This is a genomic window from Thalassococcus halodurans (assembly GCF_900108225.1).
In the GTDB taxonomy this organism is placed as follows: Bacteria; Pseudomonadota; Alphaproteobacteria; order Rhodobacterales; family Rhodobacteraceae; genus Thalassococcus; species Thalassococcus halodurans.
The window spans coordinates 859,801-917,471 of the sequence record NZ_FNUZ01000002.1; the positions used below are offsets into that span (position 1 = coordinate 859,801).

Below are 57,671 nucleotides of genomic sequence, written 5' to 3' on the forward strand. Positions count from 1 at the left end.
CTTGAAAACGAGGATTGGTGGCGTCCGCTGCTGGCACGCAAGGGTGTGGGTCAGCGGTTGGGCGCGGACCAGAAACCTGCACAATGACAGACGTTCTGGTCTTTGGTCGCACCGGCCAAGTAGCAACCGAGCTTCAGGTATTGGCAGATGTTGTTGCGCTGGGACGCACTGAGGTGGATCTGTCGGATCCCACTGCTTGCGCCGCCGCCATCCACGCCCATCGGCCCCGCGCCGTGATCAACGCGGCAGCCTACACCGCCGTGGACCACGCGGAAGACGAGGAGGCGCTGGCCACCACAATCAATGGCGATGCCCCCGCTGCCATGGCACAGGCCTGCGCCGCCCTGAATATTTCGTTGGTGCATATCTCGACTGATTATGTCTTTGCGGGCACCGATACGCGTGATTGGGCGCCTGATGACAAAACCGCACCCCAAAACGCCTATGGCCGGTCCAAACTGGCGGGCGAGCAAGGAAGCAGAGCAGTGGGAGGTGCGCACGCGATCCTGCGCACATCTTGGGTGTTTTCTGCGCATGGCGGCAATTTCGTCAAAACTATGCTGCGCCTGTCAGAAAGCCGGGACGAGCTCAGCGTTGTTGACGACCAGATCGGTGGACCCACGCCAGCCTGTGCGATTGCCGCAGCGTGCCTGTCGATCGCGCAGCAGCTGTGCGACGACTCAGGCAAAACCGGGACCTATCATTTCAGCGGTGCGCCAGGCGTCAGCTGGAGCGCGTTCGCCCGTGAGATTTTTGCGCAAGCGGGCCGAGCCACGCGCGTTTTCCCGATCGCAACGCGTGATTACCATACGCCCGCCGCGCGACCGCTGAATTCACAACTGAATTGCCAGACCACAGAACAAGTATTCGGCATCCCCCGCCCTGATTGGCGTATAGGCCTGGCCGAGACTGTGAAAGAATTAGGGATCAATAAATGATGCAACGCAAAGGCATTATCCTAGCGGGCGGCTCCGGCACGCGGCTTTACCCCATCACCATGGGTGTCTCAAAGCAGCTGCTTCCTATCTATGACAAGACAATGGTCTACTATCCACTGACGGTGCTGATGCTGGCTGGCATTCGCGAGATCCTGATCATCACCACCCCGCATGACCAAGAACAATTCCAGCGCACGCTGGGCGATGGCAGCCAATGGGGCGTGTCACTCAGCTACATGATCCAGCCCAGTCCCGACGGGCTGGCGCAGGCTTTCATCTTGGGCGAGACGTTCCTTGATGGCGCACCCTCCGCCATGGTGCTGGGCGACAATATTTTTTTTGGCCATGGACTGCCTGACGTATTGGGAGAAGCTGACAAAGCCACAACAGGCGCCACAGTTTTTGGCTACCGTGTCGCCGACCCGGAGCGTTACGGCGTTGTTGATTTCGACGAGGATGGTACAGTGCGGGCAATCATCGAAAAACCCACTGTGCCGCCCTCGAACTATGCCGTAACGGGACTTTACTTCATGGATGGCACAGCACCCGAACGGGCCAAGGCGGTACGCCCTTCGGCCCGCGGCGAGCTTGAGATCACGAGCCTATTGGAAAGCTACCTTCACGATGGCGCGCTAAGCGTCCAGAAAATGGGCCGTGGTTTTGCTTGGCTGGACACCGGCACCCATGCCAGCCTTTTGGATGCGGGCAATTTTGTGCGCACTTTGACCGAACGCCAGGGCCAACAGGTGGGCTCACCAGACGAGGTGGCATTCGAAATGGGCTGGATTGATGCCGCCCAACTTCAGGCGCGCGCTGAGCAGTTTGGGAAAAACGGTTATGGCGCGTATCTAAGCAGCCTTCCGCGCTAGACGGCGCGCAAGCACGTGATCATTGAGAACAAAATATGAACAATTATCGACACGCCCGCACTTGATCCCTTAACACGGCATAGTCTGCCAGCCACTCAGGGATCACGGCCCCGTCTGGCAACGCCGCCACTTCATCAGCCACGCGCGCCTGCTCCGCCCGGCGGTACTCCATCACAGGGGGCAAGCGCTGTATGGGATTTCAGAACCCACCCCCGCGCAGGCGGTCAACCAGCTCGTCGCGATCGCGAGGACGGCGAGCCGCCGCCTCCAGCATATGGCGGTTGATGGCATTGTTACGCTCCAGAGTTTCCAGCCGCTCAGAAACGCGGCCTGCGCGCTCGGCCGTTCGGCGCAGGTTGAGTATAAATAGGGCGATAGTGAATCCTGTGAGAGCAAATCCTGCCGCCCATCGCACCCATGGTCGGGTGAGAAACCCCGCCAGCAAGCCCCCCCACATCAGCGCACGCCTCGCTTCCAATCATCGACCCGCGCCCAGACCGTGACGGCGATCCCCGCCAGCGCCAATGCCATGAAGACCCACCTGAGCGTGTCGAGATGGGACACCAGCGGCAGGATCGCCCCCTGCGCTGCCGCCAGCTGACTACCGCCCTAGCGAGGACCATACCCAAGATCCTCATATCCTGCGCGCCATCGGCCGGGCATGGGGATGGCGGCGGCGCATAGAGGCCGGTGAGTTCGCCACGATCCAGGAACTGGCCGAGGCTGTTGGGTTGGCGGAGCGCCATGTCAGCAGGCAGCTGCGGCTCGCCTATCTGTCACCGGAGGTGCTGAAACGCCTGACCTGCGGGCGGGAGGCGTCGGCAGTCAGCCTCTATGATTTGTGTTTTCTAGCAGGGGATGCGTGGGGGGAGCAGTTTGAGCAAGTGTTCGGCTGACTTAGAACTGTTGAACGAGCGTTCTACCTCAAAGCCCTTTGTTACGGTACAGTTGACATATATGCTCCATTCAAACGGAGGTCGTGTCACGAAAGCTTTGAAAATTCCCTGGCGGCGCGCTTCGGGCATGTGGGGGATCGGATTTTCAGGCTGCGAGGTCAAGGGGCATGGGTTCGAGAGGCCGAGAGAGGGTTTCGCAGCCGTCGACCTTTCGCATCTGGATTTGGCCGGATGCGAGCAGCGCCCAGAGGAGCATCGGCACGGTCTCGGCGCAGGGCAGCATGGTCTGGGTCTTGATGCGGCGGCGGAACTCCTCGTTCAGGCGCTCGATGGCGTTGGTGGTCCGAGCGGATTTCCACTGCGAGGGATCGAGGCGGGTGAAGGTAAAGAGCCGGTCGCCCGCTTCCTCCAGGCTATCGGCTACGGCGCGGCACTTCAGGCGCCACTTGCGGAGGAACGCCTTGCGCCTCTTCTCGATCTCGGCCGGGGTGTCGGCATAGATCATGTCCCGGTAGTCCTCGGTCAGCTCGCTATGCATGTGCTTCGGGGCATGGGCGAGGAGATTGCGGTGCTTGTGAACCGTGCAGCGCTGGATTGGCTGCTTATCGCCCCACAGCCCCACAAGTGCAGCTTCCAACCCCGGGGCGCCGTCTACGATCACGAATTCGGGCTTCTTTAGGCCGCGGGCATCAAGGTCATCGAGGAACTGCCGCCAGGCGGCGGTGCTCTCCCCGCCCATGTTCCTGATGGAAAGCAGTACCTTCTGACCGTCACGACGCACGCCGATAGCCGCCAGCACCGAGAAGTTCGTGGCTTTCCGATCCAGACGTGTCTTGATCACGGTGCCGTCAAGGATCAGGCGAACGATGTCCTCATCGGCGAGGCTGCGCGCGCACCACGCGTCCCAGTCAACCTTCACCTTGCGCCAGGCGCGGCTGACCACGTCCTTGCTAACGGCGCCTTCGAACAGCCCGAACAGCGGCCGCTTGACGCGGCGGGTGTTGGTGCCCGCGAGGTATACCGCGGCGATCAGGGCCTCGGCCTTCTTGGTCAGGCGCCGGTAACGGGGCAGCGCCTTCGACCGCCATTCTGTCACCTTGCCCGTCTCGTCCTCGATCCGGGCACGCGGCACCCGCACCGTCTCGGTTCCGAAGGTGCCGGTGAGTTGCCGCTCACGGTGTCCGTGGCGATAGCTCTTCGCGGGGCCGGTGCCCCGGCCGTAGCGCCGGCGGCCGAGAAAGCCGGCCAGTTCCTCTTCGAATACGGCCTCAATGGTCGCGCGGACGTTCATCCGCAGCCGCTCCTCGATCGGATCGAACCCGGCCTCATGGGCCAGTAGCGCAAAGCTCGCGGAGTCGGTAATCTGGTTCATGGCGTGATCTCCCTGGCGGTTGCCGCCGCCGGTTGGGTGGGTGGATGTTCACCCGGAGATTACGCCGACTTCAAATTTCCACCAACTCCGAGACACGACCCCAAACGGAACAAAGCCATCAGACATCCGCACATGCCTAGAAGCGACGCAGAATGGGAGAAATGGTTCGAGCGCCGCGAGGCGAAAAAGAAAAAAAGCGCAGAGCAAAGCCGCTAGGTAAGAAGCCGCCATCAACTGCAACCGGGGTCGGTGTGCCCATGGCTCGCGCACTTGGCGAACCTGCGTTCTTCAATGATGGCCGGAAGCGTAGCAAGATCCTGGAGTTTGCAGATTATCGTCGTGCGAACCCGACACCAGCGGAGGCTGAACTATCCCGAATTTTAAACGCTCTCAATGACGGAGTGCTGCGTCAGAAATTTGTCCGGGAGCACGTTATTTCGGGACAATGGATCGTGGACTTTTTCTTTTCGGAGATCCGTTTGGCAGTCGAGGTCGATGGATCAATCCATCTGACGGGCCATCAACTTCACAGAGACAAGCTCAAAGACGCCGATTGCGCGAAATTCGACATCACGATCCTGCGGATCACAAACTCCGAAGTATTTGGGTGCAGAGAGAAGTTGATCTCGAAATTGCGTTCTGGTTGGCGGGAGGCACTGTCCCGGAAAAATCGCGTGATTGGCGTCTCAGAAGAGGAGTACTTCGGGCGCCAGTTATGACCACGCCACAACGCGAATAAGTCCACTCAGGGGATCTCAGTGGAAGCTGGCCTGAAACGTCGTCGCGGTCAGTGAGACATGCGCGTCCAGCGGCGGATGCAGTTCGAACGCCTTCGGCGCACGTGAGAAATTCCACAGCCGGAACAGACGCCATTCCGACAGGCGCTCCTCGGCCACAGCCAGTTCGTTGCAAGTGATGTGGAAGGGCGTGCGCTCCCATCCGTTCGTCGTCTTGACCTCGATCAGCCGCGGGAGCCCGTCCGGGGCGAAACTCGCGATTTCGTAACCGGCACCGTCTCCGTCTTCTTCAGACACCCAGCGTACCTTGCGCACCAGATCGTCCCGTCCTGCTTTCCGCAATGCCGCGCGCTAATGCACCAACACACGTTCCTCGCCCGCGCGCCCGAGGGCCCGGTTGCGCTCGTCCCGGCCTGCAACGTCGAATTTTCGTGCGACATGCAGCATTTGCTCCAGCTCCTGCGGCGGTGGTTGGTTAGACATTGTCGGTGACGGTCCAATCCAGATCTGCGCAGCCTCGCGCAAACCATTTGCTGGTCGCGAGCTCGGCATCCGCCCAAGCCAGGCCGGGTTCCGTGCCAACCAGCGCGCCACAGCATCAACCAAGGTCATCTGGAAATTAAACGCTGGCTTGTAGCCGCGGATCCAATCTTCGCCGAGCCCCTTCAATACGGCGCTGATATTCTGATGCTTGAACTCGATCGAGCCTTCAGTTCGGCTCCGTAAAAGGGGCATCAAGCTGCGCCGGTGCTGAGCCTTATTGTATGGACGGCCCTCCATGTCCTCAGCCAGCATCGCGAAGTAATCCGCGACGATCAGGTCGTTTTCTGCATCTGTCCAGGGCCCGTTCGACATGCCGCCAGGCTATGAGCGGAAAGTCTGTTTGTCACAAACGACTTCTCGCGACCGTTCGCACCACCCCGCACGACCACGCCGCCTTCGGGTGTCTCTGATGGTGTCGATAGCGGTCGAACCTGCCTCAACTGCGGCGCAATCAATTTTTGCCAAGCATTTGGAAAGGAAAACAATTTTGAATACGTCTCGATTTGAGTGAAGGGCGGATGGAAAGAGACGCTGGGCTTTCAGAGACCGATTTCAGCCGAAACGCCAGTCTCCGAAAGTCGAATGGCCTCGCTAAACCCCTTTGAAACAAAAAGAAAAAAGGCCCCGTCAGGTACCTTATCTCGGGTTTGCGATGTGCAAATGGCGGAGAGGAAGGGATTCGAACCCTCGAGACGGTTCCCCGCCTACACACTTTCCAGGCGTGCGCCTTCGACCACTCGGCCACCTCTCCGTCGACCCGTCTAATGGAAACTGAAGGGTAAGTGCAAGGGGCGAATTGTCATAAATTTGAACAAAATCCACCTGCTAACATCAACCTTCCAAAAGCAGGTTGACGCGGCGGTTCTGTTTGCCTTTGTTTTCAATTTTTCCGATACGGATACGCCCGATTTCGCCCGTATTGGCGACATGTGTGCCGCCGCACGGTTGCAGATCTACGGTGCTGTCCCCTTCCCCGATCCGAACAAGGCGTATGCGTCCTGAACCACGTGGTGGCTGGACCGACATGGTTTTCACCATGTCAGGGTTCTCATCCAGTTCTGCTTCGGTGATCCACTCGTCAGAAACCTGCAGATTCTGGTCGATCAGCGCATTCACCGCATCCTCGATCGCCTGCTTGTCCGAGGGCGGCTCAGGCATCAAGAAATCCAGACGCCCCTTACCTTCGCCAATCGCACCGCCTGTGACCGGCAAGGGCAGAACAACGGACAATAGATGCAGGGCCGTGTGCACCCGCATGTGGGACATACGCCGCCCCCAATCCAGGCGTTGCTGAACCGCGCTTCCCACCGGAGGAAGGGGTTTGGGTTCTGCGGGCACAAGAACGATCTGGTCGCCTTCGCCCTTCACTGTCGTCGCGATATCCCAAACCTGCTCATCCAACAGCAACTGCCCACTATCGCCGGGCTGACCGCCGCCTGTGGGGTAGAAAATGCTTTGATCGCAGACGATGCCCCCTTCCGGCGTATGGGCGGTGACCTGCGCCTCCAGAATGGATTGCATGGGGTTCTCACGAAAGACGGGTGTGGTCATTTTCTGTTCCTACGTCGGGACCAAAAGAAAAATCTGCGCCACGGGGGCGCAGATCATTCAAGCCATTTTATAGCTGTCAAAGCAAGTCGGGCCGGTACCCGATCTTGCTGACTTATCAGTCTTCAAAAACGCCGGGGATCGATGCCGGTGCGCGGTCCAACCATGACGGAACCGGCAAACCGCGGCCTGCAAGAAATTCCGGGTTGAACAGCTTGGACTGGTAGCGGTTACCGTAGTCACAGAGCACCGTCACAATCGTGTGGCCCGGTCCCATTTCCTGCGCCATGCGGATGGCGCCAGCGACGTTCACACCGGTCGAGCCGCCCATGACAAGGCCCTCTTCGGACAGAAGATCGAATACGATGGGCAGCGCTTCGTGATCGGAAATCTGATAGGCGAAGTCCGGTTTGAAGCCTTCAAGGTTCGCTGTGATGCGGCCCTGCCCGATCCCTTCGGTGATCGAGTCGCCTTCGGACTTGAATTCGCCCGTGGTGTAGTAGCTGTACAGCGCGGCGCCCATTGGATCTGCAAGACCGATTTTCACGCCTTTGGATTGCAGCGACTCGGCCACGCCCGCCAGCGTACCGCCTGAGCCGACAGCACAGATGAAGCCATCAACCTTGCCGCCGGTCTGATCCCAGATTTCTGGGCCGGTTGTGGCGACATGCGCCATACGGTTTGCAACGTTGTCGAACTGGTTGGCCCAGATCGCGCCGTGCTTTTCGGTTTTCGCCAGCTTTTCGGCCAGACGACCGGAATAGCGCACATAGTTGTTCGGGTTTTTATAAGGCGCGGCAGGAACTTGGACCAGTTCCGCACCTGCAAGGCGCAGCATGTCTTTCTTTTCCTGAGACTGCGTTTCAGGAATGACGATCACGGTTTTAAAGCCCATCGACGCGCCAACCAGCGCAAGGCCGATGCCCGTATTGCCAGCTGTGCCTTCGACGATTGTACCACCGGGTTCAAGCAGGCCTTTTTCGACGGCATCCTTGATGATGTACAAAGCTGCACGGTCTTTGACCGATTGGCCGGGGTTCATGAACTCGGCCTTGCCCAGAATGGTACATCCCGTCATCTCGCTGGCTTTGCGCAGCTTGATAAGCGGCGTATTTCCCACGGCAGCGGCCAGATCACCCGCGATATGCATGACTGAATCCTTACTTGAGCGTTGTTCTTGAAACGGGTGTAAGCCGCGTAGCAGCGGAACTCAAGCCGACCTGCGCAGCCGATCGCGTTCACGATCCAGCCAGTACAGCATCATGATCAACGGAACGGCGTTGATCTCGCCTGTTTCGATCAACGACATGGCGTGGTCAAAGGACACGATATGGCTTTTGATATCTTCGTTTTCACTTAGCAGCCCGCCCAATAAGGACGGCTTTTCTGGTAGGTCCAGAAGCCCGACAAAGCAATGAAAAAACTCGGTCGAATAGCCGGGGGATGCATATGCCTTTGGCATGACTTCAACGCGGCTGATGGACAGACCGGTTTCTTCCAGTGCTTCACGCATTGCGGTGTCAACTGGCGCTTCGCCGGCATCGACCAGTCCTGCGACAGGCTCCAACACCCACGGCGCATCGTCACCACGGGCCAAGGGACCGTAGCGCAGTTGTTCTATCAAAAGAACACGATCTGTTTTGGGATCATAGGGCAGGATCAGCGCAGCGTCATAAGCGACAAAAGCTGCGCGTTGAAGAACGTCGCTCATCCCCCCGCTGAAACGCGGGTACTGGATTTCGATTTCCTGCAAACGGAAAAACCCATCATAGCCCCCGCGCCTGCGGAACAGGGGAATATCCCCTTTGCCCATCCGTGTTCGCAGCGTTTGCGGCCCTGTATCGCGTGCCAGAATGCTGGCCCAAGCCCGATCTGCAAAAAACGGACGCCACGGGCGAATTGTTTCGGGGTCTGTCTTGCCGAAATGATCCATGACCTCTCCGGCCGCGATCACCGTGATCTCTCCCCACTTTGCAGCCCAGTCATCCAAGCGCCATGAGCATTCAAGATCGTAGGTCTGATCCGCAAAATAGACCTGTGCAGTCTCTGCACGTTCATCAACCGTGATTACCACGGTTTCCAGACGGTAGCCAAATCCACCTTCGTAAAAATCCAGCCGCGCAATATCCTGCGCTGACAAATCCCTGACCCAGATACCGTCTGCAAATGCGGTGCTGTCGGCGACCAGAACAGGAAAATCCGCGTCTTTGACAAGATAGCTGGCGTAGCCCGGCAAGATCGCCGGTTTCGCATCCAGATCCTCAATCGACCGTCCTAAGACCTGCGCGAGCAGCGGCAAGTGGCACAGCGTGCCATAGAAAAACAGCGATGACGGCATTGTTTAATCCCAGCGGCGCTTTGTGTATTCGCCGGCCATTCCGATCACGACCATACCCACGGCAAGGACGGCAAAGATCTGCGGGTAATTGATGTATTCCCACAGATCGACGAACTGCCCCAGCATCCCATCAATCGCTTCGAAAATGTTGTCGTATTTGGATTTGAAGGATTCCTGAACCATGAAGCCGATGGAATAATACAGCAGAACCAGAAACACGGTCGACGCGACCGCTGTGATTCCGTTTGCGATACTATTCCAGATACCCCTGCCAGCCTGACGTCCGACAAGTTTCCACCCCATGGCAAAGGCGATGGCTGCGTTCGTGTAATCGAACCGCGACACGTCATAGGCTGAGGGAAGATTGGGTTTGACCATTTCCGATACCAATACGGCCAGCGCTGCCAGCAGGGCCCCACATATAAGTTTCGAAAATGTCGGCATCTCAATCTTTATTTTGGTCGCATTACGGTAATCTGGGTGACGTCACAGTTTCCGTAATTAAAAGTCGAAGAACAGGACGCCAAGTAGAAGTTCCACATTCTCCGGAACCGTTCGTCAAATCCTAACTTCTGAATCTCGTCCCATTTTTCGTTAAATGTGTCATACCAGCGACTGAGGGTTTGACCATAGCTGGGGCCAAACTCGATTGAGCCTTCGACATCCAGACCAGCCTTTTCGATCTCTTCGCGCAGAACGACGGGCGATGGCAGCATGCCCCCGGGAAAGATGTATTTCTGAATGAAATCAACACCCTTTCGATAAACTTCCCAGCGGCGATGTTGGACAGTGATGATCTGGAACGTACCTTTCCCGCCGGGTTTCAGGCGATTTCGCACCGTTTCGAAATAGACGGGCCAGTATTTTTCGCCGACAGCTTCGAACATCTCGATCGACGCGATGCCATCATAGCTGCCTCGCTCGTCGCGATAATCCTGAAGTTTAAATTCTACCTGATCTTGCAGGCCGGCCTTGGCGATCCGCTCTTGCGCGAACTTGAACTGCTCTTGCGAAATGGTCAGTCCGGTGACCTTCAGGCCGCGTTCTTTGGCTGCGTATTCAGCGAACCCGCCCCAGCCACAGCCGATTTCCAGCACATGATCACCGGGTTTCACGCCCATCTGATCGACCATGCTTTCGTACTTTTGCATCTGCGCTTTTTCGAGGCTTTCCTGCCCTGTTTTGAACAGCGCCGACGAATACGTCATCGTGTCATCCAGCCACAAACCGTAAAAATCGTTGCCCAGATCATAGTGGTAGGAAATGTTCTTGCGCGCCTGACGCTTGGAGTTCGATTGCAGCCAGAACCGCAGTTTTTCGAACGCACGGACAAGCCCCTGCCCCGGAAATCCGTCGAACACGTCGTCGCCACCTGCGTGGATCAGATCAAGAAACGCCATCAGGTCCGGTGTCGACCACCATTCGTCAAGATAAGCATCGCAGAAACCCAGATCACCTTCGCGGATCAGACGCGCAAAGATGTCGGGGTTGTGAATTCTCAGTTCTGCCACAGGTCCGGGCTTTTTTCCCTCGGCACGGAAGCGACGCCCATCGGGTAAGACAAAATCGATACGGCCGCTCTCCATGTTCTGCGCGATGTCGAACACGTGTTTGAAATACCGCGGCAGACCCGTTTGATTGGTCGTGTCTGTCAAAACCATGTCAGCCCCCTGTAGCGCGACACCGCCCATATTCTGGCGGTCATTGTTAAGACCTAGGCTAAGCGGGGCATTGGTGGTCTGGCAAGCGTCCGTACTAGTCATTAAAAGTCCCTGTTTTCATATGCATCAAGCGCCCGCTGCCGTCCTTTGTCGGCGGTCACCACGGGATCGGGGTAATTGTCATCAGGTGACAGCCCCCATGTTTTCGGGATCGCATCGAAGTAAGCCAACGCATCTTCGTGCGGATTTTTGCGCCCCTCAGCGATCCAACGTTTGACGTATTTCCGGTCCTTGTCGAACTTCTCCAACTGGGTCACCGGATTGAACACGCGGAAATAGGGCGTCGCGTCCGGGCCCGACCCAGCAGACCATTGCCACCCCATCGCGTTGGATGCAGGGTCCCAATCGATTAGGCAGTCCTCGAACCATTTGAGGCCAATTTTCCAATGACACATCAGATGCTTGCACAGGTAAGATGCAACGATCATCCGCCCACGATTGTGCATCCGGCCGGTGACGTACATCTCACGTAGCGCGGCATCGACGAACTGAATGCCGGTGCGGCCATGCTTCCACGCCTGCACCTCGGCCTTTCGCTCATCCGTGTTCCAAGGGAACGCGTCCCAGTCAGATTTCCAGTTCTCTGTCAGGATTTGCGGCGTGTGCCACATCAGATGATAGGCAAACTCGCGCCAGACCAGTTCCTTCAGAAACGTTTCAGCCCCCGCCTTGCCGTCTTCCCGTGCCCGAAACCCAGCGTGCCAGCATTGCCGAGGGGAAATTTCGCCCAGCGCAAGGTTTTCCGACAGGTTCGACGTGCCGTCCTTCCAGGGAAGATCGCGGGTTTCATCGTAGCCTTCGATGATCGATGCCACAAAGGCGCCCAGACGGCTGTGTGCCGCGCTTTCCCCGACCCGCGCGAAACGCGCGACAACATCCGCCCCGCGATACATTGCTTTGCCCAACTGCAGTTCAGACAAATCCTGACTGTCCGGCCATTGATCCGGCGCTGGGATTTTTCCGGGAGTGCTGAGCGCTTCGCTGATGTCGTTGGATTTCACGGCACGCCAGAATGGCGTGTAGACCTTATAGTAACCGCCCTGCTTGGTTTCGACAGTCCATGGTTCAAACAGCAAATGGCCTGCATGCCCCTGCCCTTTGACGCCCATGTCCTCGAGACTGGACTTGACCGCTGTGTCACGTTCGACGCCTTCGGGGTCATACGTCCGGTTCCAGTGAACTTCTTTGGCACCGGTTTCCTTGGCCAAATCGGTTAGCACTTCCTTGGAAGGGCCCGAAAGAACAGTCAGGCGGCTGCCTTTGTCACGCAGGCTTTTGTCCAGTTGATGCAGCCCCTGTTCAAGCCGCCATTTGGGCGCCGCGCCCAGCGCATCGACCTGCCAGTCGCGAATAAAGACGGGAATGACGGGAACGCCGCACTCGACCGCGGCTGTCAAAGCCGGATTGTCACTAAGACGCAGGTCTTTCCGCACCCACCAAATTGCTGCTGTTTTGTCTGACAAAGTGGCCTCGTTTCTTGGATAACAGTGCAAACTAGCACGGAAAATTCGGGGTCAATGCAGACCAACACACAAAATCGGCCATTTGTTCCGGCACGGCCCGCAGAATGCAGGGTTTGAATGCACCGCCCCTGTCCAAAGCTTTGACACGCGCTAGGTTATAACCAACGATAAACCTATTCAGACAGGCACCCTGCCCATGGACATCATCAACATCATTCTGGCCGCGTTGACCGCGGTGTTTGGCGCATTCGGCTTTATCGCCCCGCGTTGGACCGCCCCGGTTCTGGATCTGGAACCGATCAGAACGAACATGGGTCTTAGCGAGATACGGGCCTCTACCGGTGGATTGTTTGTCGCTTTGGGCCTTGGGGCGATCCTGATCGGCACGCCCATGGCCTACGGGATGATGGGCATCGCTTATGTCGGTGCCGCATCTGGGCGCTTGCTGTCCATTTTTATGGATTCCCCGCCGCGTTCAAAGGCGCTGCTCTATTTTGCAATCGAAGCGGCATTTGCGGCTTGGCTGGTCGGCTACAACCTGATCGTTGCTTAATCGGGGATTTCACCAAAATTCCGGCTCACCCCCCTTTGCACCGCCAAACGAAGCCCTTATATTCACAGTGTTCCGCAAGGGACTATGGACATAAACGCGCTCGTAATAAGCGGATCGGACCCGGGGGCGGTACCCGGCGGCTCCACCAAAACTCCTTCGTTTGAGGACCATGGGGCCGAAATAGGATCGACGAACGTCTAAAGGGGTTTTGCTTTGTCCCGGTGAGATACCACCGTTATCGGTTCAAACAGTACAATTGCAAACGACAATCGTGCTCCGGTTGCTCTGGCTGCGTAAGCAGTTCGAGTGATCGATCTTTAAGCCCAGCCCTCTAGCAAGGTCTGGCGGGGTTCGCAGGCACCTGGCAACAGAAGCCTGCACTTCCAACACACTTGAAAACCTATTTGCACGCTGACACTGATCGGTTTTCAGCCCCGATCACGACGGTGCAAGAACTGCTGGACTTGGTCCGGCCCTTTCCCCTATCGCTTCACCATATGATTGAGACGTGCGATCCCTACATGCCCTCTTTGCCCCATGTCACACAGGCACAGGCACAGGCACAGGCATTTGCGATTTGCGATGCCCATTTCGCACAATCGAAGGAGGCCACCACATGAGTGCAAATGTTTTCGGCCCCCTGACCAAGGCCTTCGGGCGTATCGGATTGCTGTCCTTTGGCGGTCCCGCAGCACAGATCGCATTGATGCATCGCGTGATCGTGGAAGAAAAGAAATGGCTGGACGAACGCACCTACCTGAATGCGCTCAGCTTTTGCATGCTTCTTCCCGGGCCCGAGGCGATGCAACTGGCCACTTACGTTGGCTGGAAACGCGCGGGGATTCTGGGTGGGCTGCTGTCAGGACTGCTCTTTGTGCTTCCCGGTGCGTTCGTGATCGCGGTTCTTGCACTGTCCTATTCGATCTTCGGGGCCCGTCCCGAAGCACAGGCCGTTCTGGTCGGCATCCAAGCGACGGTCATTATGATCGTTTTGCAGGCCCTCTATCGGCTGTCCAAGAAAAGCCTGCGCTCGACGGGCCTTTGGGCGGTCGCGCTTTTGTCGTTCTGCGCGATTTTCCTATTTGATCTGCCCTTCCCTGTCATTCTGATCCTTGCCGCGATTTACGGCGCAATGGCTCAGGGCACTCCGCCGACAACCGATACGGATAAACCCGCGTCACTGCCGTTTTCCTTCAGGCAAACCGGTTTCTGGCTTGTGCTCTGGCTGGCCCCATTGGCTGTTTTGTGGGCTATGGATCAAACGCTGTTGTTCCAACTGGGCGCATTCTTTGCGAAATTGGCGGTTGTCACATTCGGCGGTGCCTACGCAGTTCTGGCTTACATGGCGCAAGAGGTTGTCACCATCCGCGGCTGGCTAAGCCCTGAACAGATGGTTGATGCGCTTGGTCTGGCTGAAACGACCCCCGGCCCCTTGATCCTTGTCACGCAGTTTGTCGGCATGGTGACCGGATACGAACATGCGGGCGTAGCGTTTGCACTGATCGCCGGGCTGCTGACGCTCTGGATGACGTTTGTGCCTTGTTTTCTGTGGATCTTCACCTTTGCCCCACATCTGGACCGCCTGCTTGCCAGACCGCGGCTGCAAGGTGCCCTTAGCGCCATCAGCGCCGCTGTGGTCGGAGTTATCCTGAACCTGTCGATCTGGTTCGCGCTTCATGTCTTTTTCGAAGACGTCCAAAGCCATTCCTTCGGGATCGTATCGGTCACATGGCCGGTTCTGTCCAGTGTATCGGTTCCGACATTGCTGCTTAGTGCGCTTGCCGGATTGGCCTTGTTCTGGCGGCATCTTTCTGTGCTGACGACGCTGGTTCTGACCGTAATCGCGGGGCTTGGCCTGTACCACTATGGCGTCATTGGATAGCACGATTTTTCAGCTTCAATGGCCTTCCGTTTCCGTCGGAATCGAATATTGTAAGCGCAACACTGAAGGGAACGACCATATGACCGGCGGAATTGACTATGGCAATCTGATGCATCGCGCGATGCGGGGCCTTATCCAAGAGGTTCTGGAAGGCGTTGCCAAGGATGGGCTGCCGCTGGACCATCATTTCTTCATCACCTTCGACACCGGTCACCCCGATGTCGAAATCGCTGACTGGCTGTCGGATCGCTATCCCGGCGAAATGACCGTCGTTATGCAACACTGGTACGAAGATCTGGACGTCACCAACGAAGGCTTTGCGGTCACACTGAACTTTGGCGATGCGCCCGAGCGGCTGTATATCCCTTACGACGCGATCAAGACATTCGTTGATCCTTCCGTTGAGTTCGGTCTGCGCTTTGAATCGTCTGAGGAAGAGGATGCACAGCGTCCGCACCTGACAAATGCGGCGCCCGCAGAAGCAGAAGCCGAGGATGACACCGACGAGCCTGAAGAAAAGCCGCAAAAGAAAGATGCGGATATCGTCAGCCTCGACAGCTTCCGCAAGTAAGCATGGCCGTTAGCGCAAGCACTCAGCTTGCGCTGAACTCCTTTAAAAATAACGATGAAAAACATGTGATCAAAGCAGGCTCCCGCCTGCTTTGCGTTGAACATTTTTTGTTGCCCCGATAAACGGCATGCAATCGCATACAGAAAGGAGCGCCAAATGACCGCAACCCGCACCGAGACGGACAGCTTTGGCCCGCTTGAAGTCCCCGCAGACAAATACTGGGGCGCACAGACACAGCGTTCGATCATCAACTTCCCCATCGGTTGGGAACGTCAGCCCGTGCCGATCATCCGCGCCCTCGGCGCGATCAAAAAGGCCTGCGCCCAGACAAACGTCGAATTCGGCAACATGGAGCCCGAAATCGGCGACGCGATCTGTCAAGCCGCGCAGGAAGTGATCGACGGCAAATTCGATGACAACTTCCCGCTAGTTGTTTGGCAAACGGGGTCTGGTACCCAGTCGAACATGAACTCGAACGAGGTCATCTCGAACCGCGCGATTGAAATTCTGGGTGGCGTGATGGGTTCCAAGTCCCCTGTGCACCCGAACGACCACTGCAACATGGGCCAGTCGTCGAACGACACCTTTCCTACAGCCATGCATGTGGGCATCGGCCTTCAGGCGCGTGACGTGTTGCTGCCCGGTCTGAACAAACTGGCGGCTGCGCTTGAGGCAAAATCGGATGAATTCAAAGACATCATCAAGATCGGCCGGACCCACACCCAAGACGCAACACCACTGACGCTGGGTCAGGAATTCTCGGGCTATGCGCATCAGGTGCGCAAAGGCATCGAACGGGTCGAAGCCTGCCTGCCCGACATCTACGAACTGGCGCAAGGTGGCACCGCAGTTGGCACTGGTCTGAACACCAAAAAAGGCTGGGACACCAAGGTCGCCGCGCGCATCGCGGAAATCACCGGCCTGCCCTTTGTCACCGCCCCCAACAAGTTCGAGGCACTGGCCGCCCATGACGCAATGGTCATGTTCTCGGGCGCGTTGAAAACCGTTGCCGCATCGCTGTTCAAAATCGCCAACGACATCCGTTTGTTGGGGTCCGGCCCGCGGTCCGGTCTGGGCGAACTGATCCTGCCGGAAAACGAACCAGGATCGTCCATCATGCCGGGCAAGGTGAACCCGACACAGGCCGAAGCCCTGACCATGGTCTGCGCACACGTCATGGGCAATGACGCCGCTGTTGGTTTTGCAGGCTCTCAGGGCCACTTCGAACTGAACGTCTATAACCCGATGATGTCCTACAATGTGCTGCAATCCATGCAGCTTTTGGGTGACAGCGCGTCGGCCTTCACCGACAACATGGTGTCCGGCATCCAAGCGAACGAAGCGCGGATCGACAAGCTGATGAAAGAAAGCCTGATGCTGGTTACAGCGCTGGCCCCCACCATCGGCTACGACAACGCGACCAAGGTTGCCAAGACAGCCCACAAGAACGGCACGACCCTGAAGGAAGAGGCGATTGCACTGGGCTTTGTGGACGAAAAAACCTTTGACGAGATTGTCCGCCCCGAGGACATGATCGGCCCGAAAGACTGATCCATCAGTCATCGCTAGAAATAATGATCGCGGTCTGAAAAGATCGCGATTTTTTTCGACGGAAATCCGACGGACGCACGTACTACCTCAGCTATTCGGTTTTAGCACCTAATTATGAGGCCCCTTATGTCCCGGCTTTCCCCCTATTGGCTTTGGATTGTTTTATCCCTGCCCGCGTTTGGTATGGCCTACGAAATTGCCACCTCGACCAACCCGCGCATCGTTCACATTCTGCTTCATCCCACAGGCGAATTTTCCGCACGTTTCCTGATCATCGCCATGCTGGCCACCCCGCTTTGCATGTTGTTCAAAGGCTGGCGCGGGCCGCGTTGGCTGCGGAAGAACCGCCGCTACTTCGGCGTTGCGGCCTTTGCCTACGCCGCCCTGCACACCGTGTTCTATATCTACGACGCCGCCACCATCGAACGGATGCTGCAGCAACTTCCCCGCCTGTACATCTGGACCGGCTGGGCCGCCTTCGCGATCTTCATTCCTTTGGCGGTGACGTCGATGGACTACTTCGTGCGCAAGATGGGCCCTGCCTGGAAAACCCTGCAACGATGGACCTATCCAGCGGCGGTTCTGACACTGGTCCACTGGGCCGCCCTGCATGACTGGCGCGATCCGACCGCAGCCATCGTGCACTTTACCCCCCTCGCGTTACTGGAAGCCTACCGCATCTGGTACTGGTATCTTCGTCCCAGTCGAATGTCCCCCGCATAGCACGCTGGACGAAGCGAACGGTTGAGGTATGATGGCGTTATGGCACAAGTCATCAACCTCAACCGTTTCAAAAAAGCCCGCAAGCGTTCGGAAGAACGCGCGCAAGCGGATGAAAATGCTGTAAAATTCGGCCGAACAAAACATCAGAAATCGGTAGACAAAGCAAATAACGAGCGTTCAAAGCGCGATTTGGACGGTAAGAAGAGTTGAATGAGCGGACCACCTGTTAAACGATCCCTAACCCTAAAAGGCCACCGCACGTCGGTTTCACTTGAAGATGAATTCTGGCTTGAATTCAGGCGCTTGGCCGAGAGACAAGAAAAACCCCTGAACCAATTGGCGGCCGAAATTGACGCGGCCCGTGAAATCGACACGGGCCTTGCCTCGGCTATACGGGTTTATGTGCTGAACTCACTCAAAGAGCAGCTTAGCAACTAGCCCTACTGGGCGCTACTGGACGATCTCGAACACCATCGAAACGGATGCCGATAGCGCGCTTTCACCAGCCGCGATCGGCACCGCATCTGCGGCCATTCGCATTTCGGCGACAGGCATGGGCACGGGACGAAAACCACCCTGTTCGCTCAGGCTGATCACACGGCCCAATGTCACGCCGGCAGCTTCGGCGTACAACTCGGCTTTGGCACGGGCATCGGCAACGGCTTTGCGGCGGGCCTCGTCCATCATCGCATCCGTATCTTCAAAGCCAAAGTTAAGGCCGTACATCTGGTTCGCACCTTCGCCCGTTACGGCCCCCAGAACGGCACCCAAACGATCAAGGTCACGAACGCGCACGGTGACACGGTTCGATGCCTCGAACCCGACGATCAAGGGCGCCTCATTGCCTGAGTTGTTCCGCGTATAAATCGGGTTCAGCGACAAATCAGAGGTCTGGACGTCGCGCGCTTCGATGTCGAATTCTTCCAGCTTTGCCAGAATATCCGCCCCCACTGCCGATGTCTGGTCCAGCGCGTCGCTGGCTGTTTCAGCCTGCGCACGAACACCCAGCGTGATGGTCGCCATGTCAGGAACAGCAGTCGCGACGCCTTCGCCTGATACGCTGAGCCGCGCGGCGATATCGTTTTCATCTGCGATAACGGGGCTGTTCCACGCCAGAAAAGGCAATGCAACAAGGGATACGACGGTCAATGCGCGTACAAGCTTCATATGAAGTCTCCAAAATATGTGACCTAAGCCGATCACCCTATCAACATGGCAAGCCACTTGAATGGCTTCAAGCGAGCGATATTTCGTCGGCAAACCTTTGCTTTATTGTGTGCTGACACGCAGTTGCGACTCCCCTCGGACAAACGCTGATGGTAAAGACACGTTCATGAAACCGGATTTTGCACTTAATCTGTCTTTTGACGGCATTACGCTTTTAAAGCGGGTTGCTGGCGGCTGGGCCGAGCTCGGCACAGCTGGCTTTGACGGCGACCTTAGCGCAGCGATGGATGGGCTTCGCGAACAGGCTGACGCAACAGACAACAACGGCGTCGCGGTTAAACTGATCGTGCCGAATGACCAGATCAAATATCTGTCTATCCAAAGCGACGGCAACGTCGCTGACGCTCAGGTTGAAGCGGCCCTTGACGGCGCGACGCCCTATGCGGTGGACCAACTCGATTTTGACTGGGTTGAAAAATCCGGACAGGTCCAGATTGCGGCGGTCGCCCGTGACACATTGGAAGAGGCCGAAGTCTTTGCTGTAGAGCATGGATTTGCTCCGGCATCCTTCGTGGCCGTCCCCCCCAACGGATCGTTCAACCGCGAAGTTTTCTTTGGCCAACCAGAAAGCTGGCGCGGCGCGGTTCAGACGCCGGAAAAGCAGGCGATCAAGATCGTCCCGATGCCAGAGCCTACCCCAGAGCCAGAGCCCCTGCCTGAACGAGAGCCCGAGATCGCGCCAGAACCCGAAGTGGCAACGGCCCCGCAAACCGAACCCAAAGCAGAAGAGCTCGCGGCCCAGACCGAGCCGGAACCAGCTGATCCAGTTGCCGAGGTGTCCGCCCCTGAAACAATCGATGCCGTCGACGAAGCCATTGAAGAACCGGCTGCAATTGCGGCTGAAGAAACAGGCCCGCAGGTCTTTTCCTCAATTCGCACCCCCGCACAGGCAGCACCGCTGCGCGTGACCGACGGCCAAATCCCCGACGCTGCCGCCCCGAAACTGGGCGCGGCGACGCAGTCGACGGACACACCTGGCGCAGCCCCCAAGATCGAGACCAAGCTTTCGGCACCAGCGCGGATCACCCCGATCCCTGCAGCCATCAGCGCAGGCACGGCACCGCCGGTTGTTCCTGCATCGATCGACCGGCTGGACGCGCCCACGGAAAAGAAACTTGAAACAACGCCGGACGCGGCTGGCGAAAGCCTGTCCAAACCGCGCCCCGCGCCGGTTGAACCTGCCGTTGAAACGCCTCCCTCAAAGGGCTTTTTCACAAGGCGTTCCAAATCCACGCCTCCGCCCGAGGTCAGCGCGCCCGCATCCGTTGCCGTGGCAGACACCGCAACAGACATTCCGGCGGCGAAACCGTCTCGCAAAGACAAAAAGCAGAAAGCACGGATCGACGCGGACGAACGCCAGAAGATGACAATCTTCGGCGCACGCGAGGAAGAGGTAAAGGTTGGCGGCAAACCCCGCTTCCTGGGCCTGATGCTGACAACGCTTTTGTTGTTGTTCCTTGCTGGCGTGGCCGCTTGGGCTTCGGTTTTTCTGGACGACGGTCTGGTACGTTTCTTCCGTAGCGAAGACACGCAAGTGGCGGCCCTACCCGACGTACCGCTGACAGAAGAAGCCGTTGATCTGCAGCAGGATGCCCAACCGGCGGAAGAAGAGGTCATCGAACTGGCTGCGCTGACGCAACCGGATGCGACCCTCACCGATCTTTCACAGGATAACGAAGAGCTATCCTCGGCCCTGTCGCAACCGATCGAAATGGTTCCGCTGACCGAGGAAGAGGCAGAGGCCACCTATGCTGCAACCGGCATCTGGCTGCGCGGGCCTGCAATGCCGGCCCTGATCAGCACGCGGTCGGCTGACGATGTTTATGCCCCGTCGATTGATCCCAACGTCGGACAATTCGATGCAGTCGCCCTTCCCGCCTCTGTCGCACAAGAGCCGCTGTCCTTTGACACGCCAATGTCGCCCCTGCCAGCGGGGACAGTCTTTGCCTTGGATCAACGCGGGTTGGTGATCGCGACACTGGAAGGATCGTTAAATCCTGACGGGGTCCGCATCTTTTCCGGCAAACCTCCGGCTGTTCCGCCCATTCGTGGCGCAAATGGACAAATTCTTGTGCCTTCCACGCCTGACACAGGCGACACTGCGGCGGAAGGCACACAGGAAGCCGCACTTGAACCTTTAACCGAAACTCTCAGACGCCTTCAGGGCCTGTCACCCGTCCGCCCCAATGCACGCCCGACAGACCTGATCGAACAGAACGAACGCGCCAACAACGCAGGCCGCACACTGTCCGAGCTGGCCAAACTGCGCCCCATGGCGCGCCCGAATTCCCCCCAGCAAGACGCCGAAGATGACATTACCGCAACCGCACAAGCGGTGGTAGCGTCCTTGCACCCGATGCCCCGCCCCCGCGACATCGCCTCGATCGTATCGAAATCCCAACGCACCGAACCGGAACCGCAACAAGTTGCCTCTGTTGCGCCGAAAACCGTTAAACCGGTCGCCCCGTCCAGTGGTTCTGTGGCCAAGGACGCGACGGTGAAAAACGCGTTGAACCTGCGCAAGATCAATCTGATCGGCGTTTATGGACAACCGTCCGACCGCCGCGCGCTGGTCCGTTTGTCCAACGGTGAATACAAAAAGGTCAAAGTTGGTGACCGGATCGATGGCGGACGCGTGTCGGCGATTGGCGAAAACCAACTGCGCTACACCAAAGGTGGCCGCAACATCACGCTCCAGATGCCGAAGGGCTGAGCATTACTTCAGCCCTTTGATCGTCCCTGCGCTGATTTAGCCGCCGAAACGGCTTGCCTCTGGCCTGAAATTCTCCATCCTGAAACGAACTACGAAATTTCGGGCACGTGATGGAAACCTTCCTTTCTCAAGCATCTATTTACCTTCTGGCAGCACTTATTGCCGTACCGATCGCCTCTCGGCTGGGGCTGGGATCTGTCCTTGGCTATCTGGCCGCAGGTATCCTGATCGGACCGGTTTTCGGGCTGGTCACAGCATCCTCGGACCTACAGCACTTTGCCGAATTCGGTGTTGTGATGATGCTGTTCCTGATCGGGCTCGAGCTTGAACCCCGCACGCTGTGGGACATGCGCCATAAGCTGCTGGGGTTGGGTGGTTTGCAGATCGTCCTGACCATGGCCGCGGTCACAGCCGCCAGCATGATGCTAGGACTGGCTTGGGAAACAGCGATTGCGGTGGGCATGATCCTCGCGCTGTCCTCGACAGCGATTGTCCTTCAGACGCTGACGGAAAAGGGCCTGATCCAGACAGCTGGCGGCAGGTCGACCTTCTCGGTCCTTCTGACACAAGACATCGCCGTCATTCCCATGCTGGTGCTTCTGCCCCTGCTCGCCGGTCCCACAGTTCTAAGCTTTGGTCCCGACGGGTCCATCACCCGCGATCTTGAGGATGCAGCACATCATAGCATGTCGCTGGTCGAAGGCCTGCCCGGCTGGGGCGTGGCACTGGTGACCTTAGGGGTGATCGGCGCCATTATTCTGGGGGGCGTTTACCTTGTCGGCCCGCTCTTCCGCTTTATTCACAGCGCACACCTGCGTGAGATGTACACAGCGCTGGCCTTGTTGATCGTGATCGGCATCGCCTTTCTGATGATCCTTGTGGGAATTTCGCCCGCTTTGGGCACATTTCTGGCAGGCGTCGTTCTGGCGAACAGCGAATTCCGCCACGAACTGGAATCCGACATTCAACCGTTCAAAGGGCTTTTGCTGGGCCTGTTCTTTATCACGGTTGGTGCGGGCATCAGTTTTGAAACCCTCTTTGCCGATCCCCTGACACTGACGGCCCTTGCCCTTGGGCTGATGTTCCTCAAGGGCATCATCCTGTTCATTCTGGGCAAAGCGTTCGGCCTGAAAGACCGCGACGAATGGCTGTTTACGCTTGGCTTGGCGCAGGCGGGTGAATTCGGCTTTGTCCTGATCTCCTTCTCACTCACTCAGGGCGTGTTGACGCCTGCGCTGTCGGAAATCCTGCTGTTGGTCATTGCCCTGTCGATGTTGCTGACACCGCTGTTCTTTATCTTCTTCGAGCTTCTGACGCGCAGCATGGGCGACACCGAAGAAACGCAGCCCCATGATGAAATCGACGACACCGCGCCTGTGATCATCGCTGGCGTGGGCCGCTTCGGCCAGATTGTGAACCGCATGGTGCAAAGCACCGGATTTAAAACGGTGGTCATGGACCACAACATGCAAACCATTCAGTTGATGCGACGCTTCGGATTCAAGGGATTCTTTGGCGATCCCACACGACCCGAGCTTTTGCATGCAGCGGGTCTGGACACCGCCAAGGTTCTTGTCGTCGCTTTGGACAGCCCGCAGTCGACAAACCGGCTGGTGGCCTATGCACGGAAAACCCGTGGCGACGACCTGCACATCATCGCCCGCGCCCGCAACCGCACCCACGTATACGAGCTCTATCAAGCCGGTGCGGATGACATCGTACGCGAGATGTTTGACAGTTCTATCCGTGCAGGTCGCTATGTGCTCGAGAACATCGGCCTGACGGAATACGAAGCCGCCGAGGCGCAGAAGACATTCTTCCACCACGACCGTATGACTGTCCGCGAACTGGCCAAGGTCTGGGATCCGAACATCGCGCCCGAGGACAACCAAGCCTATATCGAACGCGCCAAAGAGCTTGAGAAAGACTTGGAAACCGCCCTTTTGTCGGCGCTACACAGCACCTCGGCCAAATAGGTTACGGCGGAATCAAAAAAGGCCGCGCTGTCGCACGGCCTTTTCAATCTTATCGAAGCAAAGCTTACGCCGCGCGGGACACCAGCACGTCGTCCACCTGCTTTGCGGCTGCGACTTCGTCACCACCAGAGACGGCCGCCACTTCGCGTGTCAGACGCTCAAGCGCCGCTTCATAAAGCTGACGTTCGGAATAGCTCTGCTCGCGCTGGTCGTCAGCACGGTGCAGGTCGCGAACAACCTCGGCAATCGCGATCAGATCGCCCGAGTTGATCTTCTGTTCGTATTCCTGAGCACGACGCGACCACATTGCGCGCTTGACCTTGGCTTTGCCTTTCAGCGTTTTCATCGCCGCGTTCACAACGTCGGGCGACGACAGGGACCGCATACCAATTTCGGTCGCTTTGTGCGTGGGCACACGCAGGGTCATTTTGTCTTTTTCAAAAGAGATAACAAACAGTTCCAGCGACATGCCGGCGACTTCCTGCTCTTCGATCGACATGATCTGGCCTACGCCATGCGCAGGGTAGACAACGTAGTCGTTCGGGCGGAATTCGGACTTTTTTGTTTTGGTCATTCAGGCTTCCTCAGGTATCCACCTACGTCCTTAGACGACAACAAAGACGACCGGAAAACATAGATTTTCCGCCCGTCTGATTTCAGTTGTCAGATCAGTTGATCTCGGGTGCAGCTAACCCGTTCGTATGTGACAAAGGTGATTTCATATCCGTGGCAAAGTATACCACAAAATCAGCGCCTATGATAGCGGCAGCTAAAAAGGCAAAAAGCGCCAAGTATTCATAGCCTTACGCCAAAAGGCGAAGGCTGATCCTGCTTGCTCGACGCGGCTTGCCGAATCGGGCGTTAACCGCCCTCACCGGGTGCTTCAGAGAAGTACTTCTCAAGCTTGCCGGCTTCGCCGTCACGCTCTTCAGCTTCGGGCAGCGGGTCTTTCTTGGTGATAATAACGGGCCAGAGTTCCGAGTATTTACGGTTGAATTCTACCCACTTCTCGGCGTCCGCATCGGTGTCGGGGCGGATCGCGTCAGCGGGGCATTCCGGTTCGCATACACCACAGTCGATACATTCGTCGGGATGAATGACCAGCATATTCTCGCCTTCGTAAAAGCAGTCTACTGGGCAAACTTCCACACAGTCGGTGTATTTACATGCGATGCAATTGTCATTGACGATGTAAGTCATTCTCTCGGGTCCGTCATTTTGTCTGAGAGACAGCTAGAACAAGCTGCCAGATCATTCAAGCGCATCACGGAGAGATTGATCAATAAGTCTACGGTCGCGCTTTGTCGGTCGCCCCTTGCCCTCATATTTAGGCGCTGCCGGTGCGCGCTCTTTGGGTTTTGGGGGATCCAGATCGTCGTACAGCGCCTGCGCTTCGGGGGCTGGCCCGCGCCGTTCACCCAAGGCCACGACACGGATCACACGAACGTCTTTTGCTTGGGGAAAGGTAAGGACATCGCCAGCGGTCACCTGAACCGCGGGTTTGGCGATCGACAGGCTGTTCACCCGGACATGTCCGGATGAAACCACTTTGGCGGCAAGGCTGCGCGTCTTGAAGAAACGCGCATGCCAAAGCCATTTATCGATACGGATTTTGGCAGGTGTCTCGGACACTTAGCCCTTATCCTTCAGCCCCATAAGCGCTGCGGCAAACGGGTTATCGGGATCGATAGCCTTTTCCTTTTTCGGTGGGCGCGCCTCGAACTTGCGGCCGCCTTGCGCGTTGTCACGAGGACCACCACGCTTGCCACCTTTCGGCTTGCCTTTGCCACCCTTGCCCTTGTGGTCACCACGCGGTGCGTTCTGACCATCACGGCGGGCATTGCCACGCTTCTGGTTGCCACCCCAAGTGAAGGTGTAGAAAACCTCCATTTCGGGGCCGCCGGTGTCGCCGTCAGGGGCTTCGCCGGTCGGAGTTTCCGCGGCTTCAAACTCGGGTGTGGGCTCTTGTGTCGCAGATGCGTCCGCTTCGGGCTGCGCAGGTGCGGCGTCTGCTTCTGCTGCAACATCCATCACCGGAGCATCGGCGTCGACCTCGGGGGAACCATCGGTGGAAACAACTGCATCAACCGCTTTCACTTTGGCGCGTTCGCCCTTTTCAGCGCGATAGCCCAGACCGCCCATCAGATCCGCGAACTGGTCCAGTGTCAGGCCGGTGATCGACAGCATGTCAGCGGTGGCTTCAAAGCCCGCGCGGCTGTTTTCACTACGTACCATATCAGCCAAGCGCTCCAGCATATCGATACGGATCGCACGGGCACCCGCAGCGCGATAACCGGATACGGTGTGGTGTTCTGCAGGCGTGTCGGCCTGCGCAGGAACCGTTACCAGACCCGGAGGCGGCGCTTCAGGAAACACGTCCAAGCCATTGTTCAAAGACCACAAAACCAGACGCAGGCGCGTCGGAGCCGGTTTTAGAAGCAGCGGCGTAAAGATGGTGAACTGGCCGAAGCGGATACCATGTTTGCGCAACGTGCCGCGCGCGTCCTGATCCAGTGCTTTCACATCATCAGCAACGTCGGCACGGGCCACAACGCCCATCGCCTCGACCATGCGGTAGCCAAAGCCCTTAGCCAGACCGGTCAGGGTTTCGTCACGCTGAATGTTCAGAAGAGGCTCGAACAGGCTGGCGACTTTGCGGTCGATGAAGTGCTGCAAACGGCGCTGGACCTTTTGCGCAACATCGGGACCAGCTTCGTCGTCGACAAAGGCCACCGCACGCGGTTTCAAAGGATCGTCGCCCTTTTCAAGCTTACCCACCGCCTGGTCGCCCCACATGAGGCCACCCTGTTCGGTGAAATCGATCTCGGTATCCGGCGCGTTATAGAACCGGTCCGCCCGCAGATGGAAATGCGGCTGCAACGCCTGAACGGACGCTGCCTTCAGCGTTTTGGCTTCTTGTCCAGTGGCATCCTTATCCTGACGGAAACGGAACCCTTCCAGTTTACCGACGAATTCGCCTTCGACGGTCACTTCACCCTTGTCATTTACTTCGGCCAAGAGGGCCTCCTTCTGTTTCAATCGGCGCAACAGAACGCTGGTGCGCCGATCTACAAATCTTTGAGTCAAACGCTCGTGTAGTGCGTCCGACAGTCTGTCTTCTACAGCGCGGGTCGTGTCGCGCCAATGCATTTCGTCAGAAACCCAGCCATTCCTTTGCGCGACATATGTCCACGTTCGTATATAGCTCAGTCTTTTGGATAGGGTATCAATGTCCCCATCGGTACGATCAAGCCTCTTTACCTGTCGTGCGACAAAATCTTCGGGCAATGTGCCTCTTTCGTGCAGATGCCCATAGATAACGTCCAAAAGTGACGCGTGTTCCGCATGACTGATACCACGAAAATCAGGAACGCGGCAGACATCCCACAGCAACTTGACCGATGGCGCAGAACTGGCGCGCGCCCGCACCTCGGCCTGATTGGACAGCGCTTTCAGCGCCATCAGATCATCGGCTTCCCGCGCTTTGACCAGAAGTTCGTTTTTCGGGCTCGCTTCCAGCGAATGGATCAGCGCGTCGATGGTCCCGAAAGACAGATCGGCATTCCGCCAATTCAGCTTTTTGATTGGGGTAAAGCGATGGTTACAGATGGCGTCGACCACATCTTCGGAAAGCGGCGGTGCCTCGCCAGTGACGCCGAACGTCCCGTTGCTCATCCCCCTGCCCGCGCGGCCTGCGATTTGGGCCAATTCATTAGGCGCAAGGGGCCGCATCCGGCGACCATCGAACTTGGTCAACGATGAGAATGCGACGTGATCGATGTCTAGGTTCAGACCCATCCCGATGGCGTCGGTGGCCACCAAATAGTCGACCTCTCCGTTCTGATAGAGTTCGACCTGAGCATTGCGGGTTCGCGGGCTAAGCGCCCCCATTACGACCGCCGCACCGCCCTTTTGGCGGCGAAGAAGCTCGGCTATCGCATACACATTATCAACCGAAAACCCGACGATTGCCGACCTTGACTGCAGCCTACTTATCTTTTTCGAACCAGTGTAGGTTAATTGGCTCATCCTGTCGCGACGCAGGAATTCGACACCTGGAACCAGTGCGCCGATGGGGCCGCGCATGGTGTCGGACCCCATGAACAGCGTCTCGCTCGTGCCGCGCATACGCAGCAGGCGGTCGGTAAAGACATGACCGCGCTCTGGATCCGCGCACAGCTGGATTTCGTCAATCGCGGCAAAGTCCGTGCCCATGCCTTCCGGCATCGCCTCAACCGTGCAGACCCAATATTTGGCGCGCGGCGGGACGATCCGCTCCTCGCCCGTCACCAGCGCTACGACGGACGGGCCGCGCGCCATGACGATCTTATCATAGACCTCGCGTGCGAGCAGACGCAGCGGCAGCCCGATGATGCCGGTTTTGTGTGCCAGCATCCGTTCGATTGCGTAATGGGTTTTTCCGGTGTTGGTCGGGCCAAGGATGGCCGCGATCCGAGAGCGTTGCGCCATAAGGCTGGGGTTTCCTTGTCAGATTACAGCGTCGTTCCGCGCGAATGGGCCGTAAGACGATCCCGTGCCTCTTCGACTTCTTTGTCAAACGGACGAATCGACAGCGCCTTATCGTAGGCATCGTATGCCCGCGCAGGATCACCGATTTGGTCAAAAACCGCGCCCAAGCCCCGCAGTGCGCCAAAGTGATCCGGATTAAGGGCTAGAGTACGCTCAAGCGCATACATCGTTGGCCCCACCATATCCGCATTAAAATAAGCCATAGCGAGCGTGTGCCAACCTTCGGCGAAATCCGGCGCATGGTCCGTTAGTGCGGTCAAATGATCAATCGCCAACCCGAAATCATTCACAGCCAGCGCATCCCGCCCCCGTTTCAACAGAAAATCCATCGAAACCGAGCCCGATTTAGACCACTCAAGCTCAATCTCGCGCTCTAGTGAACGTGCAGCGTCAGCATCCGGCGCTTCTGCAAGCTGCCTGATCAGGTCATCCGATCGTTCGGTTCCGACCTCGGCAAATCCGGCTGCGGGTAAGAAATTCCCTACTCCGATCAAAAGTGCCGCGACGGTAGATTTGAAATTGACGCTTAAGGTGCTCATGGTACCCCAGAGTTTAGCGCACATCGTGGGAATGAAAAGCCGCGCTGTGCATGCACAGTAAAAGAATGGAAGGACTGCGCACATGAGCACGATCGTAGACGAGGCAATCAAGGCCCTGAACGAAAAAATGGACGGCAACGGCTTTGATGGCAGCGCCAAGTTCGACATCGAAGGCGAAGGCAGCTTTGTCATCGACGGTGACGGCGCACGTGCCAGCGATGACGACGCCGACGTAACACTCAGCGCAGATGCCGACACGTTCCGCGAAATCTTTGACGGCGAACTGGACCCGACAGCGGCCTTTATGGGCGGTCGGCTGACAATCGACGGCGACATGGGCACAGCGATGAAGCTGGCGCAGGTTCTTTCCTGATGGAAAAAGCGCCTTTTCTGACGGAACTCGCACATGCGCCCGACGGGTCTTGTGCCTACTGGATAAAAACGTCCGATGGTGTCCGCCTGCGGGTTGGCCACTTTCCGTCAGAAGAGGCAAAAGGCACCGTTCTGCTTTTCCCGGGCAGAACGGAGTACATTGAAAAATATGGAAAAACAGCGGCCGATCTGGCCGCTGCGGGCTATACAACGCTTGCCGTGGATTGGCGGGGCCAGGGTCTGGCAGATCGCCTTTTGGAAGACCCGATGCCCGGCCATGTGCATCAGTTCTCGGACTACCAACTTGATGTCGAGGCCGTCTTGGCCGCGGCTGAGGAACTGGACCTTCCACGCCCCTACCATCTGCTGGCCCATTCCATGGGCGGCTGCATCGGGTTGCGATCCCTGATCAATGGCCTGCCCGTAAATTCCGCCGTATTCTCGGGGCCGATGTGGGGCATTCACCTGACGACCCCCATGCGCTCTGCCGCTTGGGTGCTTAGTTGGGGTGGCAAGCAACTGGGCCTCGGGCACCTGAGCGTTCCCGGCTCTCGTGGGGAAAGCTATGTGCTAGCCGCGGATTTCGAAGACAATCTGCTGACCACGGATCGCGAGATGTTCGATCTGATGCGATCACAACTGACAGCCAACCCTGATCTGGAACTGGGCGGCCCGTCTTTGCGCTGGCTGAACGAAGCGCTTCAGGAATGCCGCGAACTGGCATCGCAGGATTCGCCGGACATCCCCTGCCTGACGCTGCTGGGAACAAACGAACGTATCGTTGATGTTCCAAGGATCGAAAGCCGTATGGCGAAATGGCCGAACGGTGAACTTGTTCGCGTTACCGATGGCGAACACGAAGTGCTTATGGACAGCCCCGATACGCGCGATGCGCTGACAAAACGGATGGTTGCCCACTACGACGTCCATCAGGATGCGCAACGCTTGGCAGCATCCGGCTGATATCACTGGCACAACGCGCCGCGTGTCCTATCTTTAGGGAATGAACGGCGCGCTGATTTTTACCGATAAAGGCATCTATTGCCCCGCGGGTGATTTCTACATCGATCCGTGGCGTCCCGTGGACCGCGCGTTGATCACGCACGGCCACGCGGATCATGCGCGTTCGGGCCACCAGCGCTATCTGGCGACGCATCAGGCGCTGCCGGTGATGCATCACAGGTTAGGCGACATACAAAGTCAGGGCATAGCCTATGGCGAAACACAGAAGATCGGCGATGCGACTGTGTCGTTTCATCCGGCAGGGCATATTCCCGGATCAGCACAAATACGGGTCGAAGTCGGGGGCGAGGTCTGGGTCGTTTCGGGCGACTACAAGGTCACCAATGACGGGTTGAGCGAACCTTTTGAACCGGTGAAGTGCCACAGCTTTGTCACCGAAAGCACCTTTGGCCTGCCGGTTTTCACATGGCCGTCGCAAGCCGAAGTCGCGAAGGACCTGAACCAATGGTGGGCCGACTGCGCGGCGGACGGCAAAACCGCTATTCTGGGGGCCTATTCCCTGGGCAAAGCGCAGCGCCTGATGAAGATGCTGGACCCGTCCATCGGCCCCATCATGACCCACACAGCCGTCGAGGCAACAAACGCGATTTTGCGCACCCAAGGGTACGATTTGCCAGAAACCATTGCGGTAACTCAGGACACTGACGCAAAGGCCCACAAAGGCGGTATCGTAATCGCGCCGCCAGCCGCCTTGGGGTCTAATTGGGCCAAAAAGTTCGGACCTGTTTCCAGCGGATTTGCCTCTGGCTGGATGCGGTTGCGTGGCATACGTCGCAGGCGTGCAGCGGATCGCGGCTTTGTCATTTCGGATCATGCAGACTGGACCGGGCTGCTAAGCGCGATCAAAAATACAGGTGCGGAAAACATATATGTAACACATGGTTACACGGATATATTCACCCAACACTTAAATAACACCGGATACACGGCACAAGTAGTTCCGACGGAATTCGGCGACACCGATCAGGATAGTGAGGATGCCGCATGAAGGCCTTCGCAGACCTGTTTCAAGCCATAGATCAGTCCACAAAAACTTCGATCAAGGTTGCGGCCCTGACGGACTATTTCCGGACCGCATCAGACGATGACAAGCTTTGGACCATCGCCCTATTTTCCGGCCGCCGCCCCAAGCGCGCCGTTACCACAACACAGTTGCGCGAATGGGCATCTGAAGTGGCCGACGTGCCCCTGTGGCTGCTGGAAGAGAGCTATTCCATCGTGGGCGACCTGGCGGAAACCATCGCGCTTGTACTGCCCCCATCACACACTCGTAGCAACCTGTCGCTGACCCAATGGATCAAGTTCTTGGGAGAGCTGGCAACGCTGGAACCGGAGCAGCGGAAAGAGCGTATTCTTCAGGCATGGTCGCAACTTGAACCAACCGAACGGTTTCTGTTCAACAAGCTGCTGACAGGCGGTTTCCGCATTGGGGTTAGCCAGAAACTGATGACCCGCGCCTTAGCCAAGGCCGTGGATCAGGATGAAGCAACGATTGCCCATCGCCTGATGGGCGGATGGACGCCCGAGACAGTCACATTCCAAAGCCTGATCCTGGACGACGATCCAACAGCCGACCTGTCGCGTCCCTACCCGTTTTATCTGGCCTATCAGCTTGAAACCGAGCCTGAAGAACTCGGCCAACTGGAAAACTGGCAAGCAGAATGGAAATGGGACGGCATCCGCGGGCAACTGGTTCTGCGCGGTGGCCAGCATCACCTGTGGTCGCGCGGTGAGGAACTGATCACCGACCGCTTTCCGGAAATGGCCCGCAGCCTTGATTTCCTGCCGGATGGCACCGTGATTGACGGTGAAGTCGTTGCTTGGGACGGCGCGCAGCCGATGGGTTTCAGCACGCTGCAACAACGGATCGGGCGCAAAACAGTCCCCAAGAAGCTGTTGAAGGACGCCCCCGCGATCTTGCTGGCCTACGATCTTCTGGAACATAACGGACAGGATCTGCGCGACGCACCGCTACGGGAACGCCGCGCACAGCTTGAGGCGCTTATTGCGCCCCTACCCGACGACACCCCCGTGCGCCTGTCGCCCGCATTGCATTTCGAAGACTGGCAAAGCCTGACCGATCAACGCGCCACAGCCCGCGATCACAAGGCCGAAGGGTTAATGCTGAAAAATCTCGACGCGCCCTACCTTGCGGGACGCAAGAAAGGCGATTGGTGGAAGTGGAAGCTGGACCCGCTGACCATCGACGCGGTGATGATCTACGCCCAGCAAGGCCACGGTCGCCGCGCCAACTTGTTCACCGATTTCACCTTTGCCGTCCGGAACGGCGATGATCTTGTGCCCTTCACCAAGGCATACTCTGGCCTGACCGATGCCGAATTTCGCAAAATAACCCAGTGGGTTAGGAAAAACACGATCCAACGGTTCGGCCCCGTCCGGCAGGTCACGCCGCACCATGTGTTCGAAATTGCCTTTGAGGGGATCCAGAAAAGCCCGCGCCACAAATCAGGCGTCGCCCTGCGCTTTCCCCGTATGAGCCGTTGGCGCCACGACAAACCCATGTCCGAGGCCAACACGCTGGATGACCTGAACGCCATGCTGGAAACCTACGGCTAAGGCAAAGAGTTAACCTCTGTAGGGCAAAACACCCCCTGCGCCCCTTGAACCTGCCCGCCGCACAGGCCACTTTCAGACCCAACGCATAATAAGGAGCCCCCGCATGACCATCCGCCCCGTTTTCGACGCCAATGCCTCTGCCGGAGGAAAGGATTTGGGCGATTTGCCAGAGTGGGATCTGAGCGATCTGTATCCGTCCGAAGACGCGCCGGAACTCAAGCGCGATCTGGACTGGCTGGAACAGGCCTGCGCCTCGTTCGCGGAAGATTACGAAGGAAAAATTGCCGATCAGGACGCCGCAGGTTTTCTGGAAATGGTCCAGCGCCACGAAAAGATCGAGGGCATCGCCGGTCGCATCATGTCGTTCGCCGGTCTGCGCTATTACCAGCTGACCACGGACTCGTCGCGCACAAAATTCCTGTCCGACATGCAGGAAAAGATCACTCAGTACACCACGCCGCTTGTGTTCTTCACGCTCGAACTGAACCGTGTGGCCGATGACGCCTACAACACGCTGTTCACAGCAAATGACGAACTGGCCCGCTACAAACCCGCCTTTGACCGCGTTCGTGCAATGAAGCCCTACCAACTGTCTGACGAGATGGAGAAATTCCTGCACGACATGGGCGTTGTGGGCGACGCGTGGGAACGTCTGTTCGATGAAACCATCGCAGGTCTGACCTTTGACATCGACGGTGAAGAGCTGAACATCGAAGCGACGCTGAACCTGTTGACCGAACAGGATCGCGACCAGCGCGAAAAAGCGGCCCATGAACTGGCCCGCGTCTTTGGCGAAAACATCCGCACCTTTGCCCGCGTCCACAACACGCAGGCCAAAGAAAAAGAGATCATGGATCGCTGGCGCGGGATGCCCACGCCGCAAACCGGCCGCCACCTGTCGAACGATGTTGAACCCGAGGTCGTCGAGGCCCTGCGCAACGCTGTTGTCGCGGCCTACCCGCGCCTGTCCCATCGCTATTACGAATTGAAGCGCAAATGGCTGGGTCTTGACGTGATGCAGGTCTGGGACCGCAACGCGCCCCTGCCGATGGAAAGCACACGGATCGTCGGCTGGGATGAAGCCCGCGATATGGTGATGTCCGCCTACGGCAGCTTTGACCCGCGCATGGCCGATCTGGCCGAGCCTTTCTTTACCAAAGGTTGGATCGACGCTGGCGTGAAACCCGGCAAAGCCCCCGGTGCGTTCGCCCATCCGACCGTCACGGACGTACATCCTTACGTGATGCTGAACTACCTTGGGAAACCGCGTGACGTGATGACTTTGGCCCACGAACTGGGCCACGGCGTACATCAGGTGCTGGCCGCCGATCAGGGCGAAATGCTGTCTTCGACCCCGCTGACGCTGGCAGAAACGGCCTCGGTGTTCGGTGAAATGCTGACGTTCCGCCAGATGCTGGCCAGCGCCAAGGATCAGGCCGAACGCAAGGTTCTTTTGGCTGGCAAGGTCGAGGACATGATCAACACGGTCGTCCGCCAGATTGCGTTCTACGATTTCGAATGCAAATTGCACGACGCCCGTCGCGGCGGCGAACTGACACCCGACGACATCAACGCGCTGTGGATGTCTGTGCAGGCCGAAAGCCTTGGTTCTGCGTTCGAATTCATGCCGGGGTATGAAACCTTCTGGGCTTACATCCCGCACTTCGTGCATTCGCCCTTTTACGTCTACGCCTATGCCTTCGGCGACGGCCTCGTGAACGCGCTTTATGCGAACTACGAAGAAAACCCCGAAGGCTTCCAAGACCGCTATTTTGATATGCTGAAGGCAGGCGGCTCCAAGCACCACAAGGCGCTGCTGGAACCGTTCGGACTGGACGCGACAGATCCGGCCTTCTGGGATAAGGGCCTGTCGATGATCGAGGGCTTCATCGACGAACTGGAAGCGATGGAAGACTAAGCCAGTTTAAAATAATCGGTGACTGCCCAGTGCTTCACGGCCGTCACCGATTGACGACACAACCCAGAATTGCAATCATATCCCCATTTCGGGATGTGATTGGAGTTACGGATGAATTTACGAAAAGCCTCATTGGCAGCGCCCCTCGTTTTTCTGGCGTCATGTTCAAGCGTCAAAGACGAGCTTTACGAACCAGACGGCTTTGTTGCCCCACATTTCAACAAACGACTGACAGCTGTCACGCAAGAACAACGCGCAGACCGTTATCTGATCGCTTTCGCCATCGTGGCTCCACTTGCTTTAGAAACAAGCGATGATGGACAGGACAAAACGAACATAATCAGTCGGATCAACTTCACTCAAAAAGCGCTTGCGGAACTATACATTGCGGCAGGCAAAAACCCGACGGCCCTGACTGAACCAGAACCCACACAATATGCCTTTGAATCACTTGGCTATGACGTACAGAAACAAATGTACCGCCTATCCAAGGAACTGATTATTCAGCTGAATCTGGATGAAACCGCCGAAGATATTGTTGATCTGGATATCCCGGCAATGACCCGCCTTTACGATCGCATGAAAGAGCTGTTTCCCGTCGTCCGCCGTGGAGCCGCAACCTACCGCGATGCCATATACGCCTACGGCTCTGCCGTCAGCGAAAGCTGCGAAGGTCCCGACTGCGAAAAGCTCGTTCAGCTATTGAACGCTCAATACGCTTATGGCGAGCCGACCAGCCGTGACGCGACGGACCGGCGCTACTTTGAACAGGTTCTCGATGCCGCCAAGAAAGCTTCGGCAACCCGAAAAGACACGGCAAGTTGGTCCTTAGGCCAGCAACGGCGTCTGGCGTTACTATTCCATATCCAAAAGGCCTGTGACGCCGCCTTTAAAACACAGGATGGCGGAGAAAATCCCTCTGCGGCACCTTTGAATTGTGGTAGCCCGCAGAAACACAACGACAAAAACCACATAAGCCAACAGCGACAAAAACTGATTGAAGCCATTAAATAATCTCAGCTTTTAACCCTTACAGATTGACTTGCTTACTTGGGCGCTAAATTGCGTCCAAGGAGGCCTTCAATGCGTAAACTACTAAGCATTCTTTTAATTGTTTTTGCCTTGCCTGCGCTCGCGGCAGAACGGTTTGTCTTTCCCTCCATCGATGGTGGCGACATTGATCTGGCCGATTACGCTGGGCGGCCCGTCCTTGTGGTCAACACGGCCTCTCGCTGCGCGTTCACACCGCAATACGATGCGCTGCAGGTGCTCTACGATAAGTATCGTGATCAGGGTCTGGTCGTGCTGGCGGTCCCCAGCAATGATTTCCGGCAGGAATTGAAAACTGCCGAGCAGGTCAAAGATTTCTGCGAATTGAACTTTGACCTTGATATGCCGATGACCGACATCACCCATGTTCGGGGCGATCAGGCGCATCCGTTTTTTAAATGGGTCAAAAGTGAAACGGGGTTCGAGCCCGCGTGGAATTTCAACAAAATCCTGATCGGTCCCGATGGCGCCGTGGTCGGGACATTCGGATCAATGACCCGACCACTCGCTCAACCCATCACCGACCTGATCGAAGCCGGCCTGTCCTGATCTGTTGGTTCAGTCCAGTTCGGTCCACGGCCAAGGTTTCACATCGGACGCGCCCGTTTGATAGCGGGCGGCCTTGGCCATCCAGACCCCCAAGTCCGTGCCGAATTCAGCCAACCGTTCGTTCGGCTTGTGATTGCTCACCAGCATGATGGCCAATTGAATAACCGTTGCGACCGTCAGAACGGTTTGCGCCAAGCTCAGCATCAGCCAGATCAGGATCATATACAGAACGCGGCTACCCATGCCGTCGGCTTTAACTTCGGGCTGTTCGCCATAGACGCGCCCGTCAATTTTGTCGTCATCATTGTAAGTCATTTTGCGACCTCAATTCTGCAAAAGAATGCCTGTAACGCTACTTCTTTTCCCGCAACTTCGCCACAGAAAGCTATCAATACGACTACAAATACCCCCAGCCGCATACGAATCTGCCAAAAAATACCCCCGCGCCTGAATAATCAGACGCGGGGTTTTCAAAGACCTTAGAGGGGGAAGTTAGGCCTTTAGAATATTGTAAATTTCGTCTTTCAACGCTGCGCGCTGTTTGCGTAGTTGGTCTTCGGCCAACTGCTCCATCGGCTCGACGTTCGTTTCGGCACGGTGCACTTGACGGTTCACTTCGTGGTACGTGTCAGCCAGTTTCGCAAAATGCGCGTCAGACTGTTTCAGTGCGCTCATTTTGTCTGCGAATTCCGGGAATTCAGCGGCGAGTTCATGCGGCGTGTTGGACACCTGCGTCTCCTATTCTCAACTTGTTCAAGAGGAAGATCGCACGTCAGGCCGCACGGGTGTTTGATCCCGATCAAATTGCGCTAAAAACTTTGAAAACTTATCGCGCGGCCCTGCGCCAGCCTGCAGATTGAGCTTCGGCCTCTGAACAGAACCAGCGTTCACCCTTGCGCTCGGATATCTGGGTCTTGGCATAATCCGCCTGCCCCGGCATGTGATAAATCCGCGTACCCTTGCTGCTGATATTGCCCTTGATCACACAGTTTGCCTGCGGCGCAATTTGCACCGACACGGCCCGCTTTTCCGCACGGTATTCGGAAGGAGACTGGACCTCGCTTGCATGAAGCCCGCGCCCGGCGACCAGCGCCTCTTTTTCCGTGGCGACGTAATCCTGCCCGTAGCGGGGGAAGGAAAAAATCAGTCCGTCAGACACAAGCCATTGCCCGAGATCACGGCCCTGCACTTCGCATTTGGCAACGGTGCGATCATACCGGTCCACGGTCACCGCATGGCAACTGGCGCGCTTGCCCTGCACCCTTTTGCGCACCTCATCAGTCACCCACTGACCGCAGGCCCATTCTGCCCCGTCAGAGCGTTTACAGGTCTGGTCAAACTCTGGCGCATCGACGGCATGCAATCTGACGCGGACCGATCCGACATCAAAGGTATCGCCGTCTATCACATTGATACGGCCGTAAAAATCAGCGTGCGCGATCGAGGCAGAGAACAGTAGTGGCAAGAGGATTCTTAACATGGCGGCAACATCTGTTAACGCCATGTCGAGTTCAACGGAATTAGGTAACTTTCGTTAACGCTGAGCGGTTTTCCACTCGGGGTGCACCCAAGGCTCGGCGTTTTCGGATGGCAGTCTGCGATCCAACACATGATCGGCGATCTTTTCGCCCACCATGATCGACGGTCCATTCAGGTTACCATTGGTAATCCGCGGGAAGATCGAACTGTCAGCCACGCGCAGGCCTTCGACGCCGATCACACGGCCCTCGGTATCGACCACAGCCATGGGATCATCTGCACGGCCCATGCGGCAGGTGCCACAGGGATGATAGGCGCTTTCGGCGTGTTCACGAATGAATGCATCCAGTTCGTCATCGGTTTGCACATCGGCACCGGGCTGGATTTCGTGTTTGACGAAAGGCTGGAACGCGTCTTGTTCAAAAATTTCACGCGTCAGACGGATGCAGCGACGGAAGTCTTCCCAATCTTTTTCTTCGCTCATGTAATTGAAGAAAATCCGCGGCGCTTCTTTCGGATCAGAAGACCGCAAAGTGACCTCGCCGCGCGACGGCGACCTCATGGGGCCGACATGGGCTTGGAACCCGTGGCCTTCGGCGGCGGCCTTGCCATCATAGCGCACGGCGATCGGGATGAAGTGATACTGGATATCCGGATAATCCACGCCCGCCTGCGACCGGATGAATGCACAGCTTTCGAACTGGTTCGATGCACCGGGCCCGTCTTTGAACAGCAGCCAGCGCGCACCGACATAGGCCTTGCCCAGAAGGTTCCAGTATTTGAACAGGCTGACCGGTTGGCTGGCGGCCATCTGGATATAAAGCTCTAGATGGTCCTGAAGGTTCTGGCCAACGCCTGCGCGATCCGCGACCACGTCGATTCCATGTTCGGCCAGATGTTTCGCAGGACCAATGCCCGACAGCATCAACAGCTTGGGCGAATTCAGCGCCGAGGCCGCGATGATCACTTCGGCCCGCGCTTTCAGAACTTCGATCCGTCCATTGAGTTCGACCTCAACACCAGTCGCACGGCCGTTCTCCATCACCACACGGCGCGCAAAGGCGCGGATCACCTGTGCGCCTAGCTTTTCCGCCGGACGCAGATAGGCAGTCGCAGCGGACCAGCGACGACCTTTGAAAATCGTCGCCTCCATCGGGCCAAAGCCCTCTTGCTTTTCGCCATTGTAATCGTCGGTCGCCTCATATCCGGCCTGAATTCCGGCCTCGACAAAGGCCTGCGTCAGCGGGTTGTCGCGCTTGCCTCGGGACACATGCAGGGGGCCGTCTGTACCCCGCCAACCGACCTGTCCGCCGTGCGACTGCTCCATCCGCTTGAAGTACGGCAGCACGTCGGCATAGCCCCAACCATCCGCGCCCTGATCACGCCAATGATCAAAGTCATGGGCATGACCGCGCACATAGACCATCCCGTTGATCGAGGATGATCCACCCATCACCTTGCCGCGTGGTGTCGCCAGACGACGACCGCCCAGATGCGGCTCGGGCTCGGACTGATAGCCCCAGTCGTAGACCTTCATATTCATCGGATAGCTTAGCGCGCCGGGCATCTGGATGAATGGGCCACCGTCCCAACCGCCGTGTTCGATAACGATCACGGATTTTCCCGCCTCGGCAAGGCGGTAGGTCATGGCACAGCCACCGCTGCCCGCACCGATAACGATGTAATCAGCTTCCATCTTCGATCTCACTTATTAGCAGCCGCAGCGTTTCAGAACGGCGCTTCGACGCGGCCCATGCGGACGTAGACGGACTTCATTTGCGAATAATGCTCGATCGCGGCCTTGGCGTTTTCGCGCCCCACACCCGACATCTTCACCCCGCCAAACGGCACCTCGACCGGCGCATCGTTGTAAGAGTTGATAAAGCACGTACCCGCCTGCAGCTGGGCAACGACGCGATGCGCACGGCTGAAGTCACGGGTAAACACACCAGCGGACAGGCCGAACTCCGTGTCGTTCGCACGGGCGATCACTTCGTCTTCGTCGCTAAATTCAAACACCGACAGAACCGGGCCAAAGATTTCTTCGCGCGCGATGGTCATGTCATCGGTCACACCGTCAAACACCGCAGGCGTGATCCAGAAGCCGTCCTGATCCACACGTTCGCCACCTGTCACCAGCTTGGCGCCTTCTTCCCGACCTTTGGCGATATAACCTTCGACGATTTCAAGCTGGCGCGCGCTGACCATCGGGCCAAAGTTGGTCGCCTCATCCTGCGGATCGCCCATGACAACGCCTTTCAAGCGTTCGGCCAGACGTTCAACGAACTTCTGCTTGATACCGCTTTGCACAAATACCCGCGTGCCATTCGAACAAATCTGGCCAGTCGAGTAAAAATTGCCAAGGATCGCACCACCGACGGCGTCTTCGACATCGGCGTCATCAAAGATGATCAAAGGGGATTTACCACCCAGTTCCATTGTCACGTGCTTCAGGCCAGCAGCTGCAGCCGCGTAAACCTTGGACCCAGTAGGAACCGATCCGGTCAAAGACACCTTTGCCACATCCGGATGCGTCGTCAGCGCGGCACCAACCGGCCCCATGCCTTGCACCACGTTGAACAAACCGGCGGGCAATCCGGCCTCGATCAGAATTTCAGCCACTTTCAATGCGCAAAGCGGCGTGGTTTCGGACGGCTTAAAAATCATCGCGTTGCCGCAGGCCAGCGCAGGGGCGGCTTTCCAGCAGGCGATCTGTGTCGGGTAGTTCCATGCACCGATCCCGACACAAACCCCCAAGGGTTCGCGCACGGTGTAGGCCCAGTCTTCGCCCAGCGGGATATGTTCGCCGGTCAAACCGGCAGCGATACCACCGAAATACTCCAGCGCATCCGCAGCCGAGGTCGCATCCGCCACCAGCGTTTCCTGCAAAGGCTTACCTGTGTCGTAGGTTTCCAGAACAGACAGCGCGTGATTGCGTTCGCGGATCAGATGCGCCGCCTTTGTCAGAATGCGGCCCCGATCCCGCGGCGACACCTTTGCCCATTCCGCCTGTGCGCGTTTTGCGCTGTCGATGGCTTTGGCAATGACGTCATCAGTTGCAGCATGCACCTTGGCAATCACCTTGCCCGTCGCCGCATAGACCACGTCGATCACATCGCCATTCGTATCCTCAAGATAAGCTCCGTCGACGAAATGGCTGGCAGTGGGCTGGGTTTCATAAAGATCGGTCATCTTGTCCCCTCGCGAAAGGGCTGAGCCGCCCGTTCAGAAAGTTGCAGAATTAATGCAGCCAGTGCGCACACAAAGCACACGGATGCCCGTTGTTTGGACTGACCCTAGGTGACTCTGATTGACTAGTCAATCAATGTTGAGATCGAGCAAAAGAAAACCCGGCAGACGATCTGCCGGGTTAACGTACTTCGCAAAGCATAAAGCTTATTCCTCGATGGTTCCGATGATTTCATTCTTTGGTAGTTGCGCGACCTCGAACCCGTGGTCGGTTTTCCGGACGTTGTACCCATATCCCCGCATACGGAAACGCCACTCTGCCTCGGAAAGAACTTTGTCGCGTTCACGCAGCAAGAAACTGCGCACCTCGCCAAAGCTGTCTGTCATGTGGGTGTCTGTAAACATCTCGCACTCCTTGTTACCCATTCCACAGGCTTCAAGATCAGCGCCAATTGCGGCAAGTTTGCGAAAACATCCTGCCGATTTTCTGATTTCGCAACAATCAGGGGGAACTCAACCCTTTGTTGCATTCACCAGCGGCGTCACTGCACGCTTCTTCGCGCGCGCTTCGCGCCAAGTGATGAAGCTGACAGCCGCCATGATCACGGCACCGCCCGCAATAACGAAGCTGTCCGGCGGTTCAGCAAAGAACAGCGCGCCGATGATCACAGACCAGACAAGCTGAAGGAATGTCACGGGCTGGGTGACGGATACAGGGGCCGCGGCAAAGGCGCGTGTCATCGTATAGTGGCCGACGGTCGCAAACAAAGCGACGCCGAATAATATGAAAACCTGCGTAAAATTGGGGGTAATCCAGTCCATCAGCGCCAAAGGCAACAGTCCGATCGGCACCGTGATCGATAGCATGGCAACAACCATCTTAGCGTCCAACTCATCCGACACGACCTTTGCGATCAGGTAAGACGCCGAAAACATCGTTGCCGTCCCCAGCATTGCAAGATGCCCCGGATCCAACACACGAAACCCCGGACGAAGGATCAAGGCCGCGCCGGCAAGCGCCGCGACGATTGCAAGTATTCGGCGAATAGCCAGCTTTTCTCCGAGGAAAAACGCCGCCAAAATCGTGACGAAAACCGGTGTCAGATAGTTCATCGCCGTCACTTCGGCGATCGGAATGCGGGACATTGCGAAAAACCAGAAGGCCACGCCGACCGCGTGAACAGCGCCTCTGATTCCAAACAATCCGAGCTGGCGCTTGGTCAAACGGGTCTGGAGCAGTTCGCGCCAGATCGGCAAAAGGAACACCAATCCTAGCACATAGCGCAGGAACGCGCTCTGTGCGGCCGGTACCGATCCGCCCAGTGTTTTAACCAAGGCCGTGACCATAACAAAGCAAATGCCAGTCATGACCATCCAGAGGATGCCTGCAATCGGGCTTTTGCTGTTCATATCGGGCTTGGTCATGGTTTCTTATCAAGTCAGCAGTCGCGAAGCTGCACAAGCCGCATTCATTCCCACAAAAGCGACGCCGCAATTGCAAACATGACGCAGGCGATCAGCAAGTCCAGTATCCGCCACGACACCGGACGCCGGAACAGCGGCGCAAGAAAGCGCGCGCCATACCCAAGCGAAAAGAAGAAAACGAAGGATGCCGTGCAAGCCCCCAAACCGAAGGCCAGCTTATTGTCGAACTGCGCCGCGATACTGCCCAACAACACAACCGTATCCAGATAGACGTGCGGGTTCAGCCATGTCAGCGCCAGACAGGTCAGCAATGCAGACCGCAAACTGGGCGCACCGCCAGCCAGATCCATGGCCGCCCCGCCCTTCCATGCGGAAATCAGGTTGCGGACACCGTAGTAAATCAGAAAAGCCGCGCCAAAGATGCGCATGGCAAACTCTAGCCACGGCACCTGTTCGGCCAATGCGCCGAAACCTGTGACACCGGCAGCAATCAATACGGCATCCGACAAAGCACAAGTCAGAACCACGGCAAACACGTGCTGCCGCGTCAGGCCGGACTTCAGGACGAACGCATTCTGGGCCCCGATCGCAAGGATCAGGGACAAACCGAGTGAAAATCCAGCAAGAGCGGCGGACATCGAATTCTCCTTCTGCGCAGTCGGACTTATCCCAGCCCACAGACAGACGCCAGTCGCCCTTGCCCTTTGCACCTTCCCTGCCCTATAGAAGCGGGCGAAATTCAAAGAACTCGATGCAAGGGAAACGTTATGGCCGGCCACTCAAAATGGGCGAACATCCAGCACCGCAAAGGGCGCCAAGACGCCGCCCGTTCGAAACTGTTTTCGAAACTTTCAAAGGAAATCACCGTCGCCGCGAAAATGGGCGACCCTGATCCGGAAAAGAACCCGCGTCTGCGTCTGGCGGTAAAAGAAGCCAAGTCGAACTCGGTCCCCAAGGACGTGATCGACCGCGCGATCAAGAAATCCCAAGGCGGCGACGCGGATTCCTATGATGAAATCCGTTACGAAGGCTACGGCCCGAACGGTGTTGCCGTGATCGTCGAAACGATGACAGACAACCGCAACCGCACCGCGTCAACCGTGCGTTCCACGTTCTCGAAAAACGGTGGCAACCTTGGCGAAACCGGTTCCGTGGGATTCATGTTCGACCGTAAGGGTGAAATCACGTACCTGCCCGCAGCAGGCGATGCCGACACCATCATGATGGCCGCGATCGAGGCCGGCGCAGAAGACGTCGAAAGCTCGGAAGACGGTCACATCATCTATTGTGCGGACACAGACCTGAACGAAGTGTCCAACGCGCTTGAAGCCGAACTGGGTGAATCTGAATCCACCCGCCTGATCTGGAAGCCGACAACAACGACGGAACTGGATCTGGACGGCATGCAGACCCTGATGAAGCTGGTCAATGCGCTGGAAGATGACGATGACGTTCAGCGCGTCACAACCAACTTTGAAGCATCCGACGAAGTTATGGCCCAGCTGGAAGACAGCTGATCCGCTTCATCCTGACGGATTTGGAAAACGCGGCCTTCGGGTCGCGTTTTTTGTTTGGCGTCACCGCCTTGCGCTGCGCTGGACAATAATGGGCAACCCGCCCAAGGTGTCTGAACTTTGATGCATTCAGACCAAGGCCTATTTCCATGACCTCCCACCCTCGATCCGGCCTTTTATGCCTTACCCTATTCACCGCGACGGCGGCGAACGCGGAATGCCCGCAAGGGCAATACGATTTCAATTCATGTCGGATAGAAGGCCGCAACACCGAGGTTTCCGTCTGCTATGACAATAACACAGTCACTTACAGCTATGGCCCCCTGGGCAAACCACCCGAACTGTTCCTGACCGAACCAATCGCAACGGTCGACTACCAACCTTGGCATGGCGTCGGTAAAGCCATTTTCGAAAGCGTGACCTTCTACAATGGCGACTATGCCTATCAGGTCGGCGGCGGCTTTGACCGTCCCTTCACCGAGGAAGAAATGGAGCAAGGCCCCCATCATTTCGGTTGGATCGACATCTCGAAGAACGGGAAATCTCTGGCTACGCTGGAATGTGTTCCTGACACTGTCAGCTTTGGCTTTGGTGGTGCCATATATGATGTGAAAGAAGCCGCCGGATATGAATGGGACGATCTGGCGCTGTCATGGATCGACAAAGCGATCAAGGTGTCCGAGCCGCCACTTCTGATCAGCCAACAAGGCGCGAACGGGCCAAAAGACTGCCTGCCTGCATCCGAATTCAGCTTAGGCGGCGTCACGATATATGACACGGCCATGTCTCTGGCAAAACTCGGATCTCCCGAGGCCACGTCAGCCACAACGCCTCAAGGTTTACCAATAGATCAGATCACCGCGCATGGGCTTGAGATCAGCCTGATGGATGAGGCAGTCATAGGCATAACCGCAGCCACTGAGGACTGGCCCACACCGTCCGGCTTGAAAGTAGGTCTGACCCGAGGCGAGGTTGTCAGGATACTGGGCCATGTGCCTGCTGGCGTGTACGCCGCTGATGATCAGTTCAAGCTTCCGATCTGTCCGACTGGCGAGGGTGACGCCTCTGAATGGACAGCAGAGATCGACTTCGGTCAGGACAGACGCGTTGCAACCATCGGCTTTTTAGGCCCGCTTCCCTAGTTTCCGATACGGATCACACAAAGCAAAAGGCGCAGCCAACGGACTGCGCCTTTTTCGTTTGATATGAGCCAAACCCTACTGGTTCGCCCGTTCCGCTTCGATCTCGCGCCAGCGCGCGACGTTGCGGTTATGCTCATCCAGCGTCACTGCAAAGGCGTGACCACCTGTGCCGTCAGCCACGAAGAAGATGTAATCCGTCTCTGCCGGGTTTAGCGCTGCTTCAATAGACGCACGACCCGGGTTGGCGATGGGTGTCGGCGGCAGGCCTTCGATCACATAGGTGTTGTAGGGCGTCGCGCCGCGCAATTCGGACTGGCGCAGACCACGGCCCAACACGCCCTCACCTTTGGTGATGCCGTAGATCACGGTCGGGTCCGTTTGCAGACGCATGCCGGTGTTCAGACGGTTGATAAAGACCGACGCGACCTGCGGACGTTCGCTGGACACGCCTGTTTCTTTTTCAACGATCGACGCAAGGATCAACGCCTCTTCAGGGCTGTTCAGCGGCAGATTATCTGCGCGGTTTGCCCATGCCTCGGCCAGAATGCGTTCCTGACTGGATTGCATCCGTTCGATCAGGCTGGCGCGTGTGGCACCAACGGTGACCTCATAGCTGTCAGGCGCAAGGCTGCCCTCGGCGGGGACGTCAACAGTGCCCTCCAGCACATCAATCTGCCCCAGCTCGTTCACGACCTGCCAGCTGGTAACACCCTCGGCCAGAAGAATGCGGAAGCGCGTGTCACCTTCGGCTTTGACAGCCGTGTATTCGGCAGGAACTTCGTCAGCTTCCGGGTCGAACTTGACCAGTTCGACATAGCGACCAGTCGCAGGATCGAGTTCACGCACTTCAACTGAAGCCGCGTTTACACCGATGCGGTACACAACCTCGGTGCCGCATGTCGACGCGCCACCACGGGTGACGATATCAACGATTTCAGACATCGAAGCCCCCTCAGGCACAAGGTACGACCCTGCCTTCAGGTCTTGCGTTTTCTTTGCGTAATCCGCGCCCATGCGGAACAGCGCGGCCGACGATACGGCGTTCTGCTCTGCAAGGTTTTCGGAAACGCGTGTCATGTTGGTGCCGCGTGGCACCTCGACACAGATCGGTTGGGCCAGTGGCCCTGCCGATGTGTATTCTTTCTGCGCCCAGATGATCAGACCGCCGAACAGGAAAACCCCGACGACGAGGAACGTCATCGCGTTAGAAGCGATGTTGCGCCACATATCAGCTGACCTTGCCGAAGATCACGCTGGCGTTCGTGCCACCAAAGCCAAAGCTGTTGGACAGAGCATAATTGATCTCCCGCTCACGCTTGGCGTTGGGGGCCAGATCGATAGGCGTTTCAACGGCCGGTGTCTCAAGGTTGATGGTCGGCGGTGCCACCTGATCGCGGATCGCAAGGATCGAGAACACAGCCTCAATCGCGCCAGCAGCACCCAAAAGGTGACCCGTCGCGGATTTCGTCGACGACATGGTGGCCGTTGCCGCCGCATCACCCAGCAGGCGTTCAACAGCGCCCAGTTCGATGACGTCAGCCATGGTCGATGTGCCGTGCGCGTTGATGTAGTCGATATCAGATGCCTGAAGACCCGCGTCTTTCAGCGCCGCACGCATAGAGCGTTCGCCGCCTTCACCGTCAGAGGACGGCGCGGTGATGTGGTAGGCGTCGCCGGACAGGCCATAGCCGCAAACTTCGGCATAGATTTTCGCACCACGCGCTTTGGCGTGCTCGTATTCTTCGAGAACAACAATGCCTGCGCCCTCGCCCATAACGAAACCGTCGCGGTCTGCGTCATAGGGACGGCTGGCCGCTTTGGGGTCATCGCCACGCTTGGTCGACAGCGCCTTACAGGCGTTAAAGCCCGCGATGCCGATCTCAGAGATCGCCGCTTCGGCACCACCGGCAACCATCACGTCTGCATCACCGTATTTGATCATGCGCGCCGCATCACCGATAGCGTGCGCGCCTGTCGAACATGCGGTTACGACAGAGTGGTTCGGGCCTTTAAAGCCATGACGGATGGAAACGTTGCCCGAAATCAGGTTGATCAGAGCACCGGGAATAAAGAACGGCGAAACGCGGCGCGGGCCTTTGTCGCGGATCAGGTAGGCGGTTTCGGCGATCGAGTTCAGACCACCGATACCGGAACCGATCATGACACCCGTGCGCTCCAGGCTTTCCTGATCTTCGGGGTGCCAGTCTGCATCGTTAACGGCCATTTCTGCAGCCGCGATCCCGTAAAGAATGAAATCATCAACTTTACGCTGCTCTTTCTTGTCCATCCACTCATCAGGATTGAACGTACCGTCTGTGCCATCGCCGTGTTTGACTTCGCAGGCATAAGTGGTGGCCAGATGGCTTGCATCGAATTTGGTGATGGTACCCGCGCCGGACTGACCGTCCAGCAGGCGTTCCCATGTTGCTTCGACCCCACTGGCCAGCGGTGTGACAAGACCCAATCCGGTTACTACGACGCGACGCATGACTGCTGTCCTCATGATATGAATTTTGTTGATTTGCTCTTACCCTGCCAAGGGCGGGGGGAGCAAGTGTAAGCAAGCGCGCAGGCGGGATTGCGACCACCTACGTCAGGTTTTCAGCCCCATTCCGCACCCAGATCGGCCTTGGTTCGGTCGATCCAGTGATCCTGCAGCCAGTCGCAGGGTTTGGAATAGCGAATGAACGATCCTGTGTATCCGCCCAAAGCATCCGTCATTTTCGGACGCCCATGGAAGCACACGACACGCGCATCTTCGGGCAATTGAGGCGGGGTAAACCAGTTCCGCGGAAACGGATTGCAATCGTACTTAAAGCTGACAACCCACGGCTCGGGGATGTATTCGAAGACACCGCGATCCATGGCTTTATGAGAGGTATAGCGCTGCTCGGACCCGCGCGCTTTTTCCACCTCGGCATAAGGGTTTGCGGCCAGATCGTCGTACAAAAACCCATGCAACGCAGGATCATAGCGGAAAACAGAGCCATGCCCCGTAGGCCGCCCTTTGCGCTTTTCGGTCCAGTCGTGGCGCATGGCAACCTTGCCCGGTGCCATGTCGTGGATTTCGTCCAGATTGCCTGTGATTACAACGTCTAGATCAAAGCCCAGAACAGGCCCTTCCAGATCGGGGATCAGGCCTTCTTTAAAAAGCGACGTCTTGCGCATCGCTCCCTGCCGGTTGGCCACGGCCAGCGCCGCATCCATTTCCTTGCGAAACGGTTCGGTGGGCAGGTCCAGCACCTCGATATCGGGATGCAGGCCATCTGTCACATCGGTCATGCACATGAACCGGATCGGCCGCGACATATTGCGGCGCACGCCCGAATACAGGCGGTTCACGTACTCAGGGCCAAAGGCTGTGCCCCACTTAATGCATATGACGTTCACAGTGTTCATGGCGCGCGCCTTAGCAGGCCCTTACCCGCGACACCAGTCAGAGCACGCGGATTTCGCACAACCGATCAATATCCGCTGTCCGAAATCAGAACACGGTGTCCCGGTCCGACCTCTTTGTATTCGTTTTTCACGGGCTCATAGCCAACGGGATGGATGGGCGACGGGATCGGCTTGAAGTTCAGGTCTTTTTCCTGCTTCCGCTTGCGTGGGTCCGCGATGGGCACAGCCTTCATCAAAGCCTGCGTATAGGGGTGCTGCGGGTTTTCGAATACGGCGCGACGCGGCCCGATTTCGACGATCCGCCCCAGATACATCACGCCGACGTCGTGGCTGACACGTTCCACCACGGCCATATCATGGCTGATGAACAGATAAGACAGGTTCAGTTCGGACTGAAGCTCCATCATCAGGTTCACGACCTGCGCCTGTACCGAAACGTCCAAGGCAGACACAGCCTCATCCGCCACGATCAGTTTGGGGTTCAGAGCCAAGGCCCGCGCAATCGCGATCCGCTGTCGCTGACCGCCCGATAATTCGTGCGGATAGCGCTGCATAAAGCTGCGCGGCAGCTCCACACGGTCGAAAAGCGCAGCCACGCGATCCATACGCTCGGAAGCCGAGTACATCCCAAAATTTTCCATTGGCTCAGATACTTGGTCAGCCAACTTCATCTGAGGGTTGAGCGATGCAAACGGGTCTTGGAAGATCATCTGCATGTCGGCGCGCGCCTTACGAAGATCACGGTCGGACTGACCAAGAATATCCAGACCATCCAGTTTGACGCTGCCCTTCATCGGCTCGACCAGTCGCAGGATCGACCGCCCCGCCGTGGATTTTCCGCAGCCCGATTCACCAACAAGGCTCAGCGTGCGGCCTTTGGGTATACTGAAGGACAAATCCTCGACCGCGTGCACGTTGGCCACCGTCTGACGGAAAAAGCCGCCCTTCACAGGAAAGCGCGTGGTCAGGCCTTTGACCTCAAGCAGCGTTTCGTCCGATCCGATGATCGGCTCTGGTTCTGCAGCGTTCGAACCGACCAGCTTCATAGGCTTGGGATAATCGGTGCCCGTCATCTCGCCCAAACGCGGGACAGCGGCCAACAGCGCCTGAGTATAGGGATGCTTGGGGTTCTCGAAGATTTCCTCAACGGTCCCCTCTTCGACCTTATTGCCGCGGAACATGACAACAACGCGGTCAGCCATTTGCGCCACAACCGCCATATCATGCGTGATGAACATCACCGCAGTGCCTGTTTCACGCTTCAATCGGTCAATAAGCGCCAGAATTTCAGCCTGAATGGTCACGTCCAACGCGGTTGTCGGTTCGTCGGCAATCAGCAAACGCGGCTTACAAGCAAGCGCCATCGCAATCACGACCCGCTGACGCATACCGCCAGACAGTTCGTGCGGATATTGCTTCAACCTGCGTTCGGGTTCCGGAATACGCACCTCGCGCAGCAGTTCAAGCGCCCGCGCATCTGCCTCGGACGCGGACATACCGCGATGCACCTTCAGCCCTTCAGTTAGCTGGCGGCCGATGGTGAACACCGGGTTCAGCGCTGTCATCGGCTCTTGGAAGATCATCCCGATCTCATTGCCGCGAATCGTGCGCATCAGGGATTGCTCGGCTTCGGCCAGATCGATCTCGCCGCCTTCTTTCCGGTCAAAAACCAGCTTGCCGCCGGCAATCGTGCCACCGCCGAATTCGATCAGGCGCATCAAAGACAGTGACGAAACTGATTTCCCCGACCCTGATTCCCCGACCACACAGACCGTTTCACCCGAGGCGATTTCGAACGACACGTCCTCGACACCGACGACCGTTCCGGCCTTTGTTTCAAACTCGACCCGTAGGTTTTCAATCCGTGCAATCGGCGCGTCGAGCATATTGTCCCCCAAGGTTCGTCTAGACGGTTGTGCGTCGAGTAAGGCGAAGGCAGACGCCCTTGTCAAACCAACATTTGACTAATCGGTCAAACCAGACGGGACAAAGGCAAGCCGACGCTACGTCACCCGAACGCCTGCACGAAATTCAGTCATACCAACACGTTACACACAACCATTGCTTGAAAAAATATTTTTTGATCAAAAGTTAAACTTTTTTCAGGCGGTTACTGACCAGCCAGTCAAGTTTTTGCAGATTTTGTGTATCGGAACACTTGCTTTTTACGTCGATGCGGTTTTCGATGCTGGCATGGTGAACTCGTGTCAAATGGGGAATGACGCAAAATGACTACTGCAGCCAAACCTGCAGACCAATCAAACACCTAAAATCTCAGAACAAAATCAAAGACATCAAAAAAGCATGTCCAACATGGAGACTACAATGAAACTTAAATCTTTGCTGCTTGGCGCAGTTGCCGCTTCCGCGATGGCGCCCGCCGCCATGGCCGAGCGTGGCGCGGACGGCCAAGTGAACATTATCTATTGGCAAGCTCCGTCCATCATGAATCCCTACCTCTCTGGTGGTACGAAGGATATCGAAGCCGCATCGCTGGTGATCGAGCCGCTCGGTCGTTACGACCCCACCGGCGCTCTGGTTCCCTACCTTGCAGAAGAGATCCCGACAGTTGAAAACGGTGGCGTGGCCGCCGACCTGACGTCGATCACATGGAAGATCAAGGAAGGCATGAAGTGGTCCGACGGCTCTGCCCTGACCGCAGCCGACGTTGTATTTACCGCCGAGTACTGCATGTCCCCCGAAGGCGGCTGCGCGCAGCGTGCCAAATTCGACGGCGTGACATCTGTAGAAGCACTGGACGATCTGACAGTCAAAGTCACATTCGGCCAGCCGACCCCGAACCCCTATGGTCCTTTCATGGGCGGTCAGTCCCCGATCATCCAGAAAGCACAGTTTGAAAACTGCGTTGGTGCGGCGGCATCGTCCTGTACCGATCAAAACTTCTACCCCATCGGCACGGGCCCGTTTGTCGTGACAGACTTCCGCCCGAACGACGTAATCTCGCTGGAAGCCAACCAGAACTACCGTGATCCGGCAAAGCCCGCATTCGCGACTGTGAACTTCAAAGGTGGCGGTGACGCAACCGCATCCGGTCGTGCGGTACTGGAAACAGGCGAATATGATTACGCTTGGAACCTGCAGCTGGCGCCCGACGTGCTGGCGCAAATGGCAGCCGCTGGCAAAGGCGAACCGATCGCAGCATTCGGCACGCTGGTCGAACGGATCGAAATGAACCTGACCAACCCGTCGCCGGACCTTCCGGAAGGCGAGCGTTCGACCGTTGCTGCACCGCACCCCTTCCTTTCGGAAGAACCCGTGCGCCGCGCGCTGTCTATGGCGATTGACCGCGAACTGCTGGTTGAAGTCGGCTACGGTCAGGCCGGTCGTGCGACTTGTAACCTGGTTCCCGCCCCTGCCCTGTACGCGTCCGACAACACAGACTGTCTGACACAGGACATCGAAGGCGCGAAGGCCCTGCTGGAAGGTGCTGGCTGGACCGACACCGACGGTGACGGCATCCGCGACAAGGACGGCGTTAAACTGTCCCTGCTGTACCAGACATCAACAAACGCTGTTCGTCAGGACTTCCAGGCGCTGATCAAACAGTGGTGGTCTGAAATCGGTGTGGAAACAGAACTGCGCAACATCGATGCGTCGGTCTTCTTCGGTGGTGACCCGGGCTCGCCCGACACATTCCAGAAGTTCTACGCAGACGTGGAAATGTACGCCAACAACTTCGACGGCACAGACCCGCAGTCCTACCTGTCCATGTACCGTTGCGGCAACGAACCCAAACCGTCTTCGCAGTGGCAGGGCGAAAACATCAACCGCTTCTGCAGCGAAGAGTATGATGCGCTGCTGGACGAACTGGCCCGCACAGGCGAGCTGGAAAAGCGCGGCGAAATCGCGAAAAAGCTGAACGACATACTGACCAAAGAAACGATGACAATCGTTCCGCTGGTTGACCGTGGTCGTGTCTCTGCCCGTGCAATGACACTGGGTGGTGTTCAGCTGAACACATGGGACAGCGAACTTTGGAACGCTGCCGACTGGTACCGGATCAAGGAATAATCCTTTCCAGACGATAACCGCGTCCCCCCAACGGGGGCGCGGTATTTTCCTATCTGCTCCTAGGGCCAGACGGCCCTTTCCAACACATGCGAATTGGCTGGCCTAAATGCTGACATTCACGATCAGGCGTCTGGTTCTGGCGGTCCCGACGCTGCTGTTTATCAGTTTTGCGATCTTCATGCTGCTGCAACTGGCCCCCGGCGATCCGATGGCCCAAGTGCCACTGACCGTCCCCCCCGAAGTGAAACAACAAATGCGCGAGGCGTTGGGGCTTGGTCAGCCCCCCTTGGTGCAATACTGGAAGTGGTTGGTTCAGGTTCTCTGGATCGAACCCAAAATCCTGATTGACTGGCTCACGCAGGACAGCTGGCTGTTGGGCTGGTTGCCGGACACGAACCTCTACCAGAACGAACTGCGCGTGATTTCGTGGCAGACCCGTTCGCCGGTGATGGACATCGTGATCCAGCGTATTCCGCAAACGCTGTGGGTCGTTGCATTGGCTTATGTGGTCGGCGTTCTGATCGCGATCCCGATCGGCGTCTATTCCGCGTATCGCCAGTATTCGGTTTTCGATCAAGCTGGCACGTTCGTGACGATGATCGGCTTTTCGATCCCGCCCTTCTTTACCGGCCCTCTGCTGATCGTGATTTTCTCAGTCCAACTGGGCTGGCTGCCGTCAATCTATGACACCACCCACGTCGTGAATGACTGGGCGAGCTTCAAGATCCAGCTGCAGCAGATGATCATGCCGGTCATGGTTCTGGCCCTGCAAACCACAGCACAGATCAGCCGCTATATGCGCGCGTCGATGCTTGATAACCTGAATATGGATTACGTCCGCACCGCCCGCGCCAAAGGCATGTCCGAGGCCGTCGTGGTCACGGTGCACGTGCTCCGCAACTCGATGATCCCGGTGATCACCGTCATCGCCCTTGGCGTCCCGAGCATCTTTGGCGGCGCGATCATTACGGAAAACGTGTTCAAGGTGAACGGCATCGGTCAGCTTCTGATCACCGCGCTCTTCGCCAACGACCTTCCCATGGTCATGACGCTGACGTTTATCTTCGCCTTCCTGATTGTCGCCTTCAACCTGATCGCTGACATCCTGTACGGCGTACTTGACCCGAGGATCCGCTATGACTGAGCCAGCGACAACAGACCCTCAGGCCATTGCAGCCCTGCAGGACAAAGGCCCCCTCGCCCCGCCACGCAGCCAGTGGCTGGACATCTGGGACCAGTTGAAACGTCACAAAGGCGCGATGATCGGCGGGTTCTTCCTGATCTTCATCACACTTGCCGTTTTAGTCGGGCCTTACATCTGGACGCTTGATCCGCAAAAGCTCGACATCCGGAACAAGGACCTGCGCCCGATCTACACCGCGATCTGGGACAGCACGGCCAAAACGGCGTGGGGCCACCCCTTTGGCACCGACAACCTTGGTCGCGATCAGCTTGCGCAGATGCTGGCTGGTGGACGGGCGTCCATGGCGGTTGGCTGGGCAGCAATGTTGCTGTCGCTTCTGATTGGCACGGCAGTCGGCGTTGCAGCGGGCTTCTTCCGTCGTCTGGACGGCCCCTTGATGCGCCTGACCGACTTGTTCCTATCCTTGCCAATCCTGCCCCTGCTGCTGGTTGCCGTGACACTGTTCCGCCAACCACTTCGTGCCAACTTTGGCCCCGAAGGCGGGATGTTTGTTCTGATTGTCACGATCATCGGAATCACCAGCTGGATGCCCACCGCGCGGATCGTGCGGGGCGATATCCTGACACTGAAGGAACGGGAATTTATTCTGGCGGCACGCTCTATCGGGACCACGTCGTGGAAAACAATCACCCGCCATCTTCTGCCAAACGTGCTGTCTCCGATCATGGTGTCAGCCACACTTGGCCTTGCGACAGCGATCATCACGGAAAGCGCCCTGTCCTTCCTAGGCGTCGGATTTCCTTCGGATTTTCCGACATGGGGCAAGATGCTGGCCGACGCAGTTCCCCGCATGGTCGACTTCCCCGAACGGGTGATCCTGCCTGGCACCGCCATCTCGTTGACCGTGCTGGCGGTGAACTATCTGGGCGACGGTTTGCGCGATGCGCTTGATCCCCGCATGCGCGGGCGCTGAAAACCAGTAAAATAAGGGCAAACGAGCGCCTGATCCGCAAAAACCGGATCAGGCGTTCCGCTTTTGACCAGTTGGCAAAACACTTTGTTCTACCCGACGCCAAGACACGAACGCCTGTTTATTAGGCGAACTTGCAACCGCCCCCGATTTTCTGGAATGAGCGGGAAACGCCCTAACTAAGTGGGCGAACTGACACCTGCGACACCGGAGTATCCAGAATGTTCGAGAGTTTGGGTTTCGAAAACTACACAGCCCCCCAAGTGGCTGTCGGCTTTGCCCTCTTGCTGGGATTGGCCTTTGGCTTTTTGGCCGAGCGCACAAAGTTCTGTTTCCGCCGCAGCCTGATTGGCGATGATGCGAAATCCGCGTCGGGTGTCTGGCTGACAGCACTGGGCGTCGCCATTCTGGGCACCCAAGCCGCAGCCGTCTTCGGCCTGATCGATTTCGCCGATCACCGGTTTATGAACGCCGACCTGCCGATCCTTGCCATTCTGGTGGGTGGTCTTCTGTTTGGTGCCGGCATGGTCCTGACCCGTGGCTGCGTATCGCGCCTGACCGTTCTGACAGCCAGCGGCAACCTGCGCGCTGCGACTGTTTTGCTGGTCTTCGCCATCGTGGCACATGCCACACTGAAGGGGCTGCTGGCCCCGATCCGCGTGTCGCTGGGTGCCGTCACCGTTCCGATGGGCGATGCCGTGTCCTTCGCACAGCTTCCCGGTGGCGCGGCCGTCTGGGCCGTCGTTCTGGGCGTTGGTGCGCTGGCACTGGGCCTGCGCGGCCGCAACAGCGTGACACTGGTCGTTATGGCGGTTCTGATCGGCCTGCTGGTTCCTGCTGGCTGGGTTGGTACAGGGTTCATCCTGCAGGACGAATTCGATCCGATCGCGATGGAGACACTGTCCTTCACATCACCTTGGGCTGACACATTGTTCTTTACCGTCGCCTCGACATCTATTCCCGCTGGCTTTGGCGTGGGCCTGATCGGCGGCACGCTGGCAGGCGCGCTGGTTGCAGCGGTGATCTTTGGATCGTTCCAATGGCAAAGCTTTAGCGCCCCGTCCGAAACAGGTCGCTACATTGCTGGCGGCGCACTGATGGGTATGGGTGGTGTTCTGGCTGGCGGTTGCACCGTGGGTGCCGGTCTGGCCGGTGTTCCGACCCTGTCTTTTGCCGCCCTGCTGGCCATTCTAGCGATCGGTGTTGGCGGTGTTCTGACCCACCGCGTCCTGAACGCACGCGGCGCAACGCCGAACGCAGTCCAGCCCGCCGAATAAGCGGGCCGGACAAAGCAATGCAAATTACATGTCGGGGCCTTTGGCCTCGACCATTTTGCGAATACGCCGGATCATCATCCAGACGAACAGAACCACCGGCAAAGTCACCAAGGCCGTGAGCATGCCCTTTGACAGACCGATTAGGCTGGCCACCGGATAAAGCAGATAACTCATGAGCGAGACGGCGTAATAGCTGATCGCGACCACGGACAGGCCTTCAACCGTTTCCTGCAAGCGAAGCTGCATATCGGCGCGGTGGTTCATGCTTTCCAACAATTGTTGGTTCTGGGCCGAGCGTTCGACCTCAACCATCGTACGAAGCAAATCCGCAGCGCGCATGGCCCTGTTCGAAAGATTGGCCAATTGCTGTTCGGTCGCCTTCACCGTCCGCATCGCGGGATCGTACCGGCGCATCATGAACTCGGCAAAGGTCTGGCGACCATTGAACCGCTCTTCGCGCAAAACCGAAATCCGCTGGGTGACAATCGCCTCATAGGCCCCTGTCGCCCCGAACCGGAACGAGGTCTGCGCGCTGAGTGTTTCCAGCTCGGCCGACACCGACAGAAGCGATTTCAACGTCTGATCAGTGCGCTTGTTGCCATGGGTCATGGCATCCATCAGATCGGTCAGTTCTTTGTCGATCTCGCTGATGCGCGGGGCGATCCACTTGACCCGTGTAAAGCCAAGCATCGACATGACCTTATATGTCTCGATCTCGCAGAGACGCTGAACAATCCGGCCCATGCGGCGTTCGCCCACATCAGGGCCCACGAACAGGCCGAACCGCAAATGCCCGGCCGTATCAATACGGAAATCCCCCGCGATCACGGCCTGATCATCGATCACCGACGACATCGCCACGGATTCCGAGACGAACCAGTCTTCGATGTGCTGCTCCATCGTCGCGTCGTCAGGACGCAGCGCACAGCGGATCAGGGCCGACGTCATCCGCACACCCGGAGCGCGTTCCAGCCAGTCATTCGGGAAGACCTCGAAATCAGCGGGGTCAAACGGGCGATCCGACAGGCCGTTCAGAAAGACCGTATAGGTCACAAATTCCGTGTGCTGTTCCCACTTCAACATGTACTGGCCGATTTTGCCAAAGTAATGCGTGGCACCAGGCTGCGGGTGCGTGGCACCATAGCGGTCCAACAGATCGAACAGATGTTCCAGATCCAGATTGCGATCCCGCGACGCCGCCTCTTCTGCCTTTTTCACAGCCAGATAAACCGCACGGCACGGAGCCTTCAGTGCTGGAAAAGGACGCGCATGCAGTTCGTTCGACAGTTTGTATCGAAGCGGGTGATCAGTGATTGGCGACATACGCGCCCTCCATCGTGGACTGGTTAAATTTCACTAGATACGCGCATGATTTGACAAGTAAAGCAAAAGATCAACAATTTCAAAATGTTAAAGGAACACAATGGCATACAATTTGACGATGGAAATCATCGTGCCACTATCGGAAACAAGCGCCAAGCCAGTGACCAACGAAAAAACCGCGCCCTGTTTTCCAAGGCACGGTTTTGAAATCTAACGGTATTTACCGGATCAGGCCGATCAGGACGCCTGATAGATCTTGTCGATGTTCGCGCCCAGCGCCGCGTTGAAATCAGCGTCAGACTGTTTCTTGGACAAACCTTCTGTCAGCGCGCGGCTGAAGCTTGCGATCATCTTGGTGTTCTTGGCCAGACGGGCGCAGGCTTCGTCCGTGCTATAACCACCCGACAGCGCAACAACACGCAGGACACGCGCGTGATCTGCCAGATCATCGTAGAGGCCCGCTTGGTTCGGGATCGTCAGCTTCAGCATGACGTCCTGACCCTCGGCCAGAGTATCCAGATGCTTTGCCAGCGCGTCATGCAGGATCGCTTCTGCTTCGGACTTGGTGTCGGAATGGATGTCGACTTCCGGCTCGATG

At 57.4% G+C, this 57,671-nt stretch carries 53 protein-coding genes, 1 tRNA gene, 1 other RNA gene and 1 pseudogene (2 of these 56 only partly in view); 27 read left to right on the plus strand and 29 right to left on the minus strand.

Going from position 1 to position 57,671, the window contains the following annotated elements; genetic code table 11:
- The 3 genes in view from rfbB to rfbA are tightly spaced (each overlapping or abutting the next) and all read left to right on the plus strand, a layout consistent with a single transcriptional unit that may run on beyond the window.
- On the plus strand, positions 1-87 hold the 3' portion of the coding sequence (gene rfbB, locus C4S59_RS09140; protein WP_103910135.1) for a dTDP-glucose 4,6-dehydratase. Its footprint begins 975 nt before the window's first position; the window shows 87 of its 1,062 coding nt (coding positions 976-1,062); its start codon lies beyond the left edge, outside the window; the stop codon is at positions 85-87.
- Positions 84-938: a dTDP-4-dehydrorhamnose reductase gene (rfbD, locus tag C4S59_RS09145; protein ID WP_103910136.1), complete on the plus strand. Its 855-nt coding sequence runs from the start codon at positions 84-86 to the stop codon at positions 936-938. The genes rfbB and rfbD overlap by 4 nt, the downstream gene beginning before the upstream one ends.
- Positions 935-1,807: a glucose-1-phosphate thymidylyltransferase RfbA gene (gene rfbA, locus C4S59_RS09150; RefSeq protein ID WP_103910137.1), complete on the plus strand. Its 873-nt coding sequence runs from the start codon at positions 935-937 to the stop codon at positions 1,805-1,807. Before rfbD ends, rfbA begins: the two co-directional genes overlap by 4 nt.
- Positions 1,808-2,848: 1,041 nt before the next feature.
- Here the strand turns inward: rfbA and C4S59_RS09170 are convergent.
- Positions 2,849-4,075 carry an IS256 family transposase gene (locus tag C4S59_RS09170; protein WP_103910139.1) on the minus strand — a complete coding sequence of 409 codons (1,227 nt, stop codon included), beginning with the start codon at positions 4,073-4,075 and terminating at the stop codon, positions 2,849-2,851.
- A gap of 152 nt (positions 4,076-4,227) precedes the next feature.
- On the opposite strand from C4S59_RS09170, the gene C4S59_RS09175 reads away from it, so the two are divergent.
- The gene (locus tag C4S59_RS09175) at positions 4,228-4,794 is read left to right on the plus strand and encodes an endonuclease domain-containing protein (RefSeq protein ID WP_103910140.1); all 567 of its coding nucleotides are present in this window, start codon (positions 4,228-4,230) and stop codon (positions 4,792-4,794) included.
- Positions 4,795-4,830: 36 nt separating this feature from the next.
- On the opposite strand, the pseudogene C4S59_RS09180 reads toward C4S59_RS09175, so the two are convergent.
- The 8 genes and pseudogenes from C4S59_RS09180 to C4S59_RS09215 all read right to left on the minus strand — a co-directional run bounded on the left by C4S59_RS09180 (position 4,831) and on the right by C4S59_RS09215 (position 12,425).
- Positions 4,831-5,667 (minus strand): annotated as a pseudogene (locus tag C4S59_RS09180) (DUF3883 domain-containing protein).
- 349 nt (positions 5,668-6,016) lie between these two features.
- Positions 6,017-6,106: transfer RNA gene (locus C4S59_RS09185), tRNA-Ser, on the minus strand.
- Between the two features lie 80 nt (positions 6,107-6,186).
- On the minus strand, positions 6,187-6,906 hold the full coding sequence (locus C4S59_RS09190) for an alanyl-tRNA editing protein (RefSeq protein ID WP_103910141.1): 720 nt from the start codon (positions 6,904-6,906) through the stop codon (positions 6,187-6,189).
- 115 nt (positions 6,907-7,021) lie between these two features.
- Complete coding sequence (locus tag C4S59_RS09195) at positions 7,022-8,053, minus strand: cysteine synthase A (protein WP_103910142.1); 1,032 nt, start codon at positions 8,051-8,053, stop codon at positions 7,022-7,024.
- A 60-nt stretch (positions 8,054-8,113) separates the two neighbouring features.
- Positions 8,114-9,241 carry a gamma-glutamylcyclotransferase gene (locus C4S59_RS09200; RefSeq protein WP_103910143.1) on the minus strand — a complete coding sequence of 376 codons (1,128 nt, stop codon included), beginning with the start codon at positions 9,239-9,241 and terminating at the stop codon, positions 8,114-8,116.
- A 3-nt stretch (positions 9,242-9,244) separates the two neighbouring features.
- Complete coding sequence (locus tag C4S59_RS09205) at positions 9,245-9,685, minus strand: TrgA family protein (RefSeq protein WP_103910144.1); 441 nt, start codon at positions 9,683-9,685, stop codon at positions 9,245-9,247.
- An 8-nt stretch (positions 9,686-9,693) separates the two neighbouring features.
- On the minus strand, positions 9,694-10,902 hold the full coding sequence (locus C4S59_RS09210; RefSeq protein ID WP_103910145.1) for an SAM-dependent methyltransferase: 1,209 nt from the start codon (positions 10,900-10,902) through the stop codon (positions 9,694-9,696).
- 101 nt (positions 10,903-11,003) lie between these two features.
- On the minus strand, positions 11,004-12,425 hold the full coding sequence (locus tag C4S59_RS09215) for a cryptochrome/photolyase family protein (RefSeq protein WP_103910146.1): 1,422 nt from the start codon (positions 12,423-12,425) through the stop codon (positions 11,004-11,006).
- A 196-nt stretch (positions 12,426-12,621) separates the two neighbouring features.
- Between C4S59_RS09215 and C4S59_RS09220 the strand changes: the two genes are divergently transcribed.
- The 8 genes from C4S59_RS09220 to C4S59_RS09260 all read left to right on the plus strand — a co-directional run bounded on the left by C4S59_RS09220 (position 12,622) and on the right by C4S59_RS09260 (position 18,143).
- Positions 12,622-12,978, plus strand: a complete 357-nt coding sequence (locus C4S59_RS09220) for a DUF4345 family protein (protein ID WP_103910147.1) — start codon at positions 12,622-12,624, stop codon at positions 12,976-12,978.
- A 30-nt stretch (positions 12,979-13,008) separates the two neighbouring features.
- Positions 13,009-13,360: a transfer-messenger RNA gene (gene ssrA / locus C4S59_RS09225) on the plus strand.
- A 234-nt stretch (positions 13,361-13,594) separates the two neighbouring features.
- A complete protein-coding gene (gene chrA / locus C4S59_RS09235) occupies positions 13,595-14,860 on the plus strand; it encodes a chromate efflux transporter (protein ID WP_103910149.1) in 1,266 nt (421 codons plus the stop codon).
- 79 nt (positions 14,861-14,939) lie between these two features.
- On the plus strand, positions 14,940-15,431 hold the full coding sequence (locus C4S59_RS09240) for an SspB family protein (RefSeq protein WP_103910150.1): 492 nt from the start codon (positions 14,940-14,942) through the stop codon (positions 15,429-15,431).
- 156 nt (positions 15,432-15,587) lie between these two features.
- Positions 15,588-16,982 (plus strand): class II fumarate hydratase, encoded by a 1,395-nt coding sequence (fumC, locus tag C4S59_RS09245; protein WP_103910151.1) that lies wholly within the window; start codon positions 15,588-15,590, stop codon positions 16,980-16,982.
- A 126-nt stretch (positions 16,983-17,108) separates the two neighbouring features.
- Positions 17,109-17,705, plus strand: a complete 597-nt coding sequence (locus tag C4S59_RS09250) for a protein-methionine-sulfoxide reductase heme-binding subunit MsrQ (RefSeq protein ID WP_200813193.1) — start codon at positions 17,109-17,111, stop codon at positions 17,703-17,705.
- A gap of 39 nt (positions 17,706-17,744) precedes the next feature.
- Positions 17,745-17,915, plus strand: coding sequence for a DUF4169 family protein (locus tag C4S59_RS09255; RefSeq protein WP_103910153.1), 171 nt, complete (start codon positions 17,745-17,747; stop codon positions 17,913-17,915).
- The gene (locus C4S59_RS09260) at positions 17,916-18,143 is read left to right on the plus strand and encodes a ribbon-helix-helix domain-containing protein (RefSeq protein ID WP_103910154.1); all 228 of its coding nucleotides are present in this window, start codon (positions 17,916-17,918) and stop codon (positions 18,141-18,143) included.
- A gap of 12 nt (positions 18,144-18,155) precedes the next feature.
- Here the strand turns inward: C4S59_RS09260 and C4S59_RS09265 are convergent, their stop codons facing one another.
- Entirely contained in the window at positions 18,156-18,872 is a 717-nt protein-coding gene (locus tag C4S59_RS09265; protein WP_103910155.1) for an SIMPL domain-containing protein, read from the minus strand.
- A 166-nt stretch (positions 18,873-19,038) separates the two neighbouring features.
- Between C4S59_RS09265 and C4S59_RS09270 the strand changes: the two genes are divergently transcribed.
- Entirely contained in the window at positions 19,039-21,645 is a 2,607-nt protein-coding gene (locus C4S59_RS09270) for a hypothetical protein (protein WP_103910156.1), read from the plus strand.
- A 110-nt stretch (positions 21,646-21,755) separates the two neighbouring features.
- Entirely contained in the window at positions 21,756-23,621 is a 1,866-nt protein-coding gene (locus C4S59_RS09275) for a monovalent cation:proton antiporter-2 (CPA2) family protein (protein WP_103910157.1), read from the plus strand.
- A gap of 64 nt (positions 23,622-23,685) precedes the next feature.
- On the opposite strand, the gene C4S59_RS09280 is transcribed toward C4S59_RS09275, so the two are convergent.
- The 5 genes from C4S59_RS09280 to C4S59_RS09300 form a co-directional block, all read right to left on the minus strand.
- Positions 23,686-24,195: a CarD family transcriptional regulator gene (locus tag C4S59_RS09280; protein WP_103910158.1), complete on the minus strand. Its 510-nt coding sequence runs from the start codon at positions 24,193-24,195 to the stop codon at positions 23,686-23,688.
- 287 nt (positions 24,196-24,482) lie between these two features.
- On the minus strand, positions 24,483-24,821 hold the full coding sequence (gene fdxA / locus C4S59_RS09285) for a ferredoxin FdxA (protein WP_103910159.1): 339 nt from the start codon (positions 24,819-24,821) through the stop codon (positions 24,483-24,485).
- A gap of 51 nt (positions 24,822-24,872) precedes the next feature.
- Positions 24,873-25,253, minus strand: coding sequence for an RNA-binding S4 domain-containing protein (locus C4S59_RS09290; protein WP_103910160.1), 381 nt, complete (start codon positions 25,251-25,253; stop codon positions 24,873-24,875).
- The gene (locus tag C4S59_RS09295) at positions 25,254-28,091 is read right to left on the minus strand and encodes a helicase-related protein (RefSeq protein ID WP_103910161.1); all 2,838 of its coding nucleotides are present in this window, start codon (positions 28,089-28,091) and stop codon (positions 25,254-25,256) included. It lies immediately after the preceding gene.
- Positions 28,092-28,114: 23 nt separating this feature from the next.
- Positions 28,115-28,690 (minus strand): tetratricopeptide repeat protein, encoded by a 576-nt coding sequence (locus C4S59_RS09300; protein ID WP_103910162.1) that lies wholly within the window; start codon positions 28,688-28,690, stop codon positions 28,115-28,117.
- An 82-nt stretch (positions 28,691-28,772) separates the two neighbouring features.
- On the opposite strand from C4S59_RS09300, the gene C4S59_RS09305 reads away from it, so the two are divergent.
- From C4S59_RS09305 to C4S59_RS09335, 7 genes are all read left to right on the plus strand, one after another.
- Positions 28,773-29,063 (plus strand): SCP2 sterol-binding domain-containing protein, encoded by a 291-nt coding sequence (locus C4S59_RS09305; RefSeq protein WP_103910163.1) that lies wholly within the window; start codon positions 28,773-28,775, stop codon positions 29,061-29,063.
- Positions 29,063-30,025, plus strand: a complete 963-nt coding sequence (locus C4S59_RS09310; protein WP_103910164.1) for an alpha/beta fold hydrolase — start codon at positions 29,063-29,065, stop codon at positions 30,023-30,025. Before C4S59_RS09305 ends, C4S59_RS09310 begins: the two co-directional genes overlap by 1 nt.
- 40 nt (positions 30,026-30,065) lie before the next feature.
- On the plus strand, positions 30,066-31,073 hold the full coding sequence (locus tag C4S59_RS09315) for a ligase-associated DNA damage response exonuclease (protein WP_103910165.1): 1,008 nt from the start codon (positions 30,066-30,068) through the stop codon (positions 31,071-31,073).
- Positions 31,070-32,662 (plus strand): ATP-dependent DNA ligase, encoded by a 1,593-nt coding sequence (locus C4S59_RS09320; RefSeq protein WP_103910166.1) that lies wholly within the window; start codon positions 31,070-31,072, stop codon positions 32,660-32,662. Before C4S59_RS09315 ends, C4S59_RS09320 begins: the two co-directional genes overlap by 4 nt.
- A gap of 103 nt (positions 32,663-32,765) precedes the next feature.
- Positions 32,766-34,580 (plus strand): M3 family oligoendopeptidase, encoded by a 1,815-nt coding sequence (locus C4S59_RS09325; RefSeq protein ID WP_103910167.1) that lies wholly within the window; start codon positions 32,766-32,768, stop codon positions 34,578-34,580.
- Positions 34,581-34,691: 111 nt separating this feature from the next.
- The gene (locus tag C4S59_RS09330) at positions 34,692-35,594 is read left to right on the plus strand and encodes a hypothetical protein (RefSeq protein ID WP_146064526.1); all 903 of its coding nucleotides are present in this window, start codon (positions 34,692-34,694) and stop codon (positions 35,592-35,594) included.
- A gap of 69 nt (positions 35,595-35,663) precedes the next feature.
- Entirely contained in the window at positions 35,664-36,179 is a 516-nt protein-coding gene (locus tag C4S59_RS09335; protein WP_103910169.1) for a glutathione peroxidase, read from the plus strand.
- A 9-nt stretch (positions 36,180-36,188) separates the two neighbouring features.
- Here C4S59_RS09335 and C4S59_RS09340 read toward each other — a convergent pair whose 3' ends face one another.
- The 8 genes from C4S59_RS09340 to C4S59_RS09375 form a co-directional block, all read right to left on the minus strand.
- Positions 36,189-36,494, minus strand: coding sequence for a DUF4389 domain-containing protein (locus C4S59_RS09340; RefSeq protein ID WP_103910170.1), 306 nt, complete (start codon positions 36,492-36,494; stop codon positions 36,189-36,191).
- A 177-nt stretch (positions 36,495-36,671) separates the two neighbouring features.
- Positions 36,672-36,908 (minus strand): YdcH family protein, encoded by a 237-nt coding sequence (locus C4S59_RS09345; RefSeq protein ID WP_103910171.1) that lies wholly within the window; start codon positions 36,906-36,908, stop codon positions 36,672-36,674.
- A 97-nt stretch (positions 36,909-37,005) separates the two neighbouring features.
- Positions 37,006-37,644 carry a thermonuclease family protein gene (locus C4S59_RS09350; protein WP_234994723.1) on the minus strand — a complete coding sequence of 213 codons (639 nt, stop codon included), beginning with the start codon at positions 37,642-37,644 and terminating at the stop codon, positions 37,006-37,008.
- 69 nt (positions 37,645-37,713) lie between these two features.
- The gene (gene betA / locus C4S59_RS09355) at positions 37,714-39,354 is read right to left on the minus strand and encodes a choline dehydrogenase (RefSeq protein WP_103910172.1); all 1,641 of its coding nucleotides are present in this window, start codon (positions 39,352-39,354) and stop codon (positions 37,714-37,716) included.
- Between the two features lie 32 nt (positions 39,355-39,386).
- On the minus strand, positions 39,387-40,850 hold the full coding sequence (gene betB / locus C4S59_RS09360; RefSeq protein ID WP_103910173.1) for a betaine-aldehyde dehydrogenase: 1,464 nt from the start codon (positions 40,848-40,850) through the stop codon (positions 39,387-39,389).
- Between the two features lie 204 nt (positions 40,851-41,054).
- The gene (locus tag C4S59_RS09365; RefSeq protein ID WP_103910174.1) at positions 41,055-41,252 is read right to left on the minus strand and encodes a hypothetical protein; all 198 of its coding nucleotides are present in this window, start codon (positions 41,250-41,252) and stop codon (positions 41,055-41,057) included.
- Between the two features lie 108 nt (positions 41,253-41,360).
- Entirely contained in the window at positions 41,361-42,272 is a 912-nt protein-coding gene (locus C4S59_RS09370; RefSeq protein WP_234994724.1) for a DMT family transporter, read from the minus strand.
- A gap of 44 nt (positions 42,273-42,316) precedes the next feature.
- Entirely contained in the window at positions 42,317-42,910 is a 594-nt protein-coding gene (locus tag C4S59_RS09375) for a LysE/ArgO family amino acid transporter (protein ID WP_103910175.1), read from the minus strand.
- Between the two features lie 129 nt (positions 42,911-43,039).
- On the opposite strand from C4S59_RS09375, the gene C4S59_RS09380 reads away from it, so the two are divergent.
- Positions 43,040-43,789 carry a YebC/PmpR family DNA-binding transcriptional regulator gene (locus tag C4S59_RS09380; protein WP_103910176.1) on the plus strand — a complete coding sequence of 250 codons (750 nt, stop codon included), beginning with the start codon at positions 43,040-43,042 and terminating at the stop codon, positions 43,787-43,789.
- Between the two features lie 146 nt (positions 43,790-43,935).
- On the plus strand, positions 43,936-44,928 hold the full coding sequence (locus C4S59_RS09385) for a hypothetical protein (protein ID WP_103910177.1): 993 nt from the start codon (positions 43,936-43,938) through the stop codon (positions 44,926-44,928).
- A 75-nt stretch (positions 44,929-45,003) separates the two neighbouring features.
- On the opposite strand, the gene mltG is transcribed toward C4S59_RS09385, so the two are convergent.
- The 4 genes from mltG to C4S59_RS09405 all read right to left on the minus strand — a co-directional run bounded on the left by mltG (position 45,004) and on the right by C4S59_RS09405 (position 50,213).
- On the minus strand, positions 45,004-46,155 hold the full coding sequence (mltG, locus tag C4S59_RS09390) for an endolytic transglycosylase MltG (RefSeq protein WP_103910178.1): 1,152 nt from the start codon (positions 46,153-46,155) through the stop codon (positions 45,004-45,006).
- 1 nt (position 46,156) lies between these two features.
- Entirely contained in the window at positions 46,157-47,416 is a 1,260-nt protein-coding gene (fabF, locus tag C4S59_RS09395) for a beta-ketoacyl-ACP synthase II (protein ID WP_103910179.1), read from the minus strand.
- A gap of 113 nt (positions 47,417-47,529) precedes the next feature.
- Positions 47,530-48,327, minus strand: a complete 798-nt coding sequence (locus C4S59_RS09400) for a glycosyl transferase (protein WP_103910180.1) — start codon at positions 48,325-48,327, stop codon at positions 47,530-47,532.
- Positions 48,328-48,392: 65 nt separating this feature from the next.
- Positions 48,393-50,213, minus strand: a complete 1,821-nt coding sequence (locus C4S59_RS09405) for an ABC transporter ATP-binding protein (RefSeq protein ID WP_103910181.1) — start codon at positions 50,211-50,213, stop codon at positions 48,393-48,395.
- A gap of 439 nt (positions 50,214-50,652) precedes the next feature.
- Here C4S59_RS09405 and C4S59_RS09410 point away from each other — a divergent pair, with 439 nt between their 5' ends.
- The 4 genes from C4S59_RS09410 to C4S59_RS09425 all read left to right on the plus strand — a co-directional run bounded on the left by C4S59_RS09410 (position 50,653) and on the right by C4S59_RS09425 (position 55,750).
- Positions 50,653-52,359, plus strand: coding sequence for a peptide ABC transporter substrate-binding protein (locus C4S59_RS09410; RefSeq protein WP_103910182.1), 1,707 nt, complete (start codon positions 50,653-50,655; stop codon positions 52,357-52,359).
- Positions 52,360-52,465: 106 nt separating this feature from the next.
- The gene (locus C4S59_RS09415; RefSeq protein WP_103910183.1) at positions 52,466-53,503 is read left to right on the plus strand and encodes an ABC transporter permease; all 1,038 of its coding nucleotides are present in this window, start codon (positions 52,466-52,468) and stop codon (positions 53,501-53,503) included.
- Positions 53,496-54,476, plus strand: coding sequence for an ABC transporter permease (locus C4S59_RS09420; protein ID WP_103910184.1), 981 nt, complete (start codon positions 53,496-53,498; stop codon positions 54,474-54,476). Before C4S59_RS09415 ends, C4S59_RS09420 begins: the two co-directional genes overlap by 8 nt.
- 218 nt (positions 54,477-54,694) lie before the next feature.
- Complete coding sequence (locus tag C4S59_RS09425) at positions 54,695-55,750, plus strand: YeeE/YedE family protein (protein WP_103910185.1); 1,056 nt, start codon at positions 54,695-54,697, stop codon at positions 55,748-55,750.
- A 24-nt stretch (positions 55,751-55,774) separates the two neighbouring features.
- Here the strand turns inward: C4S59_RS09425 and C4S59_RS09430 are convergent, their stop codons facing one another.
- Positions 55,775-57,073 (minus strand): DUF3422 family protein, encoded by a 1,299-nt coding sequence (locus C4S59_RS09430; protein ID WP_103910186.1) that lies wholly within the window; start codon positions 57,071-57,073, stop codon positions 55,775-55,777.
- Between the two features lie 237 nt (positions 57,074-57,310).
- Positions 57,311-57,671, minus strand: the 3' end of a protein-coding gene (locus C4S59_RS09435) for a fructose bisphosphate aldolase (protein WP_103910187.1). Its footprint extends 539 nt past the window's final position; 361 of the gene's 900 nt are visible here — the last part of the coding sequence; its start codon lies off the right edge, out of view — the gene reads right to left on this strand; it ends in the stop codon at positions 57,311-57,313.

Coding starts and splice junctions, on each gene's coding strand:
- C4S59_RS09220 (WP_103910147.1), top strand. CDS start 12,622: ATGGACATCATCAACATCATTCTGGCCGCGTTGACCGCGGTGTTTGGC.
- C4S59_RS09320 (WP_103910166.1), top strand. CDS start 31,070: ATGAAGGCCTTCGCAGACCTGTTTCAAGCCATAGATCAGTCCACAAAA.
- mltG (WP_103910178.1), bottom strand. CDS start 46,155: ATGTGGCGCAACATCGCTTCTAACGCGATGACGTTCCTCGTCGTCGGG.
- C4S59_RS09260 (WP_103910154.1), top strand. CDS start 17,916: ATGAGCGGACCACCTGTTAAACGATCCCTAACCCTAAAAGGCCACCGC.
- C4S59_RS09420 (WP_103910184.1), top strand. CDS start 53,496: ATGACTGAGCCAGCGACAACAGACCCTCAGGCCATTGCAGCCCTGCAG.
- C4S59_RS09270 (WP_103910156.1), top strand. CDS start 19,039: ATGAAACCGGATTTTGCACTTAATCTGTCTTTTGACGGCATTACGCTT.
- fdxA (WP_103910159.1), bottom strand. CDS start 24,821: ATGACTTACATCGTCAATGACAATTGCATCGCATGTAAATACACCGAC.
- C4S59_RS09335 (WP_103910169.1), top strand. CDS start 35,664: ATGCGTAAACTACTAAGCATTCTTTTAATTGTTTTTGCCTTGCCTGCG.
- C4S59_RS09380 (WP_103910176.1), top strand. CDS start 43,040: ATGGCCGGCCACTCAAAATGGGCGAACATCCAGCACCGCAAAGGGCGC.
- C4S59_RS09370 (WP_234994724.1), bottom strand. CDS start 42,272: ATGACCAAGCCCGATATGAACAGCAAAAGCCCGATTGCAGGCATCCTC.
- C4S59_RS09415 (WP_103910183.1), top strand. CDS start 52,466: ATGCTGACATTCACGATCAGGCGTCTGGTTCTGGCGGTCCCGACGCTG.
- C4S59_RS09240 (WP_103910150.1), top strand. CDS start 14,940: ATGACCGGCGGAATTGACTATGGCAATCTGATGCATCGCGCGATGCGG.
- C4S59_RS09400 (WP_103910180.1), bottom strand. CDS start 48,327: ATGAACACTGTGAACGTCATATGCATTAAGTGGGGCACAGCCTTTGGC.
- C4S59_RS09375 (WP_103910175.1), bottom strand. CDS start 42,910: ATGTCCGCCGCTCTTGCTGGATTTTCACTCGGTTTGTCCCTGATCCTT.
- C4S59_RS09430 (WP_103910186.1), bottom strand. CDS start 57,073: ATGTCGCCAATCACTGATCACCCGCTTCGATACAAACTGTCGAACGAA.
- rfbA (WP_103910137.1), top strand. CDS start 935: ATGATGCAACGCAAAGGCATTATCCTAGCGGGCGGCTCCGGCACGCGG.
- C4S59_RS09310 (WP_103910164.1), top strand. CDS start 29,063: ATGGAAAAAGCGCCTTTTCTGACGGAACTCGCACATGCGCCCGACGGG.
- C4S59_RS09250 (WP_200813193.1), top strand. CDS start 17,109: ATGTCCCGGCTTTCCCCCTATTGGCTTTGGATTGTTTTATCCCTGCCC.
- C4S59_RS09210 (WP_103910145.1), bottom strand. CDS start 10,902: ATGGTTTTGACAGACACGACCAATCAAACGGGTCTGCCGCGGTATTTC.
- C4S59_RS09385 (WP_103910177.1), top strand. CDS start 43,936: ATGACCTCCCACCCTCGATCCGGCCTTTTATGCCTTACCCTATTCACC.
- C4S59_RS09365 (WP_103910174.1), bottom strand. CDS start 41,252: ATGTTTACAGACACCCACATGACAGACAGCTTTGGCGAGGTGCGCAGT.
- C4S59_RS09280 (WP_103910158.1), bottom strand. CDS start 24,195: ATGACCAAAACAAAAAAGTCCGAATTCCGCCCGAACGACTACGTTGTC.
- C4S59_RS09200 (WP_103910143.1), bottom strand. CDS start 9,241: ATGCCGTCATCGCTGTTTTTCTATGGCACGCTGTGCCACTTGCCGCTG.
- C4S59_RS09205 (WP_103910144.1), bottom strand. CDS start 9,685: ATGCCGACATTTTCGAAACTTATATGTGGGGCCCTGCTGGCAGCGCTG.
- C4S59_RS09325 (WP_103910167.1), top strand. CDS start 32,766: ATGACCATCCGCCCCGTTTTCGACGCCAATGCCTCTGCCGGAGGAAAG.
- C4S59_RS09305 (WP_103910163.1), top strand. CDS start 28,773: ATGAGCACGATCGTAGACGAGGCAATCAAGGCCCTGAACGAAAAAATG.
- C4S59_RS09275 (WP_103910157.1), top strand. CDS start 21,756: ATGGAAACCTTCCTTTCTCAAGCATCTATTTACCTTCTGGCAGCACTT.
- C4S59_RS09340 (WP_103910170.1), bottom strand. CDS start 36,494: ATGACTTACAATGATGACGACAAAATTGACGGGCGCGTCTATGGCGAA.
- fumC (WP_103910151.1), top strand. CDS start 15,588: ATGACCGCAACCCGCACCGAGACGGACAGCTTTGGCCCGCTTGAAGTC.
- C4S59_RS09175 (WP_103910140.1), top strand. CDS start 4,228: ATGGGAGAAATGGTTCGAGCGCCGCGAGGCGAAAAAGAAAAAAAGCGC.
- rfbD (WP_103910136.1), top strand. CDS start 84: ATGACAGACGTTCTGGTCTTTGGTCGCACCGGCCAAGTAGCAACCGAG.
- C4S59_RS09255 (WP_103910153.1), top strand. CDS start 17,745: ATGGCACAAGTCATCAACCTCAACCGTTTCAAAAAAGCCCGCAAGCGT.
- C4S59_RS09170 (WP_103910139.1), bottom strand. CDS start 4,075: ATGAACCAGATTACCGACTCCGCGAGCTTTGCGCTACTGGCCCATGAG.
- betB (WP_103910173.1), bottom strand. CDS start 40,850: ATGACCGATCTTTATGAAACCCAGCCCACTGCCAGCCATTTCGTCGAC.
- C4S59_RS09295 (WP_103910161.1), bottom strand. CDS start 28,091: ATGGCGCAACGCTCTCGGATCGCGGCCATCCTTGGCCCGACCAACACC.
- C4S59_RS09330 (WP_146064526.1), top strand. CDS start 34,692: ATGAATTTACGAAAAGCCTCATTGGCAGCGCCCCTCGTTTTTCTGGCG.
- C4S59_RS09265 (WP_103910155.1), bottom strand. CDS start 18,872: ATGAAGCTTGTACGCGCATTGACCGTCGTATCCCTTGTTGCATTGCCT.
- C4S59_RS09425 (WP_103910185.1), top strand. CDS start 54,695: ATGTTCGAGAGTTTGGGTTTCGAAAACTACACAGCCCCCCAAGTGGCT.
- C4S59_RS09190 (WP_103910141.1), bottom strand. CDS start 6,906: ATGACCACACCCGTCTTTCGTGAGAACCCCATGCAATCCATTCTGGAG.
- C4S59_RS09315 (WP_103910165.1), top strand. CDS start 30,066: ATGAACGGCGCGCTGATTTTTACCGATAAAGGCATCTATTGCCCCGCG.
- C4S59_RS09410 (WP_103910182.1), top strand. CDS start 50,653: ATGAAACTTAAATCTTTGCTGCTTGGCGCAGTTGCCGCTTCCGCGATG.
- betA (WP_103910172.1), bottom strand. CDS start 39,354: ATGGAAGCTGATTACATCGTTATCGGTGCGGGCAGCGGTGGCTGTGCC.
- C4S59_RS09300 (WP_103910162.1), bottom strand. CDS start 28,690: ATGAGCACCTTAAGCGTCAATTTCAAATCTACCGTCGCGGCACTTTTG.
- C4S59_RS09195 (WP_103910142.1), bottom strand. CDS start 8,053: ATGCATATCGCGGGTGATCTGGCCGCTGCCGTGGGAAATACGCCGCTT.
- chrA (WP_103910149.1), top strand. CDS start 13,595: ATGAGTGCAAATGTTTTCGGCCCCCTGACCAAGGCCTTCGGGCGTATC.
- fabF (WP_103910179.1), bottom strand. CDS start 47,416: ATGCGTCGCGTCGTAGTAACCGGATTGGGTCTTGTCACACCGCTGGCC.
- C4S59_RS09405 (WP_103910181.1), bottom strand. CDS start 50,213: ATGCTCGACGCGCCGATTGCACGGATTGAAAACCTACGGGTCGAGTTT.